Origin of the sequence: Falseniella ignava (assembly GCF_002847645.1) — a bacterium.
Taxonomy (GTDB): Bacteria; Bacillota; Bacilli; order Lactobacillales; family Aerococcaceae; genus Falseniella; species Falseniella ignava.
Window position 1 is genome coordinate 1 of record NZ_PKHE01000003.1, and the last position, 57,671, is coordinate 57,671.

Consider the following 57,671-nt stretch of genomic DNA (forward strand, 5'->3'; position numbering starts at 1 on the left):
TGAGGTGACCCCCGAAAGTTAGAGTTAAAAACTAACTTTATGGGGGTCATTTTATGTCTAAAAAATATAGTTACGAATTTAAAATGCGTGTTGTTGAAGAATATTTTGAAGGAAAACTAGGTTATAGAGCATTAGCGAATAAATATCAAATTTCTGATAAAAGTCTGGCAAAACAATGGGTTAATAACTATAAGAATTATGGGAAGAATAGCCTGAAACCTCGCAAAGGAAAAACAAAGTATCCTTTAGATTTTAAACTTAATGTATTACACTATAAGCAAGAAACTGGGGCTTCCTACAGAGAAACCGCCAAAAAATTTGGTTTAAACAATCCATCTCTTATCGCCAACTGGCGGCGGGCTTATCTTGAAGGAGGGGCTAATCAGTTAAATAATCCAATCGGGAGGCCTTCCAACATGCATAAGAAGCCAAAACTAAGTAAAAAATCACAAAAAATGAATCTTAGCGAAAAAGAGGAACTTGAACATTTACGTCAGGAAGTAAACTATTTAAAAATAGAAAACTTATACCTAAAAAAGCTAAAGGAATTGGGTCTGAGAGACCATCGAGATCCCAACAAACCCAATTCGCTATAGAAATTTTTGAAAAGGGATTTCAGCTAAAGGACATCTTAACTGTTCTGGAGTTACCAGAAAGTAGCTATCATTATCACAAAAATCGTTTAGAGCAGCCGAATCCGGATGAAGTGTTAGAAAAAGAAATTCTAACTATTTTTAACGATTCACAGGAAACTTACGGTTATCGACGAATAACTGTTGAATTAAAGAAGCGATTGGATGAAAAAATTAATCATAAGAAAGTTCAACGATTAATGAAAAAATTAGGCTTAAAATGCACGAAGTTCTGGAGAAAATCACGTAGGTATAATTCTTATAAAGGAAAGATTGGTAAGACCGCACCAAATCGTTTAAAACGTCGTTTTAATGCGAAATATCCGCTTCAAAAAATTGTTACTGATGTGACAGAATTTAATACAATCGATGGGAAGAAACTTTATTTAAGCCCGATGATGGATTTGTTTAATTCAGAGATCATTACTTGGAATATCAGCGCTCACCCGACCTTAGATTTTGTGATAAAACCTTTAAAGGAAACGATACGTATAATTGAAAGAGACGCTGTATATCGAACCACCATTCATAGCGATCAAGGTTGGCAGTATCAACACAGACAGTGGGTTAACACTTTGAAGGAAAACAAAATTTTTCAAAGTATGTCTCGAAAGGGAAATTGTCTGGATAACTCACCGATGGAAAACTTTTTTGGAATTTTAAAACAAGAAATGTATTATGGTGAACCTTTAATGACTTATGAACAATTAAAACAAAAGATAAATAAATATATTAACTATTATAATAACCAGCGAATAAAAGAAAAATTGAACGGTATGTGTCCAGTTGAATACCGAAAACATACCGCTCAATTAGCCGCTTAAATAAAACTCCAACTTTTGGGGTTCACATCAAACCTACTATTTTTAGTAGGTTTTTAATTTTTTATTAAACAAAACAAGGATAGTAGTTTTCATTTGTTGAGTTTGCTATAATGGTTGAAGTATTACTACAGCACGGAGGGATGACGTAATGATATTCAATCGACAGCGCCTAGGTATTGATTTGGGCACCGTAAATACTGTAATTTATATTGAAGATCGCGGAGTCGCGCTAAGAGAGCCCTCATTAGTCGTAGTAGATCATCAGACGAATCAAATAATTGCCTTTGGAAAAGAAGCCGCAGCAATGATTGGACATCTTCCAGAACATTGTGAAGTGATATCTCCCTTAGTGAATGGTGTTATTGCCCATTTGAATTATACTAAAGAAATGCTCGCATTTTTTATTCGTAAAGCTTTGATCCGAAAATTGTCTAATCCTGATGTTGTTATCTGTGTGCCTAGCAACATTACTAAATTAGAACATAAAGCTTTAACTGATACGATCAAAGGTTTGGGAATCACTCGTGCGATGATTATTGAAGAACCCTATGCTGCAGCACTAGGTGCAAAGTTAAATATAGAAGCAGCTGAAGGACAATTAATTTGTGATATTGGCGGAGGTACGACCGATATTGCGATTTTATCATATCAACACATTATAAAATCACAGATGCTCAAAATAGCTGGCAATCAATTTGATGATGCCATTCGGATGGCAATCCGTCAACATTATCAAATTAAAGTTTCGCCAGAAGATGCTGAGGCATTAAAAATCAAATTAGCTAGCGCAATCGTGTTTGATGACGAGAGAGAAATTTCTGAAAAAGTTCAAGGACGTCATATTGTGACACAATTGCCAACTGAACAAGCGATTACGAAGCAATTTATCTTAGAATCCATTGATCCTTTAATTTTAGAGATTATTACAGCGATTCAAAAAGTTTTAGAATTAGTGGATGTTGAATTATCCGTTGACATCTTATCTAATGGTATTACCTTAACGGGAGGCGGCGCTTTACTCCCACGTCTTGGTGAAAGAATTGAAGAAGTGTTAAAAATTCCGGTAAATATAACAGATTCACCGTTAGATGCTGTTGCGATGGGGGCGGGACAATTGATTAAAAATATGACCTCAATGAGCAAACAGGGATAATTTGAGATTACAATATATAAGGATGAATAAAATGTTAAATAATAAAAAAATAATTGGAGCCTTGATTGGAAGTATCGTGGTTATCGCGTTACTATTTTACTCCATAACCAACGGTACAAGTAATGTTATATCAAGTGCCTTTAATGAAACAGGGGCTTGGGTAGGACGAGTCTTTTCAAATCCAGTCAATGGCGTAGTGCGTTTTGTCGATTCAATCGATAATTTAATTAATACTCACGAAGAAAATCAACGTTTGAAGTTGAAAATTGATGAAATTGATGAGCTTCAAGTGAAAGTGGTTGATTTAGAAACTGAAAATGAGAAGATGCGTCAGGAATTAAAATTAACTGAAGTTCTAGGAAATTATGATATTATTCATGGCACCGTTATTTCACGAAATCCAGACCAATGGATGGAAACATTGACGATTAACTTAGGACAAAATGATGGCATCACTAAGGATATGGCAGTGATGGCAGGGAATGGTCTTATCGGACGAATTGTTGAGGTGAATCCAACCAGTTCTAAAGTTGAATTATTGACAACACAACAACAGAACAATAGCATGGTAGCAGCACGTGTTCAAACCCAAGGGGAGTCCTCAGCGAATGGGGTTATTAGTAGTTATAATCGCCGGAACGGACATTACTTAATGACACAGGTTGATCCATCTGCAGAAATTATGCCGGGGGATATGGTGATTACATCTGGTCTGGGTGGTGTGATTCCAAGTCGTTTATTGATTGGGAAAGTAGCGGAGACTTATATGGATGAGTATGGGCTCTTTCAAGTTGTCGAAGTGATTCCGGCTGGTGAAATGACGGATATTCGTTTTGTGACCGTTATTCGCCGAGAAGGGCGGAATGAATCTTGATGAAATTTAATCGCTGGCATCGTCTAAAGTGGACGATTCCACTTATATTATTTTTGACAACGATTATTGATGCGGTCCTACCGGCTATTTTTCCAAAAGCCTTTATCAGTCCAGGTCAGATCATTATTCCGCATATTACGCTATACTTTATCATTGTTTTTGCGTTTTATTTTCGAGATAGCAATATCTTGCTGTATAGTTTTATTTTCGGATTATTTTACGATTCGTATAATACAATGATTTTAGGGTTATATGCCGCAATATATTTTATCATTGCTTATTCCGTCGTCCATACGAAAAAATATTTCCCTAAAAATAGTTGGATTTTAGCTTCATTCTTTGTCATTTCGTTTGCTCTATTAGACTTAATTGTCTATTTGTTCTATCTCAAGTTTGGCTATACTACGATCGGAATCAATACATTCCTGGCCAGTCGATTGGCTCCAACATTTATCTTTAATATTGTGCTGATTATTGTATTATATTATCCGACTAAGTGGGTATTAAGGCAGTTAGGTTATGAAGACTATTTAATTTTTTAAACACAAAAAGGATTAACTTCCACTGGAAGTTAATCCTTTTATATTGCATCGAACTAATGAAGCGATTCGTATTGGTAATGATAGTGAAGCGCTTCGCCATTTTTGATCTGGTAATCGTAGTCTTCGGTAAGTTTTTTCGCTTCCTTAACTAAGATATAGAGACCAATAATATTCGGGATAACCATCAGCCCGTTGAACAAGTCGGCTAACTCCCAAACAAATCCAATTTCTAACACTGTTCCAATAATAATAAATCCAAATACTAAAATTTGATAGATACGAACAGCAATCGGTGATTTGAATAAGTACTTAATATTCGCTTCTCCGAAGTAGTACCATCCAATTACCGTTGTGAAAGCGAAGAAGAGCAAGGCGATGGCTAAGAATTTACCACCGATACCAGGGATTGCGGTGTTAAACGCTTGCATTGTAATTTGTGCCCCAGCAATACCTTCAACTTTATATGATTCTGTTACTAAAATAATTAAAGCAGTTGCAGTACATACAACCATCGTATCAATAAATACTCCAATCATCGCAACAGAACCTTGGACAACAGGGTGTGGAACGTCGGCTACACCATGTGAGTTTGGTGTTGAACCCATCCCTGCTTCGTTAGAGAAGAGCCCACGAGCAACCCCGTAACGAATTGCAGTACGAATGGAGTAACCAGCAACCCCACCTACAACCGCTTCGGTTTTGAAGGCTTCTTCAAAAATTAATTTCAATGTTGGGACAAGATGACTTGAATAAGTAACAATAATTACAATTGCTGCAATAAAGTAAATAAATGCCATAATAGGTACGACTAATTCAGCGAATTTACCAATTCGACTCATCCCACCGATAAAGATTAATGCCGAAGCGACGGCTAATGCGATTCCGATTGGTAAGTGTGGAATATTGAATGCTTCAGTCATTACACTGGCAATGGAGTTCGATTGGGTCATATTCCCGATAAATCCAAGCGCCACGATAATTAAAACTGAGAAAGCACCCGCTAAGAACTTACCAAAACCACCTAAGTTATGATTTTTAAGACCTTGACTTAAGTAGAAAGCAGGTCCTGCAACGAGTTCACCATTGCGTGTTTGACGGTATTTTTGAGCAAGTAATGCTTCGACGAAAATCGTTCCCATACCAACAAGCGCAGTAATCCACATCCAGAAGATCGCTCCAGGTCCCCCAGTAAGGATCGCTCCAGCAACCCCACCAATGTTCCCCGTACCGACCTGTGCAGCTACGGCAGTTGCTAATGATTGGAAAGAAGACATTGAACCCTCTTTGTTACTCTTGTCACGCTTAAAAATTTGACCAAAACTGTTATCCCAACCTAATTTAGATTTTTTAAATTGCGGGAAACCTAAGTATAATGTCGATAATAACCCAAAACCGATTAATATGATCATCATCGGCCATCCCCATAGTTGTTTATTGATTGCTTTAACTATGGGATCTATCGTCTGAACAAAATTATCCATTTAAATAGCCTCCTTATTTTCAAAATTATTCAGATATTTCAACTAAAGCCAGATCTCCTTTCCAATATTTTTTTATAAATATGATAGCGCATACTTATATGATTTCATTATAGCACTATTTTTTTTAAAGTAAATTAGAAATTAAAAGATCATGAGTTTCTTTTAACATTATATCGAGTCTCTCAGACACTCAATTAAGTTATTTATGATTTGACAAGAGTGAATAATTTTGTTAATATTTGTCTGTTGTATTTGTGCACCCAACTGCAACCGCTCAGGTAAAGTTTAAGAATTGGCAGCAATCACTTTACATGGCGAGTATCGGTGTAGGATATCTATCCTTAAAATAATATAGGAGGTGCTTAAATGTACGCAATTATTAAAACAGGTGGTAAGCAACTGAAAGTAGAAGTAGGTCAAACAATTTTTGTTGAAAAATTAGACGCTGCTGAAGGAGACAAAGTTACTTTTGATGAAGTTGTCTTCGTTGGTGGAGATTCTGTTAAAGTTGGTAAACCATTCGTTGAAGGTGCGACAGTCGAAGCTACGGTAGAAAAGCAAGGTCGCGGTAAGAAAGTAACAATCTTCAAATACCGTCGTCGCAAAGACTCTAGCTCTAAAAAAGGTCATAGACAACCTTATACTAAGCTGGTAGTTGACGCGATTAACGCTTAATAATGATTCAAATTGAATTTGAGAGTGAGAAAGAGACGATAAAATCCGTTACAGTATCTGGCCACGCTAATTATAGCGAGTATGGTGAAGATATAATCTGTGCAGCGGTATCGAGTCAAATTATTTCGGTTGAAAATTCTTTGCAGTTGTTGATAGATCATCAACTAGAAACGGAAGCGGATGAGCAGCAAGGAGGTTTTGTAAAAATAACATTGCCTGATGAATTGACTCGTTCTCAAGCTCATGATAGTCAAGTTTTGCTAAAGCATTTATATTTAGCATATCAAGTCTTAGCTGATAATTATCCAGAATATATTCAGCTAAATAATCATCAAGTTAACCAACAATAGGAGGTGCAACAATGTTAAAATTAAATCTTCAATTATTTGCGACGAAAAAAGGTGGAGGTTCGACTCAAAATGGTCGTGACTCAATTGCCAAACGTCTTGGCGCTAAAGCAGCGGATGGAGAAGTTATCACAGGTGGATCAATTATCTACCGTCAACGTGGTACAAAAATTCACCCAGGACATAACGTAGGTCGTGGTGGCGATGATACATTATTCGCTAAAATTGATGGCGTTGTAAAATTCGAACGCAAAGGTAAAAACAAAAAACAAGTATCTGTTTATCCTGTAGCAATGGAAGCTTAGTTACTAGATTGATTCAGTACGAATAAAATAACAAAGGGTAACACTCATGTGAGGCAGTTTAGTCATCACATGGGTGTTTCTTTTTATTATCTGAAATCAAGAGGATAGCGATGATTGAAAGCGAATTAGTATTTTTAATATTCTATGGTATAATGAACGATGTATTTTAAAAAAATAGGAGGTGCAAGAATGAATAATAAGTATTTGATTGGCTTACTAGCAGCCTTCGCTTCATTATTTAGTCTTCAAATTGGGACAGGTTATTTACGGGTGACACTCGGTATTGTTATCGTTATTGTCGCACTGTTATCTAATCCAGCTCTCGATGTTTTATCTACAGTCGCAGTTTCAGGGGTGATGGTCTTTTTAATGCGAGTATTCGTATCGGTTTTATCAACCCACGAATTTTCGCCTAATTTAATTCTTTTATATGCTTTGGAATTATTGTTTTATTTAGGTTATGGCTTGTTCTTTAAATATTTAGTCCGAAACGAAAAGACTGGGAAAGAAAACTCACTGATTATCTTATTAATTTTATGTGACTTTGCAGGGAATACGATTGAATATTTAGTTCGTTTCTTCTTTGCGGATGGTGCATTGCTTCAGACGGATTTTACGTCATTATTCTTATCAGCATTTATTCGTTCAGCAGTAATTTGGTTAGTTTATGAATTTGTCGTAACACCGCGTCAAATGACATCGGATGTTTAGACAATAGGAGGAAATTTTATTTATGGATGGGTTATTGAAGTTTGTTGAAATTGTCAATGTAATTTTGTGGGAATATGTTCTATTATTTGGTTTAGTTGGTTTAGGGATCTATTTAACGATTCGTCTCAAATTCCCACAATTTAAACGAGTATTTCCAGCGTTAGGCAGGATGATTAAAGATATTAAGGATGGTGTGCCCGCACCTCCTGGTGGTATGACACCCTTTCAATCTTTAGCCACAGCGATTGCTGCACAAGTTGGAACGGGGAATATTGTTGGGGTTGCCTCCGCGATTGCAGCAGGAGGACCTGGATCAGCCTTTTGGATGCTTTTATCAGCTTTCTTCGGAATGTCTACGATTTTTGCAGAAGGGGTTCTAGCGCAAGTTTATCGTCATCGTGATGACGAAGGTGAACTATGCGGGGGACCAGCTTATTACATTAAAGATGGCTTGAAATCTAGCATTTTAGCAAAAGTTTTTGCGGTACTATGTATTTTAGCACTTGGTGTTGTTGGGATAATGGTTCAATCGAATTCCGTTATTGATTCGATTAATAGTGCTTTCGGAATTAACAAATCGATTGTAACGATTGCATTAATTGTTATTGTGGCATCCATCTTGTTAGGTGGAATGGATCGAATTGCTGCTTTTACTGAAAAAGTAGTTCCAACAATGGCATTCCTTTATATTTTCTCAGCGCTACTTATTATCATTATGCATGCCGATAAATTCGGAGCCGCAATCGGTTATATTATCCAAGGGGCCTTTACACCGCAAGCAATTAGCGGGGGAGTGCTAGGTGTAACCGTTCAAGAGTCGATTCGTTTCGGCCTATCACGTGGACTCTTCTCGAACGAAGCTGGGATGGGATCTACACCTCATTCACACGCTGTAGCGACGACGAAGCATCCGGCAGAACAAGGGTTTGTAGCGATGATTGGTGTATTTATTTCTACATTCTTAATTTGTATGGCAACGGTATTGGTCAATATGTTATCAGGTAGTTATGACCTAACTGTACCTGCTAGCGAAATGACTTCTGTTGCGAATTTAATTACACAAACAGGATTTGAGAATTCATTCGGTACGTTAGGTGCAGGTTTCCTTTCAATCTCACTATCTTGTTTTGCGTTAACAACGATTGTGGGATGGTATTTCTTTGCCGAATCGAACATGAAGTTTTTAACGAATAATAAGTTTATTATTAAAAACTTTAAAATTGTCGCACTGTTCTTTATTTTCTGTGGTTTATTGGTAACACCTGGTTTAGTGTGGGACTTAGCAGATATGTTTATGGGATTAATGGCGGTGCCTAACTTAATCGCTATTTTCTTCCTAACAAACCAAGTTGTGCGTGTCTTGAAACATTATGATGAACAGACTTTAGAAGGCCAATATCATTGGGAATATGAATATGAACATGAACATAACTAATGAACTTTCGTGTAACTTTATCTTCTTTTAGTAGATAAAGTTACACATTTTTTTGGCCTCAGGTATAATGGTAAAATGAATGAGTGATGAATGTTATATCATTCAGTGAATCTATAATGAATTTGGTGATGTTTTTAATGAAAGGAAATCAACGAACAAATTTTATTTTATCTGAATCGATTACGAAAGTTATATTTACAATCTCAGTCCCTTTAATGTTGAATAATATTGTGATGACAATGTACAACTTAGTGGACGGGTTATTTGTTGCACAACTATCGCCAGAAGATTTTGCAGCGACCGCCTTTATATGGCCTTTACACTTTTTATTTATTGCAATCGGTATGGGGGTTGGTGTTGGAGGGACGGCGCTATTATCACAATTTATTGGAGCAGAACGAATGGATACAGCACATCGTTATGCCAGTAATATGCTACTGATTGTGTTAAGTTTAGCTACTTTGTTTTCGATATTCGGCTTTCTTGCAGCACCCTGGATGCTATCTGCAATGGGGGCAAAGGGAACACTATATAATAAGTCTTTAATTTATTTGCAGATTAATTTTCTAGGTATCTTTTTTGATTTTATTTATTTTGCCTATCAAGCGATGTTAAATTCACAAGGTTTAACGAAACATATTACTTTTATTAGTATTATTTCTTCGATTATTAATATTGTTCTGGACCCACTCTTTATCTTTGAACGGGTACCGTTAATCGGATTATCTGGTTTAGGAATGGGGATTACTGGTGCAGCATGGGCAACCGTTATTTCTAAAATTGTTTTATTAAGCTTAGCGATTATCGTTGTCACCAAAGATTCGCAAGTTCCCCTGAGATTAAAACGAGAACATTTTGATTTGCAAATTATCCAACGAATCTTTCGAATTTCAATTCCATCCGCACTAGGCTACAGTGGCTCTGCGTTAGGTTTTACGGTATTGAATGGGTTGATCACCACTTATGGAACCGATACATTGGCAGCTTACTCGATGGTAAACCGAGTGACCGATATCTTAACCCAACCTCAAATGGCGATTGGAGCAGCTTTAACTTCAATTATTGGTCAGCATATGGGAGCGGGATTAATTGAACGAGGTAAACAAGTCTTTAATCGAGCGATTGTCATTGTAATTTTAATGTCAGTGATTTCCTCTGTATTAGTTGTAGTATTTCGTATTCCATTACTCAGTATTTTTATTAAAACCGGAAGTAGTGATCATTTATGGAGTCAGGCAATCGAGTATCTAATGTTTTCAGCCTTTATCATCTTCTTTATGGGGCTATTCTCGATTATTAATGGTTATTTCCAAGGGTGTGGTCAAACGCAGTATTCAATGCTTATGACGATGGGAAGATTATGGTTTATTCGCTTACCCCTAATCTGGTTGTTCAGTACTTTCACCTCTTTAGGTTCAACCGGAATTTGGATTTCGATGTTGTTATCGAACGCTTTAATTGTATTCTTTGGTCTATATATATATAAAACAAGAGACTGGGAGTACCTAGTATCTTACAAATCCTAAATCCAACGAAGAGACTTTTTGACGAGAAGTCTCTTTTATTTTAAGAAAAGCCTTTCATTACATTCGAATTCATATTAGAATAGTATTATAAGCGTTTACATTTTATGGAAGCGAAAATAAGTTTTATATGCTATTTAGAAAGGAATCAGCTATGGGCAATCAACCGATCCATGTATTTAATGAAATTGGAAAACTTCGAAAAGTAATTTTGCATCGTCCAGGCAAAGAACTCAATAATTTAATGCCGGATTATTTAGGAAGATTACTTTTTGATGATATTCCTTTTTTAGAAGAAGCTCAAAAAGAGCATGACTACTTTGCTCAAGTTTTACGTGAAGAAGGGGTAGAGGTAGTCTATCTTGAAGATTTAGTATCAGAAGCGATTGATGCAGCAAATGTAAAAGCGCAGTTTATCGATGAGTGGTTGGATGAATCGGGGATTGTATCCGAAACCCTCAGAGCTCAAGTGCGCCAAAATTTATTATCGATGTCAACTTATGACATGATTTTGAAGACAATGGAAGGCTATCGAAAAAATGAGATTGATATGTCACATCACGACTCACTCGCTGATTTGATTGAAAGTGATTATCCATTATTAGTTGATCCGATGCCAAGTCTTTATTTTACGCGAGATCCTTTTGCGTTGCTTGGTCATGGTGTTGCTATTAACCATATGCATGAAGTGACGCGCAATCGTGAGACGATTTACGGTGATTATATTTTTAGATACCATCCTGCCTATGCCAACCAAGTCAGACGCTACTACTACCGTGATGATGAAACGGATATTGAAGGTGGAGATATTTTAGTTCTATCGCCGGAGGTCGTTGCGGTCGGAATCTCTCAACGAACAGATTCACGTTCAATTGAATTGCTTGCACGTCGTCTTTTTGAACAAGGGCAGTTTAAGCAAGTGTTAGCATTTTTAATTGGAGAAAATCGTAAATTTATGCATTTAGATACAGTCTTTACGATGGTTGATTATGACAAGTTCACCATTCACCCAGAAATTAATGCTGGACTTAGAGTGGTTTCAATTGTTGATGCTGGAGATGGTTCGGTCATAATTGATGAGCAAGATTCTACGAAGCTGGATAATGTCCTCGCAAAGGCACTTAGATTGGAAAAAGTAACTTTAATTTCTTGTGGTGGTGGCGATATTGTTGATGCGGCTCGAGAACAGTGGAATGATGGGTCCAATACGTTAGCGATTGCGCCAGGGGTTGTCGTTGTCTATGACCGGAACACGATAACGAATCAGTTACTTGAAGATCATGGAATTCGACTTGTTAAAATTAAAGGCAGTGAATTGGTCCGAGGTCGTGGTGGCCCACGTTGTATGTCAATGCCATTAATCCGTGACGATATATAAATCCGTTTATTTTTTAACTTAAGAGAACGCTGTTCCGTGATTGAAATATCAAATACATTCATGTTATAATTAGACTATAGTTTAAAGATGAGAAGAGAGTAGTTTATATACTTTTAGATACAGCGACTTGGGTAGTTGAGAGCCAAGCAAGAGGTATAAATGAAGCGCACTTCTTATATCGCTTAAGCGAATGATTGAGCTTAAGCCGGTTTCATACCGTTAACATGAGAAAGTTGATTGTTTTTACAATTAATTAGAGTGGTACCGTGGATTTTAAATTCGCCTCTAAGACCTGTGTCTTGGAGGCTTTTTATTTATTAAATATATGATAGGAGAAAGAGTATGAATCAACGAGAAATAATCGCCAAAGAGCTTCACGCCATATTACATGAACATTTATCTTATGAACAAGTTGAAGCACTTATCGAAGTACCTAATAATACCGAACATGGAGACTTAGCTTTTCCAGTCTTCACATTAGCCAAAGCTTTTCGTAAAGCACCGAATCTGATTGCTGAAGAATTAGTCGAACAAATCGATACAACAGCATTTTCGCAAGTTGCATCGGTAGGACCTTATATTAACTTCAAATTAGATCGACAAAAGATATCCGATCAAATTATTAAAGAGGTCAATCAAGCCGGTGAAAATTATGGTTCATTAGATATTGGTCAAGGAAAAAATGTCACCATCGATATGTCCTCACCAAATATTGCCAAACCTATGTCAATGGGGCATTTGAGATCGACTGTTATTGGGAATGCATTGTCTTTAATCTTAAAGAAAATAAATTATCATACAATTAATATTAACCACTTGGGTGATTGGGGAACGCAATTTGGTAAGTTGATTGTGGCTTATCAGAAATGGGGAGATGAAGCGAAAGTAAAAGCAGACCCAGTGAATGAGCTCGTTAAATTATATGTTGAATTCCATGAACGTGCTGAAGAAGACCCAAGTTTAGATGACGAAGGTCGCGCTGCTTTTAAACGTTTAGAAGAGCATGATCCTGAGATGATTCAACTTTGGACTTGGTTTAAAGATGAGTCATTAAAAGAATTTGATAAAGTTTATAAGATGTTGAATGTTCATTTTGACCATTATACGGGCGAATCATTTTATAATGATAAAATGGACGAGATTGTAGACATGCTAGAAGAAAAAGGATTATCCGAAATTGACCAAGGGTCTTTAATCGTACGTCTAGATGAGTGTGATTTACCGCCGGCATTAATTAAAAAATCTGATGGGGCGACACTATATATTACGCGAGATTTGGCAACAGCGTACTACCGCCATCGCACATATCATTTCGATCAAAGCTTGTATGTGGTTGGTAATGAACAATCGAATCACTTTAAGCAGTTAAAAGCTGTACTTGAAAAAATGGGCAATGATTGGGCACAGTCAATGCACCACATCCCATTTGGCTTAATTACAGTCGGAGGTAAAAAACTTTCAACCCGTAAAGGAAAAATTATTCTACTTGAAGAAGTTTTAAATGAAGCGATTCGATTAGCTAGCGAACAAATTGAAGCGAAAAACCCTGATTTACCAAATAAAGAAGAGGTAGCGCACCAAGTCGGTGTTGGAGCCGTCGTCTTTCATGATTTGAAAAACGATCGTACGAATAACTTTGACTTTGAATTAGAAGAAGTTGTTCAGTTTGAAGGTGAGACTGGGCCCTATGTTCAATATACTCATGCGAGAATTCATAGTATTTTAAGCCGTTATGAACAAAACATTGATTTGACTGCAGCGCTATCATTAACAGATGACTATAGTTGGGAACTCGTGAAGAAATTGCAAGCTTATCCATCTACCATTGTTCGTGCAGCAGAACGCTATGAGCCTTCAATTATTTCAAAATATGTTATCCAGTTGGCACAACTTTTCAATCGCTATTATGCCAATGTTCGTATCTTAAATGATGATGAAGAATTGAATGCGCGGATGGCTTTATTGAACGCTGTAGCTACTGTAATTAAGGATGGACTCTCATTGCTTGGGGTAGCTGCACCGGAGAGAATGTAATCATATAAGTTTATCAGATTAGAATGAAGCATAGCATTTTCAGATGAATTAAAGTATAATAAACTTAGCTATGACGTTATCGTATGGTAGTGTCATAAATGATATTCGAAGCCGCAGCTGACAAATATCGTAAGAAAACAAAATAGATAGGAGATTCTAAATGTCAAAAACATTTGCAATTAATGCAGGAAGTTCAAGTCTTAAGTATCAACTTTATGATATGCCATCTGAGCATGTCATTGCGAAAGGGCTCGTAGAGCGAATTGGAATTGAAGATTCTGTCTTTACATTAAAATATGGAGATGGGGAAAAAGTAGAACTCGTTCAAGATATTCCAGATCATGGTGTAGCCATTGATTTATTACTTTCTCAATTAGAAGAGCATAAAGTGATTGATAGCCTTGATGAAATTGACGGTGTTGGTCACCGTGTTGTTGCAGGGGGAGAAATCTTCAAAGAATCAACAGTGATTGATGAACAAGTCGTTCAACATATCGAAGATTTATCTGAATTTGCACCACTTCATAACCCGGCAGAAGCAGTTGTAATTCGTGCAATGCAAGAAAAATTACCAAATGCAAAAATGGTAGCAGTTTTTGATACTTCATTCCATACGTCAATGCCACCTGTTAACTATCTATACAGCTTACCATACGAATACTATACTGACTTTAAAGCACGTAAATACGGTGCTCACGGAACATCACATAAATATGTAGCAAACCGTGCCGCTGAAATCGTTGGTAAAGATATTAAAGACTTAAAGATTATTACTTGCCATTTAGGTAATGGCGCTTCAATTACAGCGGTAGATGGTGGTAAATCAGTCGATACATCAATGGGATTCACTCCATTAGCAGGTCTTCAGATGGGAACACGTACTGGGGACATCGATGCATCTCTAATTCCTTTCCTAATGAATAAATTAGGTATTAAAGAAGTTAGCGAAATGATTGATATCTTCAACAAAAAATCAGGAACCCTAGGTGTATCAGGTGTATCGAGTGATATGCGTGACGTGGAAGAAGCGGCTGAAGCAGGAAATGAACGTGCGCAATTAGCGTTAGATATGTTCAATAGCCGTGTTCAAAAATATATCGGACAATACATTGCTGTAATGAATGGAGTAGACATTATTGTCTTTACAGCAGGTATCGGAGAAAACTCAAAAGAAACGCGTGAGGCAATTATTGAGGGAATCTCATGGTTCGGTTGTGAACTTGATACTGAAAAGAATAATACACGCGATGAAGCGATTATTTCTAAAGATGGATCAAAAATTACCGTTATTAATATTCCAACAGACGAAGAACGTGAAATTGCTCGCGATGTTGAGCGTTTAAAATAATCATATAAAAATAGTCAAATTTAATTATTTTTGTGAACCAGGTATTTTCATAAATGAAAATACCTGGTTTTTATGTTTAATAGAATAATGGTTTTGATTGATAAAATGTTCACAAGTGGTTATAATAAGTTTAGTTTTGAAAAATTGAAAAATAAATACAAAATAAAGGATGGTGCAACGGATGAAAGTTGTATTAATTGGAACAAATCACGCGGGGATTGCTGCTGCTAATACCTTGTTGGATCAATACGAAGGAATTGATTTAGTGATGATTGACCGTAACTCAAACTTAAGTTACTTAGGATGTGGGACGGCATTGTGGGTTGGAAGACAAATTGATGGGTATGATAAGTTATTCTATGCTAAAGAAGAAGACTTTAAAGCAAAGGGTGCTCAAATTTATTTGGAAACAACGGTTGATCGTGTAGATTACGAACAGCAACAAGTTTACGCGACCGATCAATCGGGTGAAGTGCATGTATTTGACTATGATAAATTGATTCTCGCCACAGGCTCACTTCCAATCATGCCAAAAATTCCTGGTAATGACTTAAAAGGACTTTACTTCTTAAAATTATTCCAAGAAGGACAAGCGCTTGACCATGCATTGCAAGACCCAGCAGTTGAATCCGTTGCTGTAATTGGTGCAGGATACATTGGTGTTGAAATTGCTGAAGCGATGCAACGCCGTGGCAAAAAAGTAACTTTATTTGATGCAGCTTCTACAACCTTATCAAATTATTATGACCCAGAATTTGCACGTTTAATGGACCAAAATCTAAAAGATCACGGCATCGATGTACGAACAGATGAGTGGGCAGAAGAATATATAGGGAATGAAGATGGCCATGTTTGTGGATTAAAGACGAACCGTGGCGAGTATTCAGTAGATTTAGTGGTAAATTCAATTGGGTTTATTCCAAATGCTTCTCTCGCGGGAGACCACTTGAAGACGTTCGATAATGGTGCTTATTTAGTAGATCGTACTTTCAAAACAAGCGATGATAACGTCTATGCTATTGGAGACTGTGCCAATAACTACTCCAATGCGTTACAATCAGATAGTTATATTGCGCTAGCTTCTAATGCCGTTCGTTCAGGTATTGTCGCGGCTCATAATATTGGCGGTACTCACCTTGAAGGTGCTGGAATTCAAGGTTCGAATGGAATTTGTATCTATGACTTTAAGATGGTTTCAACAGGTTTAAGTGTGAAAGCAGCTAAAGAAGCCGGTATCGATGTGGCATACGTTGATTATGAGGATTTACAATTCCCTAACTTTATCCCAGAAAATTATACGGTGAAAATCAGACTCACTTATGACCGTGCTACACGACGACTTTTAGGTGCACAGTTAGCATCTGAATATGATGTGTCAATGGCAATTCATATGTTCTCACTAGCAATTCAAGAAGAACTTACGATTGATAAATTATCATTACTTGATATTTTCTTCTTACCGCATTTTAACCAACCATACAATTATATGACAGTAGCTGCATTAAAAGCAGAATAAAAAATCAGGAATCAGACAACGGCGGTTGTTTGATTCCTATTTTTATGAGGAGGTTAATCTTTCGGCTCAGTTCCATTAGTTATTTTGATTCAACGTGTTTAACTTTACAGATATCTAGCCAATGGATTGAAATAAGGCTAAGTAGAATGTAACGAATGGATTTCATTATAGGCTCTCCTTGAAATAAAATAAAAAAGCCAGCAATTGCCGACTTTAATAAAAAATATCCGATGGTGCCGTTTATGTAAGTACGAGTATTGACCTGTAAGTAATTACAGGTGGGCTTCCCACGGCATTTTCTGACTTCCAAATGAAAAGGCCTGTCATCCAATTACCGATATAGAATCCCGATATATTCATAAAGCGTTCGGTCCACACATTGCACTTACAACGAACACCTCAGACATCTTTCTATATTCTTATTATAGCACAGACTTTCAAAAAAGCAACAAAAATCGAAAGAAATATTTGATAAAAGATTAATCTATCAACAATGGTAACGTTTAACTTTTTTTGTCTTGCTTTAGTTGCTGATAAATCTGACTTAGTGTAGATTCGTATTTATTAGAAGTGTCAGGATTAAAGAATTGTTCATTTACTAGCACATCGGGTAGATATTGTTGCGTGACGTAATGGTGTGGATAATCATGCGGGTACAAGTAATCAACTCCGTGACCTAAGTCTTTCGCACCTGAATAATGCGCATCCCGCAAATGAAGAGGAATTGGCCCAACCTTCCCGTCCCGAATAGCACCCATCGCTTTATTGATACCCATGTAACTCGTATTTGATTTAGGACTTAAAGCTAATTCAGTTACGGCAAATGCCAGAGGAATTCGCGCTTCAGGCAATCCTAGACGTTCAGCAGCTTGAACCGCAGAGACCGTTCTTAAGGTAGCAGCGGGATTTGCAAGTCCAATGTCTTCATAAGCCGTTACGAGAAGGCGGCGGCATGCAATTGTTAATTCACCCGCTTCAATTAAAACGGCTAAATAATAGAGGGCAGCGTCAACGTCTGATCCACGAATTGACTTTTGAAAGGCAGAAATCGTATCATAATGAGCATCGCCATCTTTGTCGTGAACCATCCGTTTATGTTGCAAGCACTCTTCGGCGATTTCTTGGGTAATACGTATCGTTCCGTCGGATTCAGGAGGGGTCGATAGAACTGCCAATTCAAGCGCGTTTAATGCTGAACGGATATCACCTAGTGTAACGTGAGCAAAGTGATTTAAAACATCTTCAGAAAGTTCAATGTTGTATTCTCCTAAACCACGCTCTTTATCTTTGATAGCTCGTTGCAGAGCTTCTTTGACCTCCTCCGATTGGGGAGGCTTCACTTGGAAAATTTGAACACGACTTCGAATCGCAGGATTAATCGTTAAGTATGGGTTTTCGGTTGTAGCTCCAATTAATATAACCCGTCCACTTTCGAGGTGGGGCAAGAGAAAATCTTGCTTCGTCGTATTAAGACGGTGAATTTCGTCTAGCAGTAAAATAACCGAACCAGACATTTTACCTTCTTCAACAACTTGTTCTAATTCTTTTTTACCATCGTTCGATGCGTTTAAAATTCGGAAGGCATATCGACTACTTCCGGCAATGGCGCTAGCAATACTGGTCTTTCCCGTTCCAGGAGGCCCGTATAAAATCATTGAAGATAGTCGCTTGGCATCAACCATGCGCCGAATAATTTTTCCTGGACCGACTAGATGCTTTTGACCGATAATTTCATCAATATGTTGGGGACGCATCCGATAAGCCAGTGGTTTCTGCATAGAATGCTCCTTTCATTATCTTGATTACATTACAATTTTACCTAATTAGTGTATAATTTGGTAGTCAAAGCTTTTATTCAACAATTAGCTTAAAAGAAGATTTATCTGGAGGTAAGAGATGACCATACACAAGCAACGTTTAACAAAATGGATTGAACGTAATTTATTTTTAATGATGAGTGTTTATACATTTATTTTTGCAATGTTTATGCCGGACCGTTCGGATGCTCTGAATGGTGTCAAAGTGATTTTGAATCAATCGGGGATACTAACGCATGATTATCTGGAAATCGGTGGTGTTAGTGCAACGTTTATTAACGTGGCCGTTCATTTTTTAATTGCGCATTTGTTATATCGTTTAAGCGGCGCAAAAGAGCTTAAAGGTGCTTATGTTGCCAGTGTATTCTTCTCTTGTGGCCATGCTTTTTTTGGGAGTCATTTTTTGAATATTATTCCGCCAATGATAGGCGTTTGTCTTTATAGCTGGTGGGCGAGAGAGTCAATTGCTCAAAATTTTGCCTTTGCGATGTATGCTAATTCATTAGGACCGATGTCTTCAGTTATCTGGTTAATGGGAGGCCATTCGATCGGTTCGCTAGTTGCTGGCGCTATAGTTGGAGTAATAATCGGGATGATTTCTGTACCTTTAGCCAATAAAACTGCGAAATTCCATGGAGGCATGACACTACTTAACTATGGGTATGTTGCTGGGTTGATTGGGATTGTTGTGACTGCGGTAATGGCACAATTGCATATGGAAGTTGCGCCGGTGAATATTATTAGTACTCATGCCCATGCGCATATTACAGATTTTTTAATGATTTTATCGGTTATTTTTATTCTATTCGCCTTGAGCCAGTGGCAACAAGTGAAGGAAAATTATCCGAAATTGATTCTTTCGCGTGGTATTGCAGGTGATGATTTTATCCAGACCTATGGGTTACATACAGCGAGTTTGAATATGGCGTTGAATGTTTTAGTGGGATTAAGTTTTATTTATGCGATACAATTTCCAATGAATGGTACTTCGATTGGTGCGATGTTATCATTAATGGCTTTTGGTGCCGCAGGTGCGCATCCATTAAACGTGATTCCTACAATGCTCGGGGTGATTTTGGCAGGCTGGTGTTATGGTGTTAACCTTTCTTCGAATGGGGTTGTGTTACCGATGCTCTTTGCTTTTGGTCTTTCACCTCTAACGAGTCATTACGGCTTACTTGGAGGATTATTTGCTGGTTTTATGCATATGACTTTACTTAGCAAAACACTGACCTTACATTTGGGGTCCACACTATACAATAATGGTTTTTCAACTGGTTTTATCGCAATCTTTTTAGTGCCAATTTTTGATGCGATTCGAGAAAAAAGAACACTGAGACAATAAATGTTTAAATTTGTTATAAAATAAAGGAGTGATCGAATGATTTATCTTGATTCTGCGGCAACGACCGCGGTACATCCGGATGTGATTAAAGTCATTACGGAGGCTTTAACGACACACTATGGCAATCCATCAAGCACTTATCAATTAGGTCGAACAGCGCATGAGTTGTTAGAATCTTCAAGACAAACGATTGCCCGTTGTTTGAATGTTTCTTCGGATGAAATTTACTTTACCAGTGGAGCGACCGAAGCTATTAACTGGGCGATTCGTTCGCAAGCTTATCAAAGTCGCGAGCTTGGCCAGGGGAATCATCTTGTAGCTACTTCAATCGAACATTCGGCCGTATTGAAGTGTTTAGAACAACTCGAAGATGAAGGGTTTACCTATACCTTAGTCGATCCTAATTCTGAAGGGGAATTTACTGTGGAACAATTTGAAGCTGTTTCAACCCCACAGACAACGGGATGGATTGCTATGGCAGTGAATAATGAAGTGGGATCGATTCTTCCGATTGAAAGTATATCTAAAGCAGCCCAGTCCCGCGGCTATTGGTTCCACTGTGATACGGTGCAAGCGATTGGTAAAGTTGATTGCGACTATGCATCTTATCCCATTACATCTTTCGTAGTAACCGGCCATAAAATTAGTGGCCCTAAAGGGGTAGGGATTTTAGTTTATCGTCCACAAAATCCTGCAATGCAATTGCATCCAATGATTGTTGGTGGGGGACAAGAACGGTCTCAGCGAGCGGGGACAGAAAATATTCCATACATTGCAGGATTGGCAAAGGCAATTGAACTCGCTACGGGAGAATTGACGCAACATTTAGCTCACTATCAGTCTATTAAAGATGATTTACTAACGTCCTTGAAGGCGCATAAAATTGAATATCACCTCAATGGAAATACAACACATTCAGTGGATAATATTGTCAATCTCTGGCTGCCCGATTTTGAGAGTGCAAAGTTACGAATTCAGATGGATTTAGTGGGAATCGCTGTTTCTGCTGGATCGGCTTGCTCTGCCGGTAGTATTCAACCAAGCCGTATTTTAAAAGCGTATTATCCGAATGAAACAGATCGTTTAGTCCAAAGTTTGCGTATTTCATTCAGCCCAGAAACAACTAAAAATGAAATAGATCAATTTGTAAAAACATTAGTAGAACTTAAAGAAAAAGGAGACAAATAATTATGGCATTCAATCAGCAAGCAAGTTTAAAAGGGTTCGACCGTGTGTTTAGTGTGAGTCCAGAAGCCCGTCCATACACGCTTCGTGACAATGGGTTTGTTAATACGAATAAAGGTAACTTTCAATATAAACGTTCTTTAAAGACAGATAATGCACAAGGCTTGGTCTTCAAAGTGATGATTGATGAAGATTTAAAAACATTAAAGATGTCAACTGCGAGTGAAAAAGGATTTAAAACCATCGATGTGACCCAATTAAATAATAACGAAGTTATTATTGAAAAGATTAATTTTATTTTAGATGGTTTTGTTGAGCGACATGTCTTAATTGAACATGATGTTTAATGCTTAATCATAAGGAGAAATGTGAAGTGGGAGAGTCTAAACCAAGAGTAATTTTAGGTATGAGTGGCGGAGTAGATTCTTCTGTTGCGGCACTCTTATTACAACAACAAGGTTATGAAGTTATTGGTTTATTTATGAAGAACTGGGATGATACGGATGAAACAGGGTACTGTACGGCAACAGAAGATTATGAAGATGTGGCCGCTGTTGCCAATCAATTAAATATTCCATATTATTCCGTCAACTTCGAAAAGGAATATTGGGATGCGGTGTTCGAATATTTTCTAGCTGAATATCGTGCGGGTAGGACACCGAATCCAGACGTTATGTGTAATAAAGAAATTAAATTCAAAGCATTTTTAGATTATGCTATGGATTTAGGCGCAGACTATATTGCGATGGGGCACTATGCTCGAGCTGAACGTGATGAAGATGGAGTCGTTCATTTATTGCGTGGTAAGGATCAAAATAAAGATCAGACTTATTTCTTAAATCAATTGAGCCAAGAACAATTACAGAAGGCGCTCTTCCCAATTGGTCATTTGGAAAAATCAGAAGTGCGTAAAATTGCCGAAGAACATCAATTAGCTACTGCTAAGAAGAAAGATTCGACTGGGGTTTGCTTTATTGGAGAACGTAACTTTAATGAATTTCTATCCCATTACTTACCGAACCAACCTGGACGAATGATGACACTGGATGGGGAAGATAAAGGAGCACATGCTGGTTTAATGTACTACACAATTGGTCAACGCCACGGATTAGGCATTGGTGGTGGAGGCGAGCTAGAGGAGCCTTGGTTTGTGATAGGGAAAGACTTAGCAACCAAGACTCTTTATGTGGGTCAAGGTTTTCATCATCCGAACCTTTATTCAGATTATTTGACTGCCTCTCAAGTTCATTTTACACATTCGTTGAATTTAGGGCGGACCTTTGAATGTACGGCGAAAATTCGCTATCGCCAACAAGATGTGCCTGTCACCGTCGAATTAGATGAAACGCTAACTAAAGCGAAAGTGATTTTTAAAGAACCGATGCGTGCGGTAACTCCAGGGCAAGCGGTCGTATTCTATTTAGGTGATGAATGTTTAGGCGGCGGGATTATTGATGCAGCCTATTTTGAAGGGGTTCAGCGTCAATATGTTTAATTATTATTTAAATTAATTTTGGAGGTGGTGACGGATGACTCAAATGCGTTTAGTCGGCGAAATTGATGCGATATATTTTGAGAGTCCGTCTAACTTCTATAAAGTGATGCGAGTAGCGTTAGATCCTGATCAAGGGGATGCGTTCTTGCTTGATGAGATCGTGATGACCGGTCAATTCCCCTCGATTCATCTCGATACCTTATATGAATTTTTCGGTAAAATGACGACGCATCCTAAATATGGCGAGCAATTTGCCGTGGAACGATACCAACAATTAACTCCGACTTCAGAAGAAGGATTAATAGATTATTTATCAAGCTATCGCTTTAAAGGTATTGGACCGGTACTCGCTGAGCGAATTGTGGACAAGCTTGGATCCAAAGCAATTGAACTAATTATTGATGATCCGAAGAGTTTAGAAGGTATTACCGGATTGAGTGCCAAAAACGCAAAATCGCTGCGTCAAGAACTTTTAAACTATCAAGGGACAGAACGGATTTATATTCAACTGAACCAGTGGGGCTTTAGCGCTAAGTTGGCGGACCGAATTTTTAATTATTACGATAGTCGAGCGCTAGAAATAATACGTGACAATCCTTATGAGCTGATTCAAACGATTGAAGGGATTTCTTTTACGAAGGCAGATCAACTCGCACTGGAATTTGGCATTGAAGATGATGCCTTAAAACGTATTGCCGCGGCGGCAATGTCAAGCGTTTATTTAATCTGCTATGATCAAGGACATACTTGGATCAGTAAAGATGAACTCTTTACTCAAAGCCGATTATTGTTAGAGCAAAGTCGAAATTACTTGGTAAGTGATCAAGAATTAGAAGCCGGTCTGGACGAAGCACTGAATCAAGATATGCTAATTTGTTATGATCAGCGTTACGCGATGGCGAGTTTGTTCTATGCAGAGGTAGGCATCTCCAAGCAATTAGTCAGACAACTTACTAATTGCGTTAGTGAATCTTTTACAGAAGAAGAAATTGACGATGCATTGCATCAACTAATGGCTCAATCCGATGTTCAATATGACCGAAGCCAGTTGGCAGCTTTAAAACGGGCAATTCAGTCGCCTGTTTCGATTATTACTGGTGGGCCTGGAACGGGTAAGACGACCTTAATAAATGGATTGATTCAACTTCATAGTTTGTTGCATGAGTATGACTTGAGCGAGTTGCCATATAAAACGGCTGATGAAGCCGTTATTCATTTAGCAGCTCCGACAGGCAGGGCTGCAAAACGAATGCAAGAGGCTACTGGGTTACCTGCTTCTACCATTCATCGACTGATTGGTTTTACCCGTGAATCTGTGACTGAAAATTTTCATGCTGAATTATTAGCGGGTAAATTATTGATTATTGATGAGATGTCGATGGTGGATACATGGTTAATGAATTGGCTACTTCAAGCAGTGCCGTCATCGATGCAACTTGTTTTTGTGGGGGACCAGGATCAGTTACCCTCTGTCGGACCTGGTCAAGTATTTACGGATTTAATTCAATCTAAACAGATTCCTGTTGTTTCGTTAAAACGTATTTATCGCCAAGGTAAAGGGAGTACAATTATTGACTTAGCAAGTCATATTCGGCAAGGGAGTTTGCCAACGAACTTTACCCAAAAACAACACGACCGATCATTTATCGAGATCGGGACAGTAGGAATCGCAAAAGCGGTTCATGATATCGCTTCTTTTGCCTTAAAAAAAGGATACAACGCGATGACCATGCAAGTATTAGCACCGATGTATAAAGGTGAGGCAGGGATTAATCGATTAAATACGGTATTACAATCTTTAATGAATCCAGCAGAAGCTGGAGTCCGCGAAATTGAGTTTAACCAAGGTGTTTTTCGTGAAGGTGACAAAGTATTGCAGCTTGTTAATAATACGGAAGACGAAGTTTTTAATGGAGACGTCGGAATGATCCAACGAATTGATTATAAAGATGAGACGGAGTCCAAAACGGATGAAATGGTGGTTGTTTTTGAAGGAGAAAAGGAAATAACTTATCGCCGAGGTGACTTGAATCAGTTAACGCTCGCGTATTGTGTGTCGATTCATAAAGCACAAGGGAGTGAATATCCGCTCGTTATCTTCCCCTTGGTGACAGCTTTTCGTCCAATTATTCAACGCAACTTGCTATATACTGCTGTGACGCGTGCGCAAGAAAATCTCGTCTTAATCGGTAGTGAGGCTTGTTTTAATCAAGGCGTTCAATACCAGCAATCGAAAAGACAGACGTTCTTAATTGAACTGATGATGGAATTTGAACAAGATAAATTAGATGAAACAATGGCTCATGACAATGTGGATTCAGACTTGAATTTATCGAATGAAGCGAATTCGATAGAAGTATTAGAACCTGGCTCTGTAGCTGAAGAAATTATATTAAGTGAAGAGACAATTCATCAAATTGATCCGATGATTAATATGGGGGAGCTTAGCCCTTATGATTTTATGCCAAAATAAGAGAAAATTAATGAAGCTGTAAGATAAGTATCAACCGACACTCCAGAAGCGAACGTTTATTATCTGTAGGGCACCGTTCCGAGCCAAGGTCTCGGGACTTGTCTGGCTATTCAATCCATACGCACTTACGTGCTACGGCTTGATATACGCCAGCCATGCTTCATCCTACGGATAATAAACGTTCGCTTCTTACGTGTCTATAAAAAAATTATTTTCACAATCAATTATCGGAACAAATCACTAATATCCGTTAATTAAAGCTTATAATTGACTTATCTTACAGCCTGATTTTTTATAAATTAAATGGATAACGGGCAACGTGACACTCGACAGTGTAAGTTTGCGGGTATAGCACTTCACCATCGACTTGACCTATAACAGGATGCAATACTTCTAACGTTAAATGTTGCCCCTTTAAATGTGTTACATTAGGTGATGTCCGCTGATTTTTTGAGATTAATACTTTATAAATCAATGGTAGCGCACTGCTTAAAGTCACATCGTGGAATAGGGTGAAGTTAATTTCATCATTGGTTGCGACAGCAACATCGGAAATTCGAATGCCACCGCCATTGTATGGGGAATTAATAATGGTAGCAATATTCACCTGATCAAATTGAAAAGGCTTACCATCGAGGGTCCCTTTTACACTGAAGTGTGGAATTGATCTTAAACTTGGGAAAATGGCTGAAATATAATTTAATCGGAATTTTTGCAACCATTTCGCAGCTGCGGAATGGCGTTGTTTTTGAACATAATAATTGATCAGGCCATCAAATCCAAATCCCATATTGTTCAAAATTAAGTGCGATTTTTCTTCATCATCAAGTTGATAGCGAATCATAGGTATCTCTGTTGCGGGAGCATTAAAAGCGATTTGCTGGATCAATTGTTCAATACTTTTATCTTTTAACCAGGTTCGATGGAAATCATTCCCCGTTCCTCCCGCAATGTAGGTGATGGGGATCTGGAAATGATTTTGATAAAGTGTGTTCACAACCTGATGGAGCGTACCATCCCCTCCGATTACAATAATGTGAGGGTGTGTTTCGTCGAATTGCTCGATAATTTTTTGAGTAATTGATGAAGCATGTGTCGCATAATTCGTCCGATGAATGATATAAGCAAGTTGTAGCCGATGCAGTTCTTTTGTTACTTTTTCAAGTTGTTTCTCAGCGTAACCATTTCCCGCTGCGTAATGACAAATAATTTGGATAGTCTTGTCCATAAGTCACCTCAAAATAATCAATCTGATACTATTATACCTAAAGTGATGTAAAAATGTATAAATTCGTGTGAATAAATGGAATCCATCGTAAAAGTATTGATTTTTTTAGACATAAACCCTATAATTAAAGCCAATGAGACTATGTTTATTCACAATTAGAGACATTTCATTGGGTGAAAGAAATGACGAATAAATGCTCCTCATCGTACTAATTGAAAAATTAGCGTGTGATTGGCGTTAACAATCCTAAAGATTGACACAATGAGTTGTTATAAGTAAGGTGGTACCGCGTTAGAACGCCCTTACGTATAGCAACTCTTATTTTAATCTTATCGAGATATAACATGAATTAAACTGATTAATGGAGGATGTTATGAAGCAGTTAAGTAGTCGTGAAATAAGAAGTATGTTTTTAGATTTTTTCGAGCAAAAATCACATTTAGTGATGCCAAGTGCATCATTGATTCCTGTGAATGACCCAACGTTACTTTGGATTAACTCGGGTGTAGCAACATTAAAGAAATATTTTGATGGAACAGAAGTTCCAGAAAAACCACGTTTAACTAACGCACAAAAGAGTATCCGAACGAATGATATTGAAAACGTAGGTTATACTGCGCGTCACCATACCTTATTTGAGATGTTAGGGAACTTTTCAATTGGAGATTACTTTAAAGAAGATGCGATTCATTTTGCTTGGGAATTTTTAACGAGTGAGGAATGGTTAGCATTAGACCCTGAATTACTCTATGTGACTTATTACACTGAAGACGAAGAGACCAAGCAAATTTGGGAACAAGTGCCAGGATTTAATAAAGAGCACCTTGTGGCAGAAGAAGGGAACTTCTGGGATATTGGCGCTGGACCATGTGGACCAAACACAGAGATTTTCTATGATCGAGGGGAAGTATATTGCGATTTAGCTGAAGGTGATCCTGAGAATTATCCAGGCGGTGAGAATGAGCGCTGGTTAGAGATTTGGAACTTAGTTTTCTCTCAATTTAATCATATGCCAGATGATACATATGAACCGCTACCTCATAAGAACGTCGATACGGGGATGGGGCTTGAACGCCTTGTTTCTGTCATTCAAGATACACCGACAAACTTTGAGACGGACTTATTTATGCCAATTATTCAAACGATTGAGACATTATCAAATCGCTCTTATGCGGACGCAGGTGAATTACAAGTAAGTTTCAAAGTAATTGCCGACCATATTCGGGCCGTCACCTTTGCAATCAGTGATGGTGCATTGCCTTCAAATGAAGGTAGAGGTTATATTATTCGTCGTCTCATTCGTCGAAGCGTCATGCATGGACGTCGTTTGGGAATTGATCGTTTATTCTTAAGCGAACTTGTTCCAGTAATTGTCGAAGTAATGGGATCTTACTACACTGAACTCGAAGATAATCATGCATTTGTTGAGCAAGTCCTCCGCCAAGAAGAGGAACGTTTCCATGAGCGAATCGAAGAAGGGGAAATTCAACTTCAATCTGTAATCGAAGAATTGCAAGCGGAGAATGAAACGGTGATTCCAGGAGAGAAAGCATTTATTCTCTATGATACATTCGGCTTTCCTTATGAGTTGACTGAGGAATTTGCGAAAGAACATCATTTAACGGTCGATCGAGCAGGGTTTGACGCACAGATGGAAGCACAGCGTGAAAGAGCACGTAGCGCACGTTCAAAAGAAGATAGTATGTCAGTGCAATCCGATGTTTTACAACAGATTGATAGTGAATTTGAATTTGTTGGTTATCAGCAACTTAATGCCGATGCAACGATTATGGCAATTGTTCAAGATGATCAATTGGTGAATCGACTTAATCCTGGTCATACAGGTTGGGTTATTTTTAACCGTTCTCCTTTCTATGCTGAAATGGGAGGACAAATTGCTGATCAAGGTGAAGTCTATGATGGTAATGAAATTATAGGACAAGTTTCGGATGTACAAAAAGCACCGAATGGACAGTATATGCATCGAATCGAAGTATCAGAATTGCCACTCGTTAAAGGACAATCTTACACGCTTCAAGTAGACGCAAAATATCGCCATGCAACGAATAAAAACCACACTGCAACTCACTTGTTACATCGTGGATTGAAGAAAGTATTAGGGGAACATGCGAACCAAGCAGGGTCTTATGTTGGACCTGATCGTCTACGCTTTGACTTCTCTCACTTTGGAAAAGTGACGGATGATGAATTAAATCAAATTGAAGCTTATGTAAATCAAATGGTAAATCAATCAGTGGATGTTGTTACAGATGTGATGCCAATCGAAGAAGCGAAAGCAATGGGTGCGATGGCACTTTTCGGTGAAAAATACGGAGACGTAGTACGGGTAGTCAATATTGCAAATGATTCCATTGAGTTATGTGGGGGAACCCATGTTAGCAACACCAATGATATTGGTACAGTAAAAGTTATTAGTGAGTCGGGGATTGGCGCTGGAATCCGTCGAATCGAGGCCTTAACTGGACAAGCGGCGATTGAATACTATCAAAATCAGAGTGAATTGCTTGAACAAATTCAAGAAGAATTGAAAGTTCAACAAGAAGACCAACTACTTGCTCGCATCCACCAGTTACAGACAGAACTCAAAGAAGCTGAGTCAAAAGTGGAATCTTTAACTCGCAAGATGATGCAACAAGAATCTGAGACACTCTTCCAACAAGTAGAAGAAGTCGCAGACTTAACTTATCTTACAATCAAGTTAGATAATCAATCGGTTGATGTGATGCGCAGTCTTGGTGATGAGTGGCGCCAACGAAAAGCTTCAGACATCCTAGTGATTGTGTCTGATCAAGGGGATAAAGCGAATTTATTAGTTTTAGCGGATAATAAAGCCATCGAAAAAGGGATTAAAGCTGGTGATTTAGTAAAACCACTTGCGAAATTAATCGGCGGTGGCGGCGGTGGACGTCCAGACATGGCGCAAGCTGGTGGGAAAAATCCAGCGGGAATTCCTACACTTTTAGATCAAGTTGGGGCACAAATTCAAAGCTTAGTATAAAATTAGGCATCATTTAGATTTTTGTGGTAAAATGTAGATTAAGAATTTGTTTTAATAAGAAGAAAGGTCTGGTGCATATGCAATCATTAGATGAAACAATTATGTTTAAGCTCGATGATTTAGAACAACATACCGTTCGCGAGACGTTGGACATTGTTTATCATGCCTTAAAAGAAAAAGGCTATGACCCAATTAATCAAATTGTAGGGTATCTTTTATCAGGCGACCCAGCATATATCCCACGTCATAAAGATGCACGGAATTTAATTCGTCGACATGAACGTGATGAGATTTTAGAAAAATTAGTCGAGTACTATATCGCAAAATAATATGAAATCAAACTATTCTCGAATCATGGGATTGGATGTAGGATCTAAGACGGTTGGTGTAGCAGTCAGTGATTTGATGGGATGGACAGCTCAAGGATTAGAGACGATTCGTATTGATGAAGAGCAAGAAGACTTTGGCTTTGACCGATTGCTTCAGTTAATTGAAGAAAACCAAGTCAAGACGGTTGTCATTGGACTTCCTAAAAATATGAATAATACATTAGGACCGCGTGCTTTAGCTAGCCAATCTTATGGTGAAAAGTTGTTACAATTACTGCCAGAATTAACGATTCATTATCAAGACGAGCGTTTAACAACCTCCCAAGCTGAGCGAATGCTAATTCAAGAAGGGAACGTTTCACGCAAAAAGCGTAAGCAAGTTATTGATAAAATAGCGGCTGTAATTATTTTACAAAATTATTTAGATGCAAATACAAACTAGGAGTGTATAGAGATGACCGAAGAACATAAACACGAATGTGGTTGTGGACATCACCATCATCCAGATGAAGCACATCATGAATGTGAATGTGGCCATAATCATGAAGAAGAGTTAATTACGATCATTGATGAAGAAGGTAATGAGACTTTATACCATATCTTATTCACCTTTGATTCACAAGATTACCAAAAAAATTATGTTGTAGTATACCCACATGGTACGGATAATGATGATGAAGTAGAGATTCAAGTCTTTTCTTATAAAGAAGACGATGATTTAGCAGGCTCACTTCACCAGATAGAATCTGATGAAGAATGGGATATGGTTGAAGAAGTTATTGCTACTTTTATCGATGAAGAAGAAGCTGAATAAGCGAGGGTAAAATTAATAATCAGTCCGGGCAATGATTGTCCGGACTTTGTTTATAAAGCTTAAAAATGAAGTAAGTCTAGTTATTAGACTGTAATTCTGATATAATTTCACCGACGATGATGAAAAGGAGGATCCCTTCATGAGATCTCGTAATCAATTGAAACAACAAGCGCAAAAAGTAGAAGAAGCAAGGATGAAAGAACGATTATGGACGACACGAATCGTTCGGATCATTATGCTGATCAGCTTGCTTACAGTCTTGATTGTCAGTATGTTAGGCTACCGTTATGTAAAAACAGCTTTAAAACCGGTAGATCCGTCAAATCATCAAGAGGTTGAAGTAACCATCCCTTTCGACAGTAGTAAACGCAGTATTGCAGAGCTGCTAGAAGATGCGGGGATTATTCGCAATGCCGATATCTTTCATTTGTTTTTAAGAACACAGGGAACTCGTGGGCTTCAAGCAGGTCACTATCAGCTGTCGCCATCGATGAATGCCCAGCAAGTATTGGAGCGATTAGAGGAAGGCGGCGAGCCAATCTTCGTTGATGCGGACACGACACTTACCGTGGTAGAAGGAGCGACCGTCGAGCAGATTGCAGAGCTAGTTGATGAAAATACGGCAATTTCTAAAGAAGAGTTTATTCAAACTGTTCAAAGTAAAGAAACAATGAACCGACTGGTTGCCAAGTTTCCAACCTTGTTACAAGGTCTAACGGAAATTGAGGGGTTGAAATATTCACTAGAAGGCTATTTATATCCAGCGACGTATGACTATTTTGCGGGGATGTCTGCCTATGAATTGATTGAACAAATGGTTGAATCGGCAAACTTAACTTATCAACAATTGGTCGAAGATTTATACAATACCGAATTGACTTACCATCAAATTTTGACATTGGCGTCAATTATTGAGCGTGAAGCCATTACTGCTGAGGATCGAAAATTAGTCAGTGGTGTATTCTACAACCGAATGGCCATCGAAATGCCTTTACAATCAGATATTACGATTTTATACGCATTAGGTGAGCATAAAGAGTTTGTTACTTATGATGATTTAGAAGTCGACTCACCGTATAATACGTATCAACATATTGGCTTACCACCTGGTCCAATGAATTCGCCAAGTTATTCTGCAATTACAGCGGCAATTTATCCAACGTATTCAGATTACTATTACTTTGTAGCAGATATTGATACACAAGAAGTCCACTTCTCTCAAACGCAAGAAGAGCACGATTTATTAGTAGAACAATACGTAAATAACCGTGATACTCAAGAAGAGACAACCGATGAATCTATAGAGAGTGAAGATACACAAGAAAACCAACAGTAAAAATATGGAGGAACTCAATGACGACGAAACCGATAGTAATTGGTGTTACTGGCGGATCAGGGAGCGGTAAGACCAGCGTGAGTCAGCAAATATTGCGTAATTTCCAAGGATATTCTGTAATGTTACTCGCACAAGATAATTATTATAAAGATCAAGCACATCTTGCCTTTGAACAACGACTTCAAACGAATTATGACCATCCTGATGCATTTGATAATGACTTGTTTGCTAAGCATCTCGCTACTTTAATTGATGGAGGTGAGATTGAGATTCCAATTTATGATTATTCACGCCATACGCGTTCTGATGAGACTCGAATGGCACAATCACACGATGTAATTATCGTGGAAGGAATTTTGATCTTATACTCCCAAGAGTTACGTGATCTGATGGATATTAAAGTTTACGTGGATACAGATGATGATATCCGATTAGCCCGACGGATTTTGCGTGATATTAAAGAACGGGGCCGGTCCGTTGACTCCGTTATTCAGCAATATGTTGACGTTGTAAAACCGATGCACCATCAATTTATCGAACCTACGAAACGATATGCTGACCTTATTGTACCTGAGGGAGGCTATAATACGGTCGCGATTGATTTACTATCTACCAAGATTGAACATTTTTTACACAATATCAAATAAGAATAACTTGAGAATAAGATTGAAATTCAGCAATGAACATGGTATCTTATTCTCAATGTTTTATTAAGAGGAGAATTTAAATGGTTGAAAAAACATATCCAATGACCCTTGAAGGGAAAGCGAAAATTGAGGCAGAATTAGAAGATTTAAAGGTCAATAAACGTATTGAGATTATTGATCGTATTAAAATTGCTCGTAGTTTCGGTGACTTATCCGAAAACTCAGAGTATGAATCTGCTAAAGATGAACAAGCTTTTGTTGAAGGGCGTATTTCGACATTAGAAAATATGTTACGTTATGCCGAAATTATTGATGATAAACACATTGAAAAAGATGTTGTTTCGTTAGGACGGAAAGTGTCTTTTAAGGAAATTCCAGATGGGGATGAAGAAACATATACGATTGTTGGGAGCGCTGAAGCTGACCCCACTGAATTTAAGATTTCCAACGACTCACCGATTGCCAAGTCCATTTTAGGACACAAAGTAGGCGACAAAGTTACGATTCAAACGCCAGGTGGCTCATTCGATATTGAAATTACTCGTGTAGAGTCATCGGATCAATAAACTTTCAAACTTGCTTTTATTTTTAAAAGCAAGTTTTTTAGCATTTTAGGTAGGAGGTGTCGAATGAAGCTAGATCGTCGGAATGTATTAATTGCAGTCATACTGAGTCTATTATTATTATTTTATCAATTAGTTTATAATTTACCGGGGCTTACAGCCGTTACGGTAGGGTTATTAATTATGATCGTAACCTTATTTATTAAAAAATCCTTTTTAATCATTGTGGTTAGATACTTAAGTTTATTAATGATATTTGTCGGTTTATTCCTTGTACCTTCATTTTGGGCAATGTTAGTGGTCTTATTGATTTTTTATTTATCCTTTCGAAGTGAGGAAGGTCATCTATTGATGAATCTATCCGATGCCTTTATACTCTCACCACAGCGACCACAAATTTATCAAGGGGTTGTTTTAAAAGAACCAATCATTTCACAGCAACAGACAATCGATAAGCGGTCCGTTCAAGAGCTTTATGGCTCTGACTCGCAAGATTATGCTTGGGATGATATTAATATTGTCTATTTTGGTGGTAGCCAGATGATTGATTTTGGTAATACTGTAATACCAAATCGTGAGATTACCGTTATTATTCGAAAGGTATTAGGACGAACACGTGTAGTGATTCCGAAAGATATTGCATTAAAAATTCATCTCAGTAGCGTAGTAGGTGAAGTTGATTTTCAATCAGAACGTTACGAATTGATGGCAGAGTCTTTGAAATGGCAAAGTGAAAACTATACTGAAAAGACCCCCCGCATCAACTTGATGATTTCTCAAGTATTTGGGAATATTGAGGTGATTTTAGTATGAATTTTAAATTATGGTTTAAATTTTTTAGTATTCAATGTTTATTTTTAAGCGGATTAGTAGGTTTATTACTCGTTTTCAGTTATGTTTATTATGATTGGGATCGAGTCATGACTTTATTGCAAACTCAAGTTTGGCACTACCCACTGTATATCATAATGCTAGCAAGTATTATAACGTTAAGTATCGCGTTCGCAACGTTATTTACACTAGATGTTGCCAGACCCTTTGATAGTATTAATGCCCGGCTCAATTGGTTAACGCAAGGGCAATACCATCAACCAGTTTTTGGTCAAGAAATTCCATCGAGTCAGCAAATTCAAAGCCTCTATTTAATTAATCAGACGATTTTAGGGTTACGTGATCAGTTGGGGCATCTGTCTAGTGAATTGCAAGAATTTACTGCCGGGCCTACTTTTGTAGGTGAACACACCGAAGAAGAAATTATTGAGCGTGAACGCCATCGAATTGCGCGTGAGCTGCATGATTCAGTGAGTCAGCAATTATTTGCTGCGACAATGTTAATTTCAACTTTGAATCAACTGAGTCAACGTGAAGGTCTCGAGATTGCTAATCAAGTTCAGTTAATCGAGCAGACAATCGGGATGGCTCAAACTGAAATGCGAGCGCTCCTACTTCATTTAAGACCAATTGATTTGGCAGACCATAAATTAGAAGTCGGAATTGAAAACTTATTAACTGAATTACAGACAAAAGTTCCTATGAAGATTCAGTGGAACCTTGGAGAGACGCAGCTCGAAAGCGGGATTGAAGATCATCTGTTTCGAATTGTGCAAGAAGCCATATCCAATGCGATGCGTCATGCAAAAGCGACACAACTTGAAGTCTTTCTAGAACAAACACATGGGTTGGTAACTTTAAAAATTTCTGACAATGGAATTGGTTTTAATGTGGAAGAAGGACTGAATAAAGGCAATTATGGTCTTCGTAATATGTCAGAGCGAGTCAAAAGTATGGGAGGACAATTTCAGATTAAAACGGCCTTGAACCAAGGAACCGTGATTGAAATTAAGTTGATGGTCACAGAAAGGAAAACGAAAGATGATCAAAGTGTTATTAGTGGATGACCATGAGATGGTTCGATTAGGACTGGCTTCTTATTTGAATATTCAAGAAGATATCGAAGTGATTGCTCAAGCCCATAACGGTCTTGAAGGGTACCATAAAGCACTTGAATTGCATCCTGATATTATCTTAATGGATTTAGTTATGGATGTGATGGATGGTATCGAAGCAACGCAACGAATTCTAGCTGAATGGCCGGAGGCGCGGATTATTATTTTGACATCCTTTATTGATGATGAGAAAGTCTATCCTGCGATGAAAGCTGGTGCAAAGAGCTATTTATTAAAGACCAGTTCGGCTGAAGAAATTATTAGTGCAGTACGTCAGACAAATGCGGGGGAGCAAGTCATTGAACCGGCCGTTCAAGACAAAATAAATGACCAAACATATCGTGATAGCCAGCAAATGCCTCATGATCAATTGACAGAGCGCGAAAAGGAAGTACTACTTTTAATTGCAAAAGGGTATACTAACCAAGAAATTGCTGATCATTTATTTATAACTTTAAAAACAGTAAAAACACATGTTTCAAATATCTTGGCAAAACTTGAGGTAAATGATCGGACCCAGGCAACGATTTATGCTTTTCAACATCATTTAGTGTAAGATAGAGACGAATCAAAGATAAAGGAGCAAACTATGGAAGTAAAAGTGAACGCACAAGCAGAGCAATGGTTCCACGAGCAGGTGGGACTACCTGAAGGACAGTCACCGTCAATAAGATTTAAGTCTAAATTATATGGTTCGAGCCCATTACATGAGATGCTCGCATTAATCTTTGAAGTGACCGATCCAGTGGACCCTGTGGCACAATTTACGGGAGAGAATGGCTGGGTGTTCTTTGTTGAAAAGGAAGATGCTTGGTTTTTTGAAGGACATAACTTAATTGTAGAATATGATGAGGAGCTAGACGAACCCATCTATGCTTATGAAAAAGATGGAGAAATCAAACGATAATATTTAATAAAAAGGCTGCGATATTTTTTCGCAGCCTGTTATCTATTTTATAGTTCATCAAGATTATGAATGTTGTGAAGCTTCTTCTGCTTCATCTTTAAAATGATTAACTTGGTTATAGACTTCTAATTTAAATTGTCCCTTATGGTACTTAACAATCGATACAGAGGCATTTTTTAATGCGTCAGTTTGGTCAAAGTCGGCTACCAAACCTTCAATCAAGTTACGAATGGTCAGACCATGACAGGATACTAAGACATTATGTCCAGTTCCAGCATGACGATTGAGTAATTTGAGCAAGCCAGATTCAACACGGAACCAAAATTCAACATAATTTTCTGCATGGGCGTATGGGTCTTTTGCCTTCATTGTATTTAGCAGATGACGAATCTCAACATCACTTCCAGTAGGAATATCATGTTGAATTCGCGCGTGGTCTTTAATTTTTGGCCATACATCTTCAATCGGTAAGCCTTCAAAAGAACCAAACCATACTTCTCGAAATTCAGGCATTGGGATAATTTCTAAACCATCAGAATGGTGGTTTTCCTCATGAATAATTTTGGCAGTATCGATGGTACGGCGCAAATCACTTGAGTATATTGCATCAAAATGAATGTCTGCAAGACCGCGTCCACTTCGTCTTACATCTCGAATTCCTTCTTTAGTAAGCGGTGCGTTGGACCATCCTTGCATTCGCTCATATAAATTAAAGTAGGTTTGACCGTGACGGATAAAATAAAATGTCACACCTTGATCATTACTTGGCATATAATCTCCTCCTTATAGACCTATTATAACGTGATATGAGAGTGGTGTCTAAAAAATGTATGTAATTAGATGAATCTATGATATGATTTGTATCGTCAGTAAACTAGGGAAGGAAAGTTAGATGAAAAAGAACCCAACATTACAACGACTGTATTTGACATTTCAATTGAATAAATCATCAGTCAGCTTTGGACGTTATTCTGCCGAGTTATGCTTTTACATTTTATTCGCATTATTTCCACTCATGCTTGCACTGGCCAATTTAATTGCAGTCTTACCTTTCACACACCAAGAAATTCTTGCGTTTATTAGTAAGTTATTACCTGATGAGATTGAGCATTTTGTAATTGGTCTGTTAACCCAATATTTATCAAGTACCAGTTCAAGCGCATTCTCACTCAGTTTATTAATTTCATTATGGCCAGCTTCGAATGTATTTAACACATTACAACGGCTGATGAATCGTATATATCGTTCGCCGCAACGCAAAAATTTTATTGTTGCTCGAATTTTTGCTTATATTTTTACGGTACTATTAGTGATAGGAACAGTAGTTACAACATTTTTCATTGTCTTCGGTGAGCAATTGATTATATGGTTGTACTCACTTTTTCAAGTCGAGTTATTTCTATTAACATTTTTATCGCAACAAGGTTGGATAATTGTTATAATAAGTATGTTTATGATTTTACTTATGATTTATCACTTTATGCCAAATGTTGACTGGCCAATGAAGTATGCCATACCTGGATCCATTACAGCTTTCGTTGGCATTGCATTAGTTACTCAACTATTCCCAATTTATCTTTCATTCACGAATAATAATTTAACCCAAGATACAATCGGGGTAGTGATTATCTTTATTATTTGGTTATATTTAATTGGGATGGTCCTAGCATTTGGAGCGTTTGTCAATATTTTTTATTATGATTACTCTACCAAATCATTAAATCAATTAATTGCGGAAACTCGGACCACAGATCATTATTTGGTATCTAGCGAAAGTTACAGCCCATACTTAAAAGCACAGGCACTAAATCATTCTATTCAAGTAAATCCACCAAGAAAGGAAGCGAGATAATATGTCATCAATTAGAGAACTACATCGTGACAATGAAAATCGAATCGACTATGGCATTATTCTCAATGTTATGATTTTAGCCATTATTGGGATGCTAAGTGTTTACAGTACGACAGCAATGATTCAAGGTCAAGGGATTGTTCCAACGTTATATCATGGACTTTGGTATTTGATTGGGGCCATTATTATCATTGTAATTATGCAGTTTGATGGTGAGCAATTTTGGAAACTATCCAATGTCATTTATGGCTTTGGTATTTTTCTTCTCATTTTAGTATTGCTTTTTTACGACCGTGAATTAGCAATTGAAACAGGTGCAAAAAGTTGGTTTGCCATTGGGGGATTAACATTACAACCTTCAGAGCTCTTTAAACCAGCTTATATTGTATTTCTTGCAAAAGTTATTACATCGCATAACAATAAATATATTCACCGTACACTTAAGACGGATTTTATGCTTTTAGGAAAAATCCTAGCTGCTGCAATCGTTCCAGTCATTTTAATTCAATTGCAAAATGACTTAGGGACCAACTTAGTTATTTTAACGATTACGGCCGGTATGGTATTGCTTTCGGGAATTAGTTGGCGAATTATCGTCCCAATCGCAAGTGTCGTTATTTTTATCGGTGGTGGTATACTACTTGTAGCCATTTTCTTTCCAGACTTTTTAACAGATAACGGTATATTGATGGATTATCAATTAAAACGAATTACCATCTGGTTTAGCCCATTCGAAGATACGCAAGGAGCAGGATATCAGTTAGCTCAAAGTATTAAAGCGGTAGGCTCGGGGATGTTATTAGGTAAGGGTTTTGGACAATCTGAAGTGGTCGTTCCAGTTCGTGAATCTGACTTTATTTTTACAACGATTGCTGAAAATTTTGGTTTTGTGGGAAGTGCCTTTTTATTATTAATCTATTTTGTGTTAATCTATCAAATGGTACAAACTTGTTTTAAAGTTAAAAATGAATATTATACTTATATTGCTGCAGGCGTTATTTCGATGATTTTATTCCACGTATTAGAAAATGTGGGAATGACAATCGGATTACTCCCAATTACGGGGGTGCCACTTCCATTCGTATCTCAAGGGGGTTCGGCATTATTAAGTAATATGATTGGAGTAGGATTGATTCTATCGATGCGCTATCACTATCGTAGTTCGATTTTTGAAGAGTAAAGAGAAATGGAGATTAAATAATGTTAGATAATTTATGGATTGAAGAAAAAAACAATATTTTACGCATTGGCGTTAATGAAATTTTTCAGGAAGAAGCGGGAGACATCGCCTATGTTAGCATCGCTGATTTAGGTGAAATTAAGGAAGATGACACACTATTCAATGTTGAAGCAGCAAAAGCCGCGATTGAAGTGCCTTCGCCATTTAGTGGACGGGTTGTGGCGCGCAATGACCAAGCTGAACTTAAGCCGTCAATGCTGAATTCAAGCGAAAAAGAAGATAATTGGGTCGTTGAAATTCAACGTTCTTAGTTTGATTTAAAGGTATCGTTTCAGGTACCTTTTTTCTGTTCTAACGATATTTTTGGTATAATAGAATAAGAATATTTATTGAAGATTTTCATGTAAGGAGGCGAGGGGAAGATGGTACAACCTATTTATATTCTAGAAGGTGATGAAGCTTTTTTAATTGAGCAATTTTATCAGCAGATTGCGCCAGATTCGGCACTGGATTCGGAATATGAAGTCATTTCAATGGATTTAGAAGAGGATTCTATTGAAGCCATGTTGAATGAAGCAGATTCTTATAGTTTTTTTGCTTCTAAGCGACTGATTACCGTTCATCATGGAGCAATCCTTTCGAGTCAAACAAGTCTTAAGATGAGCGATACGGATAAAGAAAGACTCAATACGTACTTTAATAATCCCAATCCCTCGAGCGTGGTTATTTTTCATCACGGTACATCCAAGATCGATGGACGCAAAAAATTAACGAAAGTTGCCAAGAAACAAGGTTATGTTGTCGATGTTACGTCTCCGGATGAATCAAAGGTAAAGCAATATCTTCAACAATATCTTGCTAATCAGAACTTCCAATTATCGGCACATTTAGTGGATAGTTTATTAGTGCGTGTATCTTATTCATTAACCCAAGCCATAGAGGAACTTAAAAAGTTACAATTATATGCGTTATCGGGTAATGAAATCGATGAAGCAACATTAACTCAGTTGGTGCCACGTACGATGGAGTCCGATATTTTTAAATTAACCAATGCACTATCAGCTAAGAAATATTCCGAAGCCATTCAAATTTATGAGGATTTGATTTTGTTGAAGCATGAGCCAATTGCAATTTTTGGTTTGATCATTTCCCAATTTCGCGTTATGTTACAATCTTACATCCTTCAACGTCAAGGTTATCAACCGAGTGATATTGCCAAATTATTGAATATCCATCCATATCGAGTACAAATCGCTTTACAAAATGCACGTCATATTTCTCTATCCTCACTGAAAACTTTTTATGATTATTTAGCGGAAATTGACTTTAAATTAAAGACGGGTGTAGGCATGCCTGACAATCACTTTTATTTATTGATAACGCAGTTGCATCAATTGTATCAATAAAAAATCCGAACACGAATGTGCTCGGATAGCTTCTTTTGAACCATTGAAATTATTATTTAGCATAAGTTGCTAAATTTGATTTTAGACGTTTGGCTTTGTTGGTATGTATAATACCATGACCTGCGGCGATATCAATACTTTTCACTGCGTTAGTTAATAATGCTTGTAAATCACCTTCGCCAGTCTCAACGGCGTTTTTGTATTTTTTGATATGTGTACGCATTTCAGATAATTTAGCGGTATTTTTTTCAGTACGCTTGATTGTTTGACGTGTGCGTTTAATTGCTGATGGATTGTTTGCCATAATTGTCACCTCTTTCTTAGATAAGTCTTATATTAATCATTTAGGTCGACAGAGTCAACAGACAATATTATACATGAATACTAGGACGTATTGCAAATTTTTTTAAAGGAATGAAATCAATGGAATACAACGAATTTAAATTAAAAGCTCCTTATCAGCCCAGTGGTGATCAACCTCAAGCCATTGAGCAGCTCGTCAAGGGGATTCAATCCAATGAAAAAGAACAAGTGTTGCTCGGTGCAACTGGAACAGGGAAGACTTTTACGATTGCAAATGTGATTCAAGAAGTTAATAAACCTACTCTTGTTTTGGCACATAATAAGACCTTAGCGGGGCAACTTTATAGTGAATTATTAGAGTTTTTCCCGGATAATGCGGTCGAATACTTTGTTTCTTACTATGACTACTATCAACCGGAGGCATATGTTCCGTCTACGGACTCTTATATTGAAAAAGAAGCGATGGTTAACGATGAGATTGACCGTCTGCGTCATTCAGCGTCATCTGCTTTATTAGAACGAAATGACGTGATTGTAGTGGCTTCTGTCTCTTGTATTTATGGATTAGTCAATCCCGAAGAGTATGCCAACCATGTTTTATCAATTCGAAAAGGACAAGAAGTCAGTCGTGAAGCTGTGATGAAACGATTAGTTGAAATGCAATTTGTGCGAAATGATATTGATTTTCAACGTGGAACTTTTCGGGTACGTGGTGATGTTATGGAAATTTTTATGGCATCACGTGAAAGTGAAGTCATTCGGATTGAATGGTTCGGCGATGAAATTGATCGAATTCGGATGGTAGATGTCTTAACAGGTGAGATTCAGCGTGAGTTAGAACACTATCCAATTTATCCTGCGACTCACTTTGTGGCGGATCAAGAGCAGACTTTACACGCCGTTGATACGATTCGACAAGAATTGGAAATGCGACTGGAAGAACTACGCTCCGAAAATAAGTTACTTGAAGCACAAAGATTAGAACAGCGCACGGTCTATGATTTAGAGATGCTCCTTGAAATGGGCTATTGTTCAGGAATTGAGAATTACTCACGGCACTTAGACGGGCGATTACCTGGGGAGCAGCCATTTACGTTGTTGGATTTCTTCCCAGATGACTTTTTGATTGTCATCGACGAGTCCCATATGACCATGCCTCAAATTAGAGGGATGTATAATGGAGACCGAGCTCGTAAACAACAACTTATTGACTATGGATTTCGTTTACCAAGTGCTTTAGATAACCGTCCTTTGACCATCGAAGAGTTTGAAAAGCATGTACATCAAATTGTATATATTTCGGCAACACCCGGTCCATATGAATTAGAGAAAACCAATGGGCACTATATTGAACAGATCATCCGTCCGACGGGATTATTGGACCCAATTATTGATGTTCGACCAATCCAAGGTCAAATCGATGATTTGGTCAGTGAAATTCGTCAACGTACGGAACGCAATGAGCGTGTCTTTATTACAACGTTAACGAAGAAAATGTCGGAAGATTTAACAACCTATCTGAAAGAATTAAATATTAAAGTGAAATATTTACATAGTGATATTAAGACATTGGAACGAACGGAAATCATTCGAGATTTGCGTCTAGGAACCTTTGATGTATTAGTAGGAATTAACTTACTGCGAGAGGGGATCGATGTCCCTGAAGTCTCACTAGTAGTTATCTTAGATGCCGATAAGGAAGGGTTCTTACGTGGCGAGCGCGCGTTGATTCAGACCATCGGGCGAGCTGCGCGAAACGAGAACGGGCATGTCATTATGTATGCTGATCGAGTCACCGAATCGATGCAATTTGCGATCGATGAAACGCATCGTCGTCGCGAGATTCAACAAGCATACAATGAAGCTCACAATATTACACCTAAGACGGTGAAAAAAGAAATTCGTGATTTAATCCGTATTTCACATGAGGTCGCGCCAGAAGAACAAGAGGAGAATTTCTTAACACAATTCAAATCACTATCGAAATTGCAGCGTGAAGAAGAATTGGAGCGAATGGTTTTACAAATGCGTCAATATGCGAAAGATATGAATTTTGAAGCCGCTGCCCAGTTGCGAGATATTATTTTAGAATTAAAAGCATCTTATATGAAATAATTGTTTCAAAGCTGTTTTATATTTAATAGCAAAGCGTTATACTTAGAATTAATGATTTTAGAATTGGAGGGAGACAAATGCAACGAAAACGCGTGTTAAGTTTTGATGGATTGAAAGGACTGGCAATTATTTCAGTCATTGCTTATCATTTGTTTCCATCAATTTTTCCGGGTGGGTTTTTACTTGTTAATACATTTTTAGTGGTCGGAGGATATTTCTTTGCTCGTAGTTTTGAGAAATTGCAAAGTTATGATGCACCATTGAACTTTTCAGGATATGGACAGTTAATATCGAAAACGATTCAGCGTCTATTTTATCCATTATTATGGATGATAATGGCAATTGTCATTAGCTGGCTTTTTATTCACCCAGTTGCGTTAAAGTCGGTTCGCAATGACTTGTTAAGCGGATTATTTTTCTACAACAATCTTTTTCAAATATTTTCGGACCGATCCTACTTTGTTCAAATGACAAGCGCTTCGCCGTTTACCCATTTGTGGTATGTCGCAATTTATATGCAGTCGCTTGTGATTGCCAGTATCTTAATGATGGGCATTCACCAATTTAAATTATCAATTCCATCTAAAGGAATTATTTGGATTGTAATTGCTACGATGTGTCACACTTTGGCGATATTTATCTATCAGCCGGGGAGAGATCCGAGCCGCGTTTATTATGGTATTGATACTCGTTTTGCTTCGTTTGCTTTAGGTATTTCGACGGCTTATATGGTGCCGACCCTATTGAATATACTGTATCGTTTTAAGTATAAACAGTGGGTTTATCATCTTCTCGCTTTAGCTTCACTCGGTGGTGCAATTGCATTGGTCTTTACCCAAAATGACCGTTCTGATATTACTTATATGTTATGGATGGCTGTCTATAATTGGATTAGTGCGGGGTTGATTATAAGTATCACCATTGGTGCACCAATATTATCACTGCTTCTCTCGGTGAAGCCTTTGTATTTATTAGGTCGACGCTCTTATTCTTATTATCTATGGTACTATCCAATTATTATCTTCTATTTAAGCCAATATCGTCGTTTAGGGGAAAATATTCATCTAATTGCGGTGGCATCAATCGTGACAATTCTTCTAATTGGTGAGTTGTCTTACCGTTGGATTGAACAAGATCAATTGAATATTTGGTTTGGAACTCATTGGGATTGGAAACAAGACAGCCAAGAAATTATTACATTAATTGAACAGCGTCAATGGTTACATATTAAATTTATTAAATTCTTTGGTTTTATTGTCCTATGTTTATTGTTTATTCGGGGTCTCATCGCTTCAGCTAACGATAAGTCATTAGCAACGTTTGACCTAGAGTATCGCTTGTATCAACAGAGCGTTCATGTACAATCGGATGATGTTTACCCAGCAGCTCGAGAATTAGTTAAGACGCAAGAATTTATAAAGGATATAGATCAACAGTATCAAACGCTTCTTTCAACGGAACTTGTCGTACAAGATCCAATGAAACAATTGGCTGCGATTTTAAAACAACAACCGGAAGTTGATTTATCGATGATTGATAATTTACTTGCCGAACACGAAGAAGCTTTTGAAAATGCTGAAGTGTATCATCCAATTGTATTTAACGAACTAACTTCAAGTGAATTGCTCTTTGCAACTGAAGTTCCAGTAACAATCTTCGGAGATTCATTAGCGTTTATTACGGGACCTTATGCGATTGATGTTTTCCAAAATGGAAATTACTTTGGTGAAAGTAGTCTTCAAATATGGGATGCTCTACCGATGTTAAGGGAATTGGTTCAAGAGGGCGTGGTGAAAGAAAATGTAGTTGTTATTTTAGGAACCAATGCTGGTTTAGACCAACCTGCGGTGGATGAACTGATGGAAATACTAGGTCCTGATCGCAATGTATTCCTCGTCAATACCAACTCACGGGTTTTCCATATTAAAGAAGTTAATGATATTATTAAAGCTACTTCGGAAAAATTCCCGAATGCCTATGAAGTAGACTGGTATAATTATCAAAAAGGGAATCCAGATTGGTATACCTTTGATGAGATTCATCATAGTGAACTCGGTATGGAACACTTTATTGTAATTGTAACTCGTACGATGTATCAAGTGTTCGGAGTTGATTTTATTACGAATTTAAATCAGTAGACACGAAAAAGGCTTGCAATCCTTTGGAAAGTTTAGTACATTAATCAAGTAGTCATTCGTTGCTGATTCCATCCGATGCTTGGCTAATTTTTTTAAAGAGGACCTCTGCTCAGATAAACGATTCACTCGACGTTTTTCTTGGCTGAGGATTATGATAGAAAGGGTGATAAAGATGGCTATTTCAGCAGAACGTAAGCGTGAAATTATCGCAGAATACGCCACACATGAAGGAGATACTGGTTCACCAGAAGTACAAATTGCTTTATTGACAGAAGATATTAACTCTCTGAACGAGCATATTCGTACACATAAGAAAGATTTCCATTCATACCGTGGATTAATGAAAAAAATCGGTCGTCGTCGTAACTTATTAGCATACTTACGCGACAACGATGTAAGTCGTTACCGTGATTTAATTCAACGTCTTGGATTACGTCGTTAATTTAGTGAACTCTTCCTGGTTATTCCGGGAAGAGTTTTGTTATTTTATAGCGTTATAAGTTTAAACTATGCTACAATAAGCGTATCAAGGATGCTTATTTTACTACTATACAAGTATGAGGCAGTTCCGTTGAGGTGCTTGATATTTGTTTAGTAGTGAATTAGCACGAAAAATTGAAGGAGAGATGTAATGTTCGATAAGAAAGTATATGAAACAAAATGGGCTGGCTGTCCGCTCATTGTTGAGATAGGTGAAGTTGCTCGACAAGCTAACGGAGCTGTTTTAGTACGCTATGGTGATACTGTAGTGCTTTGTACGGCAGCCGCATCAAGTAAACCTTCAGCAATGGATTTCTTCCCATTGACGGTAAATTACGAAGAGAAGATGTACGCCGTTGGTAAGATTCCAGGAGGATTTATTAAACGTGAAGGCCGTCCTTCAGAGCATGCAACGTTAACCTCACGTCTTATTGACCGACCAATTCGTCCGATGTTCCCAGAGGGCGTGCGTAATGAAATTCAAATTATTACGACCGTATTGTCGGTTGATAATGATTGTTCACCAGAAATGGCCGCGATGCTAGGAGCATCACTTGCTTTAGGCGTGTCAGATATTCCATTTAACGGTCCAATCGCAGGGGTTCAAGTAGGTCGTGTCAATAATGAATTAATCATTAACCCAAGCGTTGATCAAGCAGCTGAATCTGATATTCAACTGACAGTAGCTGGGACAGAACAAGCCATTAATATGGTTGAGTCGAGCGCCAAACAAGTTTCTGAAGCGGAAATGTTAGAAGCTTTATTAAAGGGGCATGAAGCGATTAAAGAATTGATCGCATTCCAAAATCAAATCATTGCGGATTGCGGAAAAGAAAAATTTGAATTATCTATTGTAAGTCACGATGAACAAATTATTGAGGAAGTTCAACAAGCTTACCGTGAGTCGATGCTTCAAGCGATTCAAGTTCAAGAAAAATTAGCTCGGGAAGAAGCTATCGCAGCAGTGATGGAAGAAGTTCGTGAAAAATACGAAACGGAGTATGCGGATCATGAAGATTTAGAATCCATTATCAAATCAGTGAATGAAGCGACACAACGTCTTGAGAAAGAAGAAATGCGGAAACTGATTACGATTGATCGGGTTCGTCCAGATGGCCGTCAAGTGGATGAAATTCGTCCACTTGCATCACGCGTAGGAATCTTACCTAGAACGCATGGTTCAGGTTTATTCACTCGTGGACAGACTCAAGCTTTAACGGTGGCCACTTTAGCACCACTCGGTGAATACCAAGTCATCGATGGATTAGGCGTTGAAGAAGGTAAACGATTTATTCATCACTATAATTTCCCACCATATTCTGTAGGTGAAACTGGAAGAATGGGAAGCCCAGGCCGTCGTGAAATTGGGCATGGTGCTTTAGGAGAGAAAGCATTAAATGAAGTGATTCCAGATGTCGAAACTTTCCCGTATACGATTCGTTTAGTATCCGAAGTATTAGAGTCTAATGGTTCATCGAGTCAGGCTTCAATCTGTGCTGGGACATTAGCATTAATGGATGCAGGTGTACCAATTAAAGCACCTGTAGCTGGGATTGCGATGGGGCTCGTGATGAATGGTGAACATTATACGATTTTGACAGATATTCAAGGTATGGAAGACCACCTTGGCGACATGGATTTCAAAGTTGCAGGAACTTCTGAAGGAATTACAGCCTTACAAATGGATATCAAAATCGAAGGGATTACGAGTCAAATCTTAGAAGAAGCCCTTGAACAAGCACGCCGTGCACGGTTAGAAATTTTAGATAATTTAACGGCGACCTTGCCAGAGCCACGTGCAGAGTTAAGTCCATATGCACCGAAGATTGATATGATTCAAATCGATCCAGATAAGATTAAAGTTGTAATCGGTCGAGGTGGCGAGACCATCAATAAGATTATTGATGAAACGGGTGTTAAAATTGATATTGACGATGAAGGTAATGTAAGTATTGCCTCAAGTGATCAGGCGATGATTGATCGTGCTAAGGAAATTATTGATCAACTGACACGCGAAGTTAAAGCCGGAGATATCTATCAAGGTACTGTGAAGCGGATTGAGAAATTCGGTGCCTTTGTGGAAGTCTTACCAGGTAAGGAAGGACTTGTTCATATCTCTGAATTAGAGCATCACCGTGTTGGACGAGTAGAAGATGTATTATCGCTTGGCGATCAAATTGAAGTTAAAGTGACTGAAATTGATGATCGCGGCCGAATTAATCTTTCCCGCAAAGCATTACTTCCAAAAGAATAGAATGCATTTATAAGGATAATGATTTTTCATTATCCTTTTCATTATGTGTAGATAATAATAAAATCGGCTCTCTTTTTATTCACTCGCTATCTATGGTATACTTGTTAAGATGAATACAGTTTAAAAATACAAGAGGTGTAAAATGACAGATATTAAAATCATACCTTTAGGAGGCGTGAAAGAAGAAGGGAAAAACCTTTATATTGTTGAGGTTAATCGTTCTCTTTTTATCCTGGATTGTGGGCTCGTCTATCCTGAAGAAGAAATGTTAGGAATTGATGCGGTCATTCCTGACTTTACCTATTTAGAAAGCCGTCGAGATGACATTGTCGGGATTTTCCTGACGCATGGTCATGACGACGCAATGGGCGCACTGCCTTATCTATTAGAAGTGGTCGATGCCCCAGTTTTCGGGACTGAGTTAACGATTGAGTTAGCGACGATCACAGCCAAATCGCAAGGTTTAGAAGATCGGATTGAGAATTTCTTCCAAATTTATGCAGAGACGGAAATTGAGTTCAAAGATGCGACGATTAGTTTCTTCCGTACAACGCATACAATTCCAGATTCTGTAGGGATTGTAGTTCAAACTCAAATTGGCTCGATTGTTTATACTGGAGACTTTAAGTTCGATCCAAGTGCCAGTGGAGAATATCATACTGACTTCGGTCGCTTGACAGATATTGGAGAATCAGGCGTAATTGCCCTTTTAAGCGACTCTGCAGATGCAGAGAATTATTTGCCAACAGTTGGGGATAATAAAATCATTAATAATATGTCTGAAGTCTTTATGAATCATCCGGGTCGCGTAATCGTAGCTTCAATTGGGAGTAATATTGCGCGCATTCAGCAATTATTCAATGCAGCTTTCGAAAGTGGTCGTAAAATTTTCTTAGCCGATGAACAAGTTTATGAGATTATTGATGTGGCTATTAAGTTGAATAAAATCAGTATCCCGTCGAAAGATATTGTCGGAAATATTAAAGATATGAACCGTTTAGCTCCTGAAGAAGTACTTGTTCTTGTGACGGGTGATGTAGGGGAGCCGATGAAGAATATTCAAACGATGGCGATGAAACGTCACCGACGCGTTAATATTGAAGTTGGCGATTTGGTCTACTTTGCCACGACCCCGTCAATTTCAATGGAGACACTTTTTGCGAAAACAAGTGATTTAATCTATCGAGCGGGTGCAACGGTACGAACGATTAACGATAAATATAAATTCTCTGGTCATGCGAATGCGAGTGACTTAAAGATGTTGTTATCATTTATTAAGCCAGATTATTTAATTCCGATTAATGGCGAATCAAGGATGTTATTTGCGCATGCTGCGATTGCTCAAGAGATGGGATACGATGAAGACCATATTTTAATTGCCTCACCAGGAGATGTGATGGAATATCGTAACGGCCATTTAGCGATTACGGGTCAAGTCCCTTCCGGAGATATTCTGATCGATGGCATCGGTGTTGGTGACATCGGTAACGTAGTCCTAAGAGACCGTCGTATTTTAAGTGAAGATGGTATTTTTGTGGTAGTAGCGACGATTTCACGTCGTTTAGGAGAGGTCCTTGTCGGCCCACAAATTACCTCTCGCGGCTTTGTCTATATGAAGACGAGTATTGATTTGATTCAAGCTTGTTCAGATATGACGATTGATATTTTAGAAGAACATCTAAAATTAGAAAATCAATTTGATTGGGGCGAGCTTAAGGGAGAATTACGTGAGAAAATAGGCAAATATCTTTATAAAGAAACGAAACGTCGTCCGGTCGTTCTTCCAATTATTATGGAAGCTTCAAGTTATCAAGTGAATAAATAGAATGGAGTGGAAGTAGATGAATCAACGTTCAAAAAGTTTATTAATTGACTGTGGTATCGCATTGGTATTGACCATTTTGATGGGCTCAATGATGAAATTAGTGATTGATCAATTAGGAATGTATATCGGTCTTACAATGTTACCAATCCTATGGTTAAGTCTAAGGTATGGGTATGAGTTAGGATCCATAGTTGCTTTAATTGCTAGCATTATATTAGGGATCTTATCTTATGGTTTTAGTGATGTAATACTGATGCTTTTATACTATATCATTCCGATTACATTAAGTGCCGGTGGAGGATTATTTGCTAGAAATACGCATAAAACTCTGAATAATCGACGCTACTCTTCAACCTACTTAAATATTGCAACAGCTAGTTTGCTAGCAAGTCTTGTTTATTACTTAGTCCTATTTTGGATCGGGCCACTGATTGCAAAACAATCTTCACTGTTGCCAATTAACGCAAAAGATTTCTGGATAAGCCTAATTGTTACAGCAGCAATTAATGCCCTTATTCTATGTTTAATGGCCCGCTTTGTTCCGAAGACAATAATACCTAAGCGAAGCCCATACTTATCTCGTAAAGAGACATCAGCTTTATTAAATGATTAATTAAAAAATAAGTCCTTGCTTGAAAGAGGTGCTTATCTATAAGTTGGATAAACCATCCAACTTATAGAAGCACTTCAGGTGCAAGGACTTATTTTATTAAAAGGGAATTATTGCATTATCAAACTCTATGCGGTAGTGGCAGCTACGGATAGAATTTGTTCGGTAAGTAGCGTAATTGACTTACCATCAGACAAACGTTCAAGTTGAATGCAACGATTTGTTAAAATGGGTGTCTTAACTACAACATCGATTATTGCTTGTTGAATTTGCTCGGTGCAATCATAATATTCGAAGTGGACAGACAAGGGCTCCATTGATACATAGGCTCGATTTAGTTGACTCTCAACCTCTCGTAGCGGCATTATAATGGATTGATTATGACTTTCTTGTGCTGCAAACCCCATAAAATAATTTGAGATTGCGTTAACGAATGCAGAACCTTGTTTAATTGGTAATTCCATTTACCATTCACCTCCGAATACGAACATTTGTTTGTATTTATACTATACGAACAAATGTTCCCTTTGTCAAGTGTTTATAATTCATTTTTAAATTTTTATGTGCAAGTGTTTTGAATCAGACAATCAGTAATGTCTTATTTAATCTTTAGGCGGAATATGTTATCATAGAGATTAAATATCGGTTTAAGAATGTGGAGGTTGTTATGAGCGAAACAAGAGGATTATTAATTGTATTATCAGGTCCGTCAGGTGTTGGTAAAGGTACCGTCAGGGCAGCTGTGTTTAAAGATAATCAATATAACTATACTTATTCAATTTCTGCAACCACCCGAAAAATTCGTCCTGGTGAAGTGGATGGAAAAGACTACTACTTTATGAGTCGTGAAGAATTTGAGGGGTTAATTGAACAAGGTGCTTTGCTCGAATATACACAGTACGTGGGCAATTATTATGGAACTCCAATTCAACCGATCGAAGAACATTTATCGAAAGGACACGATGTGTTTCTAGAGATTGAAGTTCAAGGTGCCATGAAAGTGCGCGAAAGAATGCCGGAAGGAATCTTTATTTTTCTAGCACCACCGAATATTTCGGAATTAGAGAGTCGAATTGTCGGAAGAGGTACCGATAAACAAGATATTATTTACGAACGGATGCAAAAAGCGCGTGAAGAAATCGAAATGATGAAGCATTACGACTTCGTCGTCGTAAATGATCAAGTTGAAAATGCGGTCCAAAAAATTAATGCGATTATTCAAAGTGAGCATCTACGTGTTGAACGTATGATCGATGCGATTAAATTACAAATACAAAGTTACTTTCAAAAAGGAGAATAAATAATGTTATTATTACCTTCGATTGATCGATTAGTAGAGCAAGAGCCTTCTAAATATAAGTTGATTATTTTAGCAAGCAAACGAGCTCATGAGATGCAAAAACATCCGTTGAGATTACTCGAGAAGTATCAATCGGTTAAAACGATTGGTCAAGCGCTTGAAGAAATTGAAGCGGGCGAATTGAACAGTTTAAATTCATAGAATCTGCAAATACCGAACGGAAACGGTCATGCTGAATCACGGATTCCTTGCGAGGTTTAAAGTGGTTTTTGCGTGAAAGTTGAGTTCGGTTTTGTTTTCTAAATAAAGATAGGATCGATTTGAAATGAAAGGAGGCTCTGATGATTGCATCATTAATTATTGATATACCGAATCGGCAAGTGAATCAAACATATGATTATGTAGTTCCTTCAGAGATGGAATCCTCCATCCAAGTTGGAAGTCGGGTGCGAGTCAAGTTCGGTTTTCAAACGCGATTGGCATTTGTTGTAGCTTTGGCTGAAACATCAGATTATCCCGGAGAGTTACGCGCAATTAGTGAGCTGTTGGACTGGCAAAGTTATTTACCCGAAGAGTTGATTGAATTAAGCCAGGCGATGGCAGAACAGTTGAATGCCTTTCGAATTACTGTTCTACAAGCGATGATTCCGAATGTATTAAAAGGAAAATACGATGAAGTTATTTCTGTAAAAGATGTATCGCAACTCTCAGGAGAAATTACACAGTGGATTAAATCGGACCAAAACTATACTCGCCAACAGTTGTTAGCGCAAATGGATGCTCAAACGCTAAACCGATGGATTCGTCAAGGAGCCCTCCATCTGCAATATATTCCGCATGATCAAGCCCGAAGTAAAACACAAACTTGGATTGAATTAGCCGTCTCGGTGGAACAAGCCAAAGAATTTATCGAGCAGCTGGACGGTCGTAGTTACAAGCAAAAAGAAATTTTAAAATATTTAATTCATCAAACAGCTCTCGATTCGAAATACCAAGTGCTTCAATCAGAGGTTATGGAATTATTATCTGTTTCAAATCGTAGTTTAAATGCACTAGTCGAAAAACAGTGGCTTAGAAAAATAGAACAGCAAGTCTATCGAAATCCTGTGATGGATTATCAAATCGAACCTAGTCAACACCGTGAATTACTACCTGAACAACAAGCAGCATATGATCAAGTGATGCAATCTGTTGAACAGAAGGTATCCAAAACTTATTTGTTAGAAGGGGTGACTGGGAGTGGTAAGACCGAGGTGTACTTGCAGCTAATTGATCAAGTGACCCAGCGGGGCCAAACAGCGATTTTACTTGTACCAGAGATCGCTTTAACCACTCAGATGATACGCCGTGTTTTATCAAGATTTGATACAGGTGTGGCCGTTCTTCATTCGGGACTTTCAGTGGGCGAGCAATTTGATGAGTGGCAACGAATTATACGCGGTGAGGCAAAAATTGTGGTGGGAGCTCGTTCGTCAATTTTTGCACCGCTTGAAAATATCGGCATCATCGTTATTGATGAAGAGCATGAAGGCACGTATAAACAAAGTGAAAATCCACGCTATCATGCACGTGATGTGGCAAAATGGCGGAGTGAGTATCACAGCTGTCCACTTTTGCTAGGGAGTGCTACACCATCTTTGGAAAGTCGCGCTCGCGCCGAAGTCGGTAAATATCAACTGATTACAATGCATAAACGAGTTAATCAATCTCCATTACCACCGGTAAAAGTGATTGATTTACGCCAATCTGTTTTATTGGAGTCATCGACCGAAATATCTCCGGCACTGGAGCAGGCAATTCGTGAGCGACTCGAACGAAACGAACAAATCTTGTTGCTATTAAATCGCCGTGGCTTTGCGTCATATTTCTTATGCCGTGAATGTGGGTATATTATGGGATGTCCCCATTGTGATATTTCCTTAACTTATCATAAAGCGGAACAAGTAATGAAATGTCACTATTGTAATTATCAAACACCTGTGGTGACACAATGTCCACAGTGCCATTCCGAGCATATCCATTCACATGGTATTGGAACACAAAAAGTTGAAGAAACTTTATCGCAATTATTTCCAGGCGTTCGAATTATCCGGATGGATAATGATACAACCCGTGGGAAGGGTAAATATAAACAATTGCTAGATCATTTTGAAGCGCACCAAGGTGATATTTTATTGGGCACGCAAATGATTGCAAAAGGGCTAGACTTTGAAAATGTGACCTTAGTTGGCGTTATTAACGCGGATACAGCTTTAAATTTACCTGATTTTCGAGCGAGTGAACGGACGTTTCAGTTACTTACTCAAGTTAGTGGGAGAGCAGGGCGAGGTGACAAACTGGGGTCTGTTATTATCCAAACTTATAACCCAGAACATTATGTCATGCATTTTGCCCAAAACCACGATTATGTGAATTTTTTCTATTATGAGATGAAGCGTCGTCGTTTAGCTAATTATCCACCGTATTACTTTGTCACATCGATTACAGTATCGAGTCAAGATCGACGTAAAGCAGTGGAAGTCATTCATTTGATTAAGAATCAACTGAAGCAACTTCCAGCATGTCAAACAGAGCGTCTTTTAATTATCGGCCCCAATGTGGATAGCATGCGACGGATGAATAATTATTATTATGTGAATTTATTATTGAAATACAAAGATCAATCTTTAATTCAAGAAGCCTTGAATCAAATTTTGGAGGAATCGCAAGATACAGCTAAAGAGCGAGTCTTTATTCAGATTGATCATGAACCGCAATTTTAATGTCAGGAGGATATTATGACACAGCGAATTGTTTTTATGGGAACGCCACATTTTGCGGCGCATGTACTTGAACAATTAATTAACCATGATTTTGAGGTGGTTTTAGTGGTAACCCAACCGGATCGTCCCGTAGGGCGTAAGCGAATTTTAACGCCAACTCCGGTTAAAGAAGTGGCACTAGCCCACCATCTCGAAGTTTTTCAGCCCGAAAATATTAAAGAAGATGAAGCTATGAAACGGATTACCTCTCTTGAACCAGATTTAATTATTACAGCAGCTTATGGGCAATTTTTACCACAAGCCATGTTACAACTTCCTACACTTGGTGCCATCAATGTTCACGCCTCTTTATTACCTAAATATCGAGGTGGCGCTCCGATTCACTATGCCCTTTGGAATGGGGATGAGGAAACTGGGATTACGATTATGTATATGACAAAAGCAATGGATGCGGGTGATATAATAAGTCAGCGTAGCATCCCCATTGAGTCAAGCGATGATGTGGGTGTCTTATTTGAGAAGTTAGCCATTCTCGGTGGGGAATTACTTGTTGATACTTTGCCAGATTTGTTTGCAGGTAAAGTTCAACCTCAAGTTCAAAATGAAGCAGAAGTATCTTATGCACCGGAAATTACAAAAGAACAAGAACGGATTAATTGGCACCAAACGGCCCAACAAATTGATAATCAAATTCGAGCGTTTCGTCCTTTCCCAAGTTCATATACAATGCTAAACGGAGAACGCATCAAAATCTGGGCAGGTCAACCGGTAACAAGTTCGTATCAAAAGGCTACCCCTGGACAAATTGTAGCTGCAGACGGGGGACGCCTTATTATCCAATGTGGTCAGCAAACTTACTTTGCAATCGATGAACTTCAACCGAGTGGGAAGAAACGAATGCTAACTGAACAATGGTTGAATGGCGTAGAACTTGACCAACTTCTAGCAGAAGCTTTTGAATCAAGTGAGGGAAATTATGAAAATTAAGCAACGCAGTCAAAAAAGATTAAATCAAAACATTCGGTGGCATATGCTGCTGATCTTAGATCAAATTGAAAATGAAGGGGGCTATTCGAATGTTTTGATTGATGCATTTATGACGGATTCGGAATTTGATTCAAGGGATAAGGCGCTGTTAACTCGTGTCGTCTATGGAGTATTACAACACCGTATGACGCTAGATTTTTCTTTAGACTCATTGCTTCAAAATAAAAAAGTGGATCTGTGGGTTAAAACTCTCCTTCGATTATCAATCTACCAATTGTGTTATTTAGATCGCATTCCGCCACATGCGGTGGTGAATGAAGCTGTCTTGATTGCTAAAACCAATGGTCATGCAGGATTAGGGAAGTTTGTTAATTGGGTCTTACGTGAATTCATGCGGCAACCGAGCAATGTGGTGGAAGAAATTGAAGATCCGGTAGAACGTCTCAGTATTGAGTACAGTTTACCGAATTGGATGGTTGAATATTTTCAGTCAAATCGAACTTCAGAGAAGTTAGAAGCCATGCTGAGTTCCTTAAACGAGACGCCCAAATTGACTGCACGAGTTAATCTAAAACAAATGGATCGCGAGGAAGCCATTGCTCGATTAAAAGAGCAAGGTATTGATGCGGAGGCCAGTACCTTGTCGCCAGCAGGAATTATTTTACATTCACCTCAAGTCTTGCAAAGTTCATTGTTCCAAGATGGACTCATTACGATTCAAGATGAAAGTTCGATGCTGGTAGCACCGGTCGGTGATATTCAAGGCGATGAACAGATTCTTGATGCGTGTTGCGCACCTGGGGGTAAGGCGACGCATATTGCTTCTCTATTGACGGATGGGCATCTAACGGCTTTAGATATTAGTGCCGATAAGATGAATAAAGTTGCCCAACATATGGAACGAATGAATTTGATTGACAAAGTGAATTTAAAGGTGACGGATGCCTTACAATTTCATCCAAAAAAAGACACGTTCTATGATATTATATATTTAGACGTACCCTGTTCAGGGCTAGGAATTATGCGACGTAAACCTGAGATTAAATATACGAAGAAAATTACGGATATTCAGGCATTAGCGCAAATACAAGCGAAATTTTTAAATCATTTTGCTCCTTATGTAAAGCCTGGAGGCAAATTGATTTATAGTACTTGTACCTTATCTTATGAAGAAAATGAAAAAAATGTGGAACAATTTATTAAAGCCCATCCCCAATTTGAAATTGATCCGATCCAACCAACAGAGGTTCCAAGTGATGTAATCGAGCAACCCGGTTGGGTTCGTATTTGGCCAGATCAATATCATACTGATGGATTTTTTATCTGTCGCATGAAACGACGCGAAGCGTGATGGGTAGATTATTGACTGAGGAGACTTATTCATTATGGAGATTTCTGTTCGTTCAAATGTCGGAAAGCGACGCAAAACGAATCAAGATTATGCAGACTATTTTGTAACCTCCGAAGATTGTTATTTATTTGTCTTATGTGACGGAGTAGGAGGGCATCTTGCAGGTGATGTTGCGAGTGAGTTGACGGCAAAGTTTTTAGGCAATTTATTTAAAGATTACCGCGTTACTTTTACCGATCAGCAATCCACTGAATGGATTCGTGATGCGGTAGAAGGTGTTAACCAATATATTTATCAAAAATCTCTCGAGGACAATCAACTTGAAGGGATGGGAACAACGCTGATTATGGCGCTGATTTCTGGCGATTCTATCTATATAGCCCATGTGGGGGATAGCCGGGCATATGCCTTTAGTCAAGGTGAACTCGTTCAGTTAACGGAAGACCAATCGTTAGTGAATGAGTTGATTCGTATTGGAGAAATTACGGCAGAAGAAGGCTTGGAACATCCAAGCCGAAATATTGTAACCCAATCGATTGGCATCACCCCGACGGTTAGTTATGAGTTGGCGAAGTTGTCAATGCATGAAATCGATCGATTGATGCTCTGTTCTGATGGCTTAACTAATATGTTGACGTTAGAAGAGATGAACCAACTGTTCGCTCAACAAACTGACATTGATGCTTTAGGGCTTCAATTGATTGATAAAGCGAATGAAGCGGGTGGAAAGGACAATATTACTTTAATTTTGTTGACCTGCCCTCAGATAGAAGCAACGGTAGGAGGTGACGGTGAATGATTGAAATTCATTCGAAATTATCTGGACGGTATATTATTACAAAACCCATTGGCAGTGGTGGAATGGCCAATGTTTATTTGGCAAGAGATTTAATCTTAGATCGTGATGTTGCCGTTAAAGTCTTAAAATATGACTTCCAAGATAATCAAGAAGCGATTCAACGATTCCAACGTGAGGCCATTGCGGCCAGTCAACTCTTACATCATAATATTGTAGAAGTTTATGATGTTGATGAAGAACAAGGTCAGCAATATATCGTAATGGAGTATGTCAAAGGAACGGATTTGAAGAATTTTATTCGTGAACGTTCCCCGTTATCACTCGAACTGGCTGTAAATATTATGAGTCAAATCTTATCCGGGATTGAAGTGGCACATAAGCATGGCATTATTCATCGAGATATAAAACCGCAAAATATTTTGATTAC

The 57,671-nt window shown here is 38.1% G+C and carries 54 protein-coding genes, 1 other RNA gene and 2 other annotated features (1 of these 57 running past the window's edge); of the genes, 48 read left to right on the plus strand and 7 right to left on the minus strand.

The annotated features are described in order from the left end of the window. Positions 1 to 53: 53 nt before the first annotated feature. The 5 genes from CYJ57_RS01610 (at position 54) to mreD (ending at position 4,025) form a co-directional block, all read left to right on the plus strand. Positions 54 to 596 carry a helix-turn-helix domain-containing protein gene (locus CYJ57_RS01610; protein ID WP_006700979.1) on the plus strand — a complete coding sequence of 181 codons (543 nt, stop codon included), beginning with the start codon at positions 54 to 56 and terminating at the stop codon, positions 594 to 596. Further along, complete coding sequence (locus CYJ57_RS01615) at positions 548 to 1,456, plus strand: IS3 family transposase (protein WP_244896567.1); 909 nt, start codon at positions 548 to 550, stop codon at positions 1,454 to 1,456. The genes CYJ57_RS01610 and CYJ57_RS01615 overlap by 49 nt, the downstream gene beginning before the upstream one ends. A gap of 148 nt (positions 1,457 to 1,604) precedes the next feature. After that, positions 1,605 to 2,609 carry a rod shape-determining protein gene (mreB, locus tag CYJ57_RS01620; RefSeq protein WP_101953815.1) on the plus strand — a complete coding sequence of 335 codons (1,005 nt, stop codon included), beginning with the start codon at positions 1,605 to 1,607 and terminating at the stop codon, positions 2,607 to 2,609. 31 nt (positions 2,610 to 2,640) lie between these two features. Next, complete coding sequence (gene mreC, locus CYJ57_RS01625; protein WP_006701086.1) at positions 2,641 to 3,483, plus strand: rod shape-determining protein MreC; 843 nt, start codon at positions 2,641 to 2,643, stop codon at positions 3,481 to 3,483. After that, positions 3,483 to 4,025, plus strand: coding sequence for a rod shape-determining protein MreD (gene mreD, locus CYJ57_RS01630; RefSeq protein ID WP_006701087.1), 543 nt, complete (start codon positions 3,483 to 3,485; stop codon positions 4,023 to 4,025). Before mreC ends, mreD begins: the two co-directional genes overlap by 1 nt. Before the next feature lie 53 nt (positions 4,026 to 4,078). Here mreD and CYJ57_RS01635 read toward each other — a convergent pair whose 3' ends face one another. Beyond that, positions 4,079 to 5,506, minus strand: coding sequence for an alanine/glycine:cation symporter family protein (locus CYJ57_RS01635; RefSeq protein ID WP_101953816.1), 1,428 nt, complete (start codon positions 5,504 to 5,506; stop codon positions 4,079 to 4,081). Between the two features lie 258 nt (positions 5,507 to 5,764). After that, positions 5,765 to 5,838 (plus strand) — a sequence feature (ribosomal protein L21 leader region). A 34-nt stretch (positions 5,839 to 5,872) separates the two neighbouring features. On the opposite strand from CYJ57_RS01635, the gene rplU reads away from it, so the two are divergent. The 10 genes from rplU to nox all read left to right on the plus strand — a co-directional run bounded on the left by rplU (position 5,873) and on the right by nox (position 16,778). Further along, positions 5,873 to 6,181, plus strand: coding sequence for a 50S ribosomal protein L21 (rplU, locus tag CYJ57_RS01640; protein WP_006701089.1), 309 nt, complete (start codon positions 5,873 to 5,875; stop codon positions 6,179 to 6,181). A 2-nt stretch (positions 6,182 to 6,183) separates the two neighbouring features. After that, on the plus strand, positions 6,184 to 6,531 hold the full coding sequence (locus tag CYJ57_RS01645; RefSeq protein WP_006701090.1) for a ribosomal-processing cysteine protease Prp: 348 nt from the start codon (positions 6,184 to 6,186) through the stop codon (positions 6,529 to 6,531). An 11-nt stretch (positions 6,532 to 6,542) separates the two neighbouring features. After that, complete coding sequence (rpmA, locus tag CYJ57_RS01650; RefSeq protein ID WP_006701091.1) at positions 6,543 to 6,833, plus strand: 50S ribosomal protein L27; 291 nt, start codon at positions 6,543 to 6,545, stop codon at positions 6,831 to 6,833. A 189-nt stretch (positions 6,834 to 7,022) separates the two neighbouring features. Beyond that, positions 7,023 to 7,544, plus strand: a complete 522-nt coding sequence (locus CYJ57_RS01655) for a hypothetical protein (RefSeq protein WP_006701092.1) — start codon at positions 7,023 to 7,025, stop codon at positions 7,542 to 7,544. 22 nt (positions 7,545 to 7,566) lie between these two features. After that, positions 7,567 to 8,979, plus strand: a complete 1,413-nt coding sequence (locus CYJ57_RS01660; protein ID WP_101953817.1) for an alanine/glycine:cation symporter family protein — start codon at positions 7,567 to 7,569, stop codon at positions 8,977 to 8,979. Between the two features lie 116 nt (positions 8,980 to 9,095). Further along, positions 9,096 to 10,505 (plus strand): MATE family efflux transporter, encoded by a 1,410-nt coding sequence (locus CYJ57_RS01665; RefSeq protein WP_180764351.1) that lies wholly within the window; start codon positions 9,096 to 9,098, stop codon positions 10,503 to 10,505. Positions 10,506 to 10,656: 151 nt separating this feature from the next. Next, positions 10,657 to 11,880 carry an arginine deiminase gene (gene arcA, locus CYJ57_RS01670; RefSeq protein ID WP_101953819.1) on the plus strand — a complete coding sequence of 408 codons (1,224 nt, stop codon included), beginning with the start codon at positions 10,657 to 10,659 and terminating at the stop codon, positions 11,878 to 11,880. 78 nt (positions 11,881 to 11,958) lie between these two features. Next, positions 11,959 to 12,170 (plus strand) — a binding site (T-box leader). A 52-nt stretch (positions 12,171 to 12,222) separates the two neighbouring features. After that, positions 12,223 to 13,914, plus strand: a complete 1,692-nt coding sequence (gene argS, locus CYJ57_RS01675; RefSeq protein ID WP_101953820.1) for an arginine--tRNA ligase — start codon at positions 12,223 to 12,225, stop codon at positions 13,912 to 13,914. 160 nt (positions 13,915 to 14,074) lie between these two features. Beyond that, positions 14,075 to 15,262, plus strand: coding sequence for an acetate/propionate family kinase (locus CYJ57_RS01680; RefSeq protein WP_006701097.1), 1,188 nt, complete (start codon positions 14,075 to 14,077; stop codon positions 15,260 to 15,262). 181 nt (positions 15,263 to 15,443) lie between these two features. Further along, the gene (gene nox, locus CYJ57_RS01685) at positions 15,444 to 16,778 is read left to right on the plus strand and encodes a H2O-forming NADH oxidase (RefSeq protein ID WP_101953821.1); all 1,335 of its coding nucleotides are present in this window, start codon (positions 15,444 to 15,446) and stop codon (positions 16,776 to 16,778) included. A 220-nt stretch (positions 16,779 to 16,998) separates the two neighbouring features. Here nox and ssrS read toward each other — a convergent pair. Together ssrS and CYJ57_RS01695 are read right to left on the minus strand one after the other, a co-directional pair. Beyond that, a non-coding RNA gene (gene ssrS / locus CYJ57_RS01690) (6S RNA) lies at positions 16,999 to 17,187 on the minus strand. A gap of 94 nt (positions 17,188 to 17,281) precedes the next feature. Then, complete coding sequence (locus tag CYJ57_RS01695; protein WP_101953822.1) at positions 17,282 to 18,556, minus strand: replication-associated recombination protein A; 1,275 nt, start codon at positions 18,554 to 18,556, stop codon at positions 17,282 to 17,284. A gap of 118 nt (positions 18,557 to 18,674) precedes the next feature. Here CYJ57_RS01695 and CYJ57_RS01700 point away from each other — a divergent pair, with 118 nt between their 5' ends. Genes CYJ57_RS01700 through recD2 form a run of 5 tightly spaced genes read left to right on the plus strand, consistent with a single transcriptional unit; the run spans position 18,675 to position 25,093 of the window. Further along, entirely contained in the window at positions 18,675 to 19,940 is a 1,266-nt protein-coding gene (locus CYJ57_RS01700; RefSeq protein ID WP_101953823.1) for a DUF1576 domain-containing protein, read from the plus strand. A gap of 36 nt (positions 19,941 to 19,976) precedes the next feature. Next, positions 19,977 to 21,128 carry a cysteine desulfurase family protein gene (locus CYJ57_RS01705; protein ID WP_101953824.1) on the plus strand — a complete coding sequence of 384 codons (1,152 nt, stop codon included), beginning with the start codon at positions 19,977 to 19,979 and terminating at the stop codon, positions 21,126 to 21,128. 2 nt (positions 21,129 to 21,130) lie between these two features. After that, entirely contained in the window at positions 21,131 to 21,472 is a 342-nt protein-coding gene (locus tag CYJ57_RS01710; protein WP_006701103.1) for a hypothetical protein, read from the plus strand. Then, positions 21,472 to 22,620 carry a tRNA 2-thiouridine(34) synthase MnmA gene (gene mnmA, locus CYJ57_RS01715; RefSeq protein ID WP_101953825.1) on the plus strand — a complete coding sequence of 383 codons (1,149 nt, stop codon included), beginning with the start codon at positions 21,472 to 21,474 and terminating at the stop codon, positions 22,618 to 22,620. The genes CYJ57_RS01710 and mnmA overlap by 1 nt, the downstream gene beginning before the upstream one ends. Before the next feature lie 34 nt (positions 22,621 to 22,654). Then, positions 22,655 to 25,093, plus strand: a complete 2,439-nt coding sequence (recD2, locus tag CYJ57_RS01720; protein WP_101953826.1) for an SF1B family DNA helicase RecD2 — start codon at positions 22,655 to 22,657, stop codon at positions 25,091 to 25,093. A 292-nt stretch (positions 25,094 to 25,385) separates the two neighbouring features. Here the strand turns inward: recD2 and CYJ57_RS01725 are convergent, their stop codons facing one another. Continuing rightward, complete coding sequence (locus CYJ57_RS01725; RefSeq protein WP_006701106.1) at positions 25,386 to 26,321, minus strand: diacylglycerol/lipid kinase family protein; 936 nt, start codon at positions 26,319 to 26,321, stop codon at positions 25,386 to 25,388. Between the two features lie 373 nt (positions 26,322 to 26,694). Between CYJ57_RS01725 and alaS the strand changes: the two genes are divergently transcribed. From alaS to CYJ57_RS01780, 11 genes are all read left to right on the plus strand, one after another. Further along, the gene (gene alaS / locus CYJ57_RS01730) at positions 26,695 to 29,340 is read left to right on the plus strand and encodes an alanine--tRNA ligase (protein WP_101953827.1); all 2,646 of its coding nucleotides are present in this window, start codon (positions 26,695 to 26,697) and stop codon (positions 29,338 to 29,340) included. Between the two features lie 77 nt (positions 29,341 to 29,417). Continuing rightward, on the plus strand, positions 29,418 to 29,669 hold the full coding sequence (locus tag CYJ57_RS01735; protein WP_006701108.1) for an IreB family regulatory phosphoprotein: 252 nt from the start codon (positions 29,418 to 29,420) through the stop codon (positions 29,667 to 29,669). Position 29,670: 1 nt separating this feature from the next. Further along, entirely contained in the window at positions 29,671 to 30,111 is a 441-nt protein-coding gene (ruvX, locus tag CYJ57_RS01740; RefSeq protein WP_101953828.1) for a Holliday junction resolvase RuvX, read from the plus strand. A gap of 12 nt (positions 30,112 to 30,123) precedes the next feature. Continuing rightward, complete coding sequence (locus tag CYJ57_RS01745) at positions 30,124 to 30,483, plus strand: DUF1292 domain-containing protein (protein WP_101953829.1); 360 nt, start codon at positions 30,124 to 30,126, stop codon at positions 30,481 to 30,483. Between the two features lie 139 nt (positions 30,484 to 30,622). After that, positions 30,623 to 31,819 (plus strand): endolytic transglycosylase MltG, encoded by a 1,197-nt coding sequence (mltG, locus tag CYJ57_RS01750; protein WP_101953830.1) that lies wholly within the window; start codon positions 30,623 to 30,625, stop codon positions 31,817 to 31,819. 17 nt (positions 31,820 to 31,836) lie between these two features. Next, entirely contained in the window at positions 31,837 to 32,466 is a 630-nt protein-coding gene (udk, locus tag CYJ57_RS01755; protein WP_101953831.1) for a uridine kinase, read from the plus strand. An 80-nt stretch (positions 32,467 to 32,546) separates the two neighbouring features. After that, positions 32,547 to 33,032 (plus strand): transcription elongation factor GreA, encoded by a 486-nt coding sequence (gene greA, locus CYJ57_RS01760; RefSeq protein WP_101953832.1) that lies wholly within the window; start codon positions 32,547 to 32,549, stop codon positions 33,030 to 33,032. Between the two features lie 63 nt (positions 33,033 to 33,095). Beyond that, on the plus strand, positions 33,096 to 33,842 hold the full coding sequence (gene liaF, locus CYJ57_RS01765; RefSeq protein ID WP_101953833.1) for a cell wall-active antibiotics response protein LiaF: 747 nt from the start codon (positions 33,096 to 33,098) through the stop codon (positions 33,840 to 33,842). Continuing rightward, positions 33,839 to 34,927 (plus strand): sensor histidine kinase, encoded by a 1,089-nt coding sequence (locus CYJ57_RS01770; protein ID WP_101953834.1) that lies wholly within the window; start codon positions 33,839 to 33,841, stop codon positions 34,925 to 34,927. The genes liaF and CYJ57_RS01770 overlap by 4 nt, the downstream gene beginning before the upstream one ends. After that, on the plus strand, positions 34,902 to 35,531 hold the full coding sequence (locus CYJ57_RS01775; RefSeq protein ID WP_101953835.1) for a response regulator transcription factor: 630 nt from the start codon (positions 34,902 to 34,904) through the stop codon (positions 35,529 to 35,531). The genes CYJ57_RS01770 and CYJ57_RS01775 overlap by 26 nt, the downstream gene beginning before the upstream one ends. Positions 35,532 to 35,564: 33 nt before the next feature. After that, complete coding sequence (locus tag CYJ57_RS01780; protein ID WP_101953836.1) at positions 35,565 to 35,882, plus strand: HesB/YadR/YfhF family protein; 318 nt, start codon at positions 35,565 to 35,567, stop codon at positions 35,880 to 35,882. Positions 35,883 to 35,945: 63 nt separating this feature from the next. On the opposite strand, the gene CYJ57_RS01785 is transcribed toward CYJ57_RS01780, so the two are convergent. After that, complete coding sequence (locus CYJ57_RS01785) at positions 35,946 to 36,653, minus strand: histidine phosphatase family protein (RefSeq protein ID WP_101953837.1); 708 nt, start codon at positions 36,651 to 36,653, stop codon at positions 35,946 to 35,948. A 121-nt stretch (positions 36,654 to 36,774) separates the two neighbouring features. On the opposite strand from CYJ57_RS01785, the gene CYJ57_RS01790 reads away from it, so the two are divergent. The 4 genes from CYJ57_RS01790 (at position 36,775) to holA (ending at position 40,320) form a co-directional block, all read left to right on the plus strand. Next, on the plus strand, positions 36,775 to 37,734 hold the full coding sequence (locus CYJ57_RS01790) for a YihY/virulence factor BrkB family protein (RefSeq protein WP_101953838.1): 960 nt from the start codon (positions 36,775 to 36,777) through the stop codon (positions 37,732 to 37,734). 1 nt (position 37,735) lies between these two features. Then, entirely contained in the window at positions 37,736 to 38,914 is a 1,179-nt protein-coding gene (locus CYJ57_RS01795) for an FtsW/RodA/SpoVE family cell cycle protein (protein WP_101953839.1), read from the plus strand. A 20-nt stretch (positions 38,915 to 38,934) separates the two neighbouring features. Next, entirely contained in the window at positions 38,935 to 39,225 is a 291-nt protein-coding gene (locus CYJ57_RS01800) for a glycine cleavage system H family protein (protein ID WP_101953840.1), read from the plus strand. 111 nt (positions 39,226 to 39,336) lie between these two features. Next, on the plus strand, positions 39,337 to 40,320 hold the full coding sequence (holA, locus tag CYJ57_RS01805) for a DNA polymerase III subunit delta (protein WP_101953841.1): 984 nt from the start codon (positions 39,337 to 39,339) through the stop codon (positions 40,318 to 40,320). A 52-nt stretch (positions 40,321 to 40,372) separates the two neighbouring features. On the opposite strand, the gene rpsT is transcribed toward holA, so the two are convergent. After that, entirely contained in the window at positions 40,373 to 40,624 is a 252-nt protein-coding gene (rpsT, locus tag CYJ57_RS01810) for a 30S ribosomal protein S20 (RefSeq protein WP_006701123.1), read from the minus strand. A gap of 119 nt (positions 40,625 to 40,743) precedes the next feature. Here rpsT and uvrB point away from each other — a divergent pair, with 119 nt between their 5' ends. From uvrB to CYJ57_RS01840, 6 genes are all read left to right on the plus strand, one after another. Then, positions 40,744 to 42,738, plus strand: a complete 1,995-nt coding sequence (gene uvrB / locus CYJ57_RS01815) for an excinuclease ABC subunit UvrB (RefSeq protein WP_101953842.1) — start codon at positions 40,744 to 40,746, stop codon at positions 42,736 to 42,738. 77 nt (positions 42,739 to 42,815) lie between these two features. Next, complete coding sequence (locus CYJ57_RS01820) at positions 42,816 to 44,876, plus strand: acyltransferase family protein (protein WP_101953843.1); 2,061 nt, start codon at positions 42,816 to 42,818, stop codon at positions 44,874 to 44,876. 172 nt (positions 44,877 to 45,048) lie between these two features. Continuing rightward, positions 45,049 to 45,318, plus strand: a complete 270-nt coding sequence (gene rpsO / locus CYJ57_RS01825; protein ID WP_006701126.1) for a 30S ribosomal protein S15 — start codon at positions 45,049 to 45,051, stop codon at positions 45,316 to 45,318. 189 nt (positions 45,319 to 45,507) lie between these two features. Continuing rightward, complete coding sequence (gene pnp / locus CYJ57_RS01830) at positions 45,508 to 47,610, plus strand: polyribonucleotide nucleotidyltransferase (RefSeq protein ID WP_101953844.1); 2,103 nt, start codon at positions 45,508 to 45,510, stop codon at positions 47,608 to 47,610. A 142-nt stretch (positions 47,611 to 47,752) separates the two neighbouring features. Beyond that, the gene (locus tag CYJ57_RS01835; RefSeq protein ID WP_101953845.1) at positions 47,753 to 49,435 is read left to right on the plus strand and encodes a ribonuclease J; all 1,683 of its coding nucleotides are present in this window, start codon (positions 47,753 to 47,755) and stop codon (positions 49,433 to 49,435) included. Positions 49,436 to 49,451: 16 nt separating this feature from the next. Further along, positions 49,452 to 50,048 (plus strand): energy-coupled thiamine transporter ThiT, encoded by a 597-nt coding sequence (locus tag CYJ57_RS01840; protein ID WP_006701129.1) that lies wholly within the window; start codon positions 49,452 to 49,454, stop codon positions 50,046 to 50,048. Positions 50,049 to 50,173: 125 nt separating this feature from the next. Here CYJ57_RS01840 and CYJ57_RS01845 read toward each other — a convergent pair whose 3' ends face one another. Then, complete coding sequence (locus tag CYJ57_RS01845; RefSeq protein ID WP_101953846.1) at positions 50,174 to 50,509, minus strand: hypothetical protein; 336 nt, start codon at positions 50,507 to 50,509, stop codon at positions 50,174 to 50,176. 203 nt (positions 50,510 to 50,712) lie between these two features. Between CYJ57_RS01845 and gmk the strand changes: the two genes are divergently transcribed. From gmk to pknB, 7 genes are all read left to right on the plus strand, one after another. Next, positions 50,713 to 51,345 carry a guanylate kinase gene (gmk, locus tag CYJ57_RS01850; protein WP_006701131.1) on the plus strand — a complete coding sequence of 211 codons (633 nt, stop codon included), beginning with the start codon at positions 50,713 to 50,715 and terminating at the stop codon, positions 51,343 to 51,345. A gap of 3 nt (positions 51,346 to 51,348) precedes the next feature. Next, a complete protein-coding gene (gene rpoZ / locus CYJ57_RS01855; protein WP_006701132.1) occupies positions 51,349 to 51,546 on the plus strand; it encodes a DNA-directed RNA polymerase subunit omega in 198 nt (65 codons plus the stop codon). 140 nt (positions 51,547 to 51,686) lie between these two features. Continuing rightward, positions 51,687 to 54,107 (plus strand): primosomal protein N', encoded by a 2,421-nt coding sequence (priA, locus tag CYJ57_RS01860; protein WP_101953847.1) that lies wholly within the window; start codon positions 51,687 to 51,689, stop codon positions 54,105 to 54,107. A 15-nt stretch (positions 54,108 to 54,122) separates the two neighbouring features. Continuing rightward, complete coding sequence (gene fmt / locus CYJ57_RS01865) at positions 54,123 to 55,094, plus strand: methionyl-tRNA formyltransferase (protein WP_101953848.1); 972 nt, start codon at positions 54,123 to 54,125, stop codon at positions 55,092 to 55,094. Continuing rightward, entirely contained in the window at positions 55,084 to 56,445 is a 1,362-nt protein-coding gene (gene rsmB, locus CYJ57_RS01870) for a 16S rRNA (cytosine(967)-C(5))-methyltransferase RsmB (protein WP_101953849.1), read from the plus strand. Before fmt ends, rsmB begins: the two co-directional genes overlap by 11 nt. Positions 56,446 to 56,479: 34 nt before the next feature. Then, the gene (locus CYJ57_RS01875) at positions 56,480 to 57,244 is read left to right on the plus strand and encodes a Stp1/IreP family PP2C-type Ser/Thr phosphatase (RefSeq protein WP_006701136.1); all 765 of its coding nucleotides are present in this window, start codon (positions 56,480 to 56,482) and stop codon (positions 57,242 to 57,244) included. Next, a protein-coding gene (gene pknB, locus CYJ57_RS01880; RefSeq protein WP_006701137.1) for a Stk1 family PASTA domain-containing Ser/Thr kinase crosses the window boundary here: on the plus strand, positions 57,241 to 57,671 show its beginning. 1,576 nt of this gene lie beyond the right edge of the window; 431 of the gene's 2,007 nt are visible here — the first part of the coding sequence; it begins with the start codon at positions 57,241 to 57,243; its stop codon lies off the right edge, out of view. Before CYJ57_RS01875 ends, pknB begins: the two co-directional genes overlap by 4 nt.

Bases quoted from the DNA above. Each gene is read 5' to 3' on its own strand.
- priA (WP_101953847.1), top strand. From the start codon at position 51,687: ATGATTGCATCATTAATTATTGATATACCGAATCGGCAAGTGAATCAA.
- mltG (WP_101953830.1), top strand. From the start codon at position 30,623: ATGAGATCTCGTAATCAATTGAAACAACAAGCGCAAAAAGTAGAAGAA.
- mreD (WP_006701087.1), top strand. From the start codon at position 3,483: ATGAAATTTAATCGCTGGCATCGTCTAAAGTGGACGATTCCACTTATA.
- CYJ57_RS01665 (WP_180764351.1), top strand. From the start codon at position 9,096: ATGAATTTGGTGATGTTTTTAATGAAAGGAAATCAACGAACAAATTTT.
- arcA (WP_101953819.1), top strand. From the start codon at position 10,657: ATGGGCAATCAACCGATCCATGTATTTAATGAAATTGGAAAACTTCGA.
- holA (WP_101953841.1), top strand. From the start codon at position 39,337: ATGGTACAACCTATTTATATTCTAGAAGGTGATGAAGCTTTTTTAATT.
- CYJ57_RS01845 (WP_101953846.1), bottom strand. From the start codon at position 50,509: ATGGAATTACCAATTAAACAAGGTTCTGCATTCGTTAACGCAATCTCA.
- CYJ57_RS01610 (WP_006700979.1), top strand. From the start codon at position 54: ATGTCTAAAAAATATAGTTACGAATTTAAAATGCGTGTTGTTGAAGAA.
- rsmB (WP_101953849.1), top strand. From the start codon at position 55,084: ATGAAAATTAAGCAACGCAGTCAAAAAAGATTAAATCAAAACATTCGG.
- CYJ57_RS01785 (WP_101953837.1), bottom strand. From the start codon at position 36,653: ATGCCAAGTAATGATCAAGGTGTGACATTTTATTTTATCCGTCACGGT.
- CYJ57_RS01725 (WP_006701106.1), bottom strand. From the start codon at position 26,321: ATGGACAAGACTATCCAAATTATTTGTCATTACGCAGCGGGAAATGGT.
- CYJ57_RS01840 (WP_006701129.1), top strand. From the start codon at position 49,452: ATGAATCAACGTTCAAAAAGTTTATTAATTGACTGTGGTATCGCATTG.
- rpoZ (WP_006701132.1), top strand. From the start codon at position 51,349: ATGTTATTATTACCTTCGATTGATCGATTAGTAGAGCAAGAGCCTTCT.
- CYJ57_RS01820 (WP_101953843.1), top strand. From the start codon at position 42,816: ATGCAACGAAAACGCGTGTTAAGTTTTGATGGATTGAAAGGACTGGCA.
- mreB (WP_101953815.1), top strand. From the start codon at position 1,605: ATGATATTCAATCGACAGCGCCTAGGTATTGATTTGGGCACCGTAAAT.
- fmt (WP_101953848.1), top strand. From the start codon at position 54,123: ATGACACAGCGAATTGTTTTTATGGGAACGCCACATTTTGCGGCGCAT.
- CYJ57_RS01790 (WP_101953838.1), top strand. From the start codon at position 36,775: ATGAAAAAGAACCCAACATTACAACGACTGTATTTGACATTTCAATTG.
- CYJ57_RS01660 (WP_101953817.1), top strand. From the start codon at position 7,567: ATGGATGGGTTATTGAAGTTTGTTGAAATTGTCAATGTAATTTTGTGG.
- CYJ57_RS01645 (WP_006701090.1), top strand. From the start codon at position 6,184: ATGATTCAAATTGAATTTGAGAGTGAGAAAGAGACGATAAAATCCGTT.
- nox (WP_101953821.1), top strand. From the start codon at position 15,444: ATGAAAGTTGTATTAATTGGAACAAATCACGCGGGGATTGCTGCTGCT.
- rpsO (WP_006701126.1), top strand. From the start codon at position 45,049: ATGGCTATTTCAGCAGAACGTAAGCGTGAAATTATCGCAGAATACGCC.
- CYJ57_RS01770 (WP_101953834.1), top strand. From the start codon at position 33,839: ATGAATTTTAAATTATGGTTTAAATTTTTTAGTATTCAATGTTTATTT.
- CYJ57_RS01780 (WP_101953836.1), top strand. From the start codon at position 35,565: ATGGAAGTAAAAGTGAACGCACAAGCAGAGCAATGGTTCCACGAGCAG.
- uvrB (WP_101953842.1), top strand. From the start codon at position 40,744: ATGGAATACAACGAATTTAAATTAAAAGCTCCTTATCAGCCCAGTGGT.
- CYJ57_RS01875 (WP_006701136.1), top strand. From the start codon at position 56,480: ATGGAGATTTCTGTTCGTTCAAATGTCGGAAAGCGACGCAAAACGAAT.
- CYJ57_RS01795 (WP_101953839.1), top strand. From the start codon at position 37,736: ATGTCATCAATTAGAGAACTACATCGTGACAATGAAAATCGAATCGAC.
- CYJ57_RS01695 (WP_101953822.1), bottom strand. From the start codon at position 18,556: ATGCAGAAACCACTGGCTTATCGGATGCGTCCCCAACATATTGATGAA.
- CYJ57_RS01635 (WP_101953816.1), bottom strand. From the start codon at position 5,506: ATGGATAATTTTGTTCAGACGATAGATCCCATAGTTAAAGCAATCAAT.
- mreC (WP_006701086.1), top strand. From the start codon at position 2,641: ATGTTAAATAATAAAAAAATAATTGGAGCCTTGATTGGAAGTATCGTG.
- CYJ57_RS01735 (WP_006701108.1), top strand. From the start codon at position 29,418: ATGCAATCATTAGATGAAACAATTATGTTTAAGCTCGATGATTTAGAA.
- CYJ57_RS01680 (WP_006701097.1), top strand. From the start codon at position 14,075: ATGTCAAAAACATTTGCAATTAATGCAGGAAGTTCAAGTCTTAAGTAT.
- CYJ57_RS01655 (WP_006701092.1), top strand. From the start codon at position 7,023: ATGAATAATAAGTATTTGATTGGCTTACTAGCAGCCTTCGCTTCATTA.
- CYJ57_RS01775 (WP_101953835.1), top strand. From the start codon at position 34,902: ATGATCAAAGTGTTATTAGTGGATGACCATGAGATGGTTCGATTAGGA.
- rpsT (WP_006701123.1), bottom strand. From the start codon at position 40,624: ATGGCAAACAATCCATCAGCAATTAAACGCACACGTCAAACAATCAAG.
- rplU (WP_006701089.1), top strand. From the start codon at position 5,873: ATGTACGCAATTATTAAAACAGGTGGTAAGCAACTGAAAGTAGAAGTA.
- pnp (WP_101953844.1), top strand. From the start codon at position 45,508: ATGTTCGATAAGAAAGTATATGAAACAAAATGGGCTGGCTGTCCGCTC.
- alaS (WP_101953827.1), top strand. From the start codon at position 26,695: ATGAAGCAGTTAAGTAGTCGTGAAATAAGAAGTATGTTTTTAGATTTT.
- CYJ57_RS01800 (WP_101953840.1), top strand. From the start codon at position 38,935: ATGTTAGATAATTTATGGATTGAAGAAAAAAACAATATTTTACGCATT.
- liaF (WP_101953833.1), top strand. From the start codon at position 33,096: ATGAAGCTAGATCGTCGGAATGTATTAATTGCAGTCATACTGAGTCTA.
- gmk (WP_006701131.1), top strand. From the start codon at position 50,713: ATGAGCGAAACAAGAGGATTATTAATTGTATTATCAGGTCCGTCAGGT.
- CYJ57_RS01705 (WP_101953824.1), top strand. From the start codon at position 19,977: ATGATTTATCTTGATTCTGCGGCAACGACCGCGGTACATCCGGATGTG.
- mnmA (WP_101953825.1), top strand. From the start codon at position 21,472: ATGCTTAATCATAAGGAGAAATGTGAAGTGGGAGAGTCTAAACCAAGA.
- recD2 (WP_101953826.1), top strand. From the start codon at position 22,655: ATGACTCAAATGCGTTTAGTCGGCGAAATTGATGCGATATATTTTGAG.
- udk (WP_101953831.1), top strand. From the start codon at position 31,837: ATGACGACGAAACCGATAGTAATTGGTGTTACTGGCGGATCAGGGAGC.
- rpmA (WP_006701091.1), top strand. From the start codon at position 6,543: ATGTTAAAATTAAATCTTCAATTATTTGCGACGAAAAAAGGTGGAGGT.
- CYJ57_RS01710 (WP_006701103.1), top strand. From the start codon at position 21,131: ATGGCATTCAATCAGCAAGCAAGTTTAAAAGGGTTCGACCGTGTGTTT.
- CYJ57_RS01835 (WP_101953845.1), top strand. From the start codon at position 47,753: ATGACAGATATTAAAATCATACCTTTAGGAGGCGTGAAAGAAGAAGGG.
- CYJ57_RS01700 (WP_101953823.1), top strand. From the start codon at position 18,675: ATGACCATACACAAGCAACGTTTAACAAAATGGATTGAACGTAATTTA.
- argS (WP_101953820.1), top strand. From the start codon at position 12,223: ATGAATCAACGAGAAATAATCGCCAAAGAGCTTCACGCCATATTACAT.
- greA (WP_101953832.1), top strand. From the start codon at position 32,547: ATGGTTGAAAAAACATATCCAATGACCCTTGAAGGGAAAGCGAAAATT.
- CYJ57_RS01745 (WP_101953829.1), top strand. From the start codon at position 30,124: ATGACCGAAGAACATAAACACGAATGTGGTTGTGGACATCACCATCAT.
- ruvX (WP_101953828.1), top strand. From the start codon at position 29,671: ATGAAATCAAACTATTCTCGAATCATGGGATTGGATGTAGGATCTAAG.